Below are 57,671 nucleotides of genomic sequence, written 5' to 3' on the forward strand. Positions count from 1 at the left end.
GGGGTTTGCAAAGTTCTGCAAGATCGGATTGGTCGAGATAGGCAAGTCCGAGTTTCAAACAAGAAGTGCCCAAGCTGTAAAAGCCAGTATCGGGATTTTGTTGTACAATTTCTTCTTCCTGAAAACTGACAAGATAAGAGTGGATTTTGCTCGGGGAAAGTCCAATTTGCTCTGAAATTTCTTTTAACGGTAACGGATATTGAGATTGCATTAATGCTTTTAATATAGAAAAGCCAACATTAATTGATTGTATGCCTCTTTTCTTTTTGCCTTCCTCCATGTGATTCTAAACTTTTTACAAAATTAATAATTTTAATGCCAGTTTTATTATAATTAAATAATAAGGCTCTACATTTTCCGTAAAGCCTTTTGTTTTTAGTATTTTCCTGAAAGTAAAGCGCCTGCATTAGGAACTTTTGCTTCGAGTCCTAGTTCTTTTAACATTCTATAGGTTGTAGAGATTGCGGCGGTAATAACTGGTAAGCCAGATTCGTCTTCTACAAATTGTACCGATGGCAAAGATGGCATCTGGACACAAGCTGAAAGTACGATTGCCTCTACACCGTCGAGATTTAGTTTTTTATAAATTTCTTTTAAATTCTCCGGATCCAAAGCTGCAACTTCCAGATTGTCGGAAACCTCTAGTGCGATCCAATCTTTTACAGTGAAACCTTGGTCTTCTATATATTCAACAACCATTTGTGTCAAAGGCTTCATGTAAGGTGCAACCACAGCGATGTTTTTTACGCCCAATGTTGTAAGGCCTTCTATCAATGCGCCAGCGCTAGTTACGATAGGTGTTGGATAATCGTTTTCTACTGTTTTTTTATAAAGACGCTCTTGAGAAACGCAATGATAGCCTTTTCCCATAGACATGATAGCTACCAAGCAGGCGTAACCCATAACATCTACGTGAGCATCAGAAAGTTCTAAAGCGCATAAGTCTGAATTAGCGTCCATTTTTGCAAGTTCTTCTTTGGTAACATGTTTCATTCGCATTCTTGCAGAGTGAAATGTAAAACGTTCAGGGAAAATGCTTTCGCGAAGTCTAAACATTGCAGGGATTTCTGTTTCCATCGTTACGTTCGAGCTTGGCACGATTTGTCCAATACGGTAATTTAATTTCTTTGCCATGGTTTAAGCTTTAACAATGTAATTTTTTAAAGTTCCTAATTTGTCAATTGTGATTTCTACAACGTCGCCTGGCCACATGAATTCTTGAGGCTCGCGACCTGCGCCAACACCTGCGGGAGTTCCTGTTGCGATGATATCGCCGGGTTCAAGGCTTATAGACTCGCTGATGTCTTCGATGATGTCGTTAACATTGAACAACATGAATTTTGTATTCCCGTTTTGTTTTTCAACGCCATTTACTTTCGTTGTAATTTGTAAATCGTGAGGATTGCTTAGTTCGTCAGCTGTGATTACATAAGGGCCCATTGGGGCATAGGTGTCTTGACCTTTCGAAACAATCCATTGTCCAGAACGGCGACAATCTCTTGCACTGATGTCGTTGATAATAGTATATCCAAATACGTAATCTAGAGCTTTTTCTTTTGAAACTTGTGTTGCTTTTTTGCCCATGATAACGGCCAATTCGCCTTCCCAGTCCATTTGTTTGGTAACATTTTCATTGTGCTTGATAGCATCACCTGGACCGATAACTGTTGTCGGTGGTTTTGAGAAGATAACACATTTCTGTGGTAGATCTTTTGAGGTGTCGAGTGTTCTTGCGGATTCTGCTACGTGCTCTGTGTAATTAAGTCCAATTCCGAAAATATTCTTGCGTGGTTTCGGTATTGGGGCGGTAATAATTGCGTTGGATAAAGGGATGCTTGTTGCCACCAAGCTTCTAGCCTCGATATTTTTTAAAGTTTCTGCTACAGCTTTTACTGCTGCTGGTCCAAGATCAATAAATTCCAGCATTGTTGACGGTAGGTCGAGATCGTTTTCGATGCCCCAAGATTCCATGTCAATAATGAGATCTTCGTGTACAATTCCTAATCTGATTTCTGATTCGATATCGCTTCTAAAACTTACTAATTTCATAATTTTATATTTTATTTTAATTGCTGGTGTCCTTCTGGGTGTGCTTTTTCTTGATAAAAACCTAATTTTTCCACGGTTGGTAAATCATTGAAAGAGAATAAATACAACTCTTCTGTTTCGGATGTGTTAGCGAATTCGTGATACAGCCAAGAAGGAATGCAGAAAGTGTCTTTTTCTTTAAACTCATATTTAATGCCGTCTATGATAACATAACCTTGGCCTTGTGCAACTTGAAATACAAAAGAACCGGTATGTTTGTGGGCTTTGGTTTTTTGTCCAGGTTTTAGCATTTGCATAGTAGCGCCCATTGTTAGCATAGGGTGTCCACCTGTTAGAGGATTGGCGTATCGCATGATGTAGGCGTCATAAGCTGTGCCTTCGCTAACTTGAGCTAAATTTTGTAAAGCTTTTTGTGTATTTTCCCAAGAATATTTGAATAATGGTGAGTAAGGTTTGTCCCATTCTCGGTCTATTGGGATAACGCCAGCACCTGAGTAGCTCATTGGTGAATAATTTTCTGCGACAACCAAATCTTGTCCGCCAGCTTCTTCTTCCAATACAGCATAATCATTTGCTTCGAAAGCGTTAATCATCGGAATGTCCAAGCCGTCTAGCCAAATGCAGGTTTGTCCATCTTTTTCTACGCCATGCTCATGCCATGCGCTATTTGGTGTAATCACAAAATCGCGAACGCCTAGTTCTATTTTGTTGCCGTCAACAATAGTGTAGCCTTTTGCGCCTTCCATGATGAAACGAAGCGCAGATGCTGCGTGGCGGTGCGCGGGTGTGAACTCGCCAGGTTGCGTTATTTGGATGCCGGCATAGAGTAGTCCGACAGCGGCTTTTTCCTTGATTCTATTCTTATTTTGAAGATAAACAACGCGTCTGCCTGCTTCGCCAGGAGTTACCAAACGTGCCGCTTCCAAGACAAATGGACGTAACTTTTCGTAGCTCCAAAACATAGGGGCGGAAATGGTATGTGGTTCCCATGGTTCGATATCGTTGGCAACAGTCCATAACGCGCCTGTGTCCATATCTTGTAGTTCTTTATAGTATATTTCTAGTTCTTCGGAGCTTTTTACTTTAGCTCTACCATAGATGTCATCGCTGTAGTTAGTTTCCATAAGTTTGATTTTTATTGTGATCTAATTCTTCAATTGTTTCATAAAACTGAGCAGGAGTTTGGGGTGTGGTATTCACTTTAAAGTCAAAGATATCAAATCTGTTATAGTGACCCAAAATGTCGTGCATCTGTTTTGGTTGGATGCAAGCGGATAAGTCTATTTCAGCGTAAGCAATGCCTTCTTTGTCAATTAATGGTTCGCCAATAACTTGCCCGTTAGGGTCGATGAAGCCTGAAAATGCAGAGTTTTCTCTTTGGAATAATGATCGACATTCTGGATTTTCTTCTTCAAAAAGTTTAATAATATCCTCATTAATTGTACTGCAAGAGATAATGGTGTAAAGTTTACCCTCGAACGAATGAGCGGCTGCACGAATTTTTATAGCTTCAGCCATATTGTAGTCAACTGGTGCTACAGGAAGGCTGATGTAGTTGGCGATATGGATCAGTTCTCCTTGAGAAATTAAAGCAAAACGGGCTAAGGTGTTCGTGTTTTCTCCGCACGCCAGAGTTCCTAATGGGCCAACGGAAGTGTCATAAACTTTAAGAGAAGAACCGTCGCCACCAGTCCAAGTTAGCTTTTCTGCCCAAGTCGGAACCAGCTTTCTGTGCCTTCCCAAAAGTTGACCTTCGTTTGAGATAATCAAATTGGTATTATATATAGTACCAGTCTTTCTGTTTTCTTTTTCGTTAATTCCGATAACGACATTGATGTTGTTGAGTCTTGCGGCATCAAATAATTTTTGTAGCCTCGGATCGTCAATGGCGATAGAGTTTTCATATAATTTTTTAAACCATTTGCTGCCCTTTACCGGATTCATAATCCAATTCCAATATGGGTAAGCGCAAATGAAAACTTCTGGAAATGCTACTAGTTCGGCGCCATTGCTTGCTGCTTCTGCTATCAAATTGCAGGCTTTATCAATGGTCGCTTCGATGTCAAAATATACTGCGCTGGTTTGTACGGTTGCAGCCTTGAATTTTCCTAACATGATTTGGTGTGATTTTTTACTTTGATTCAAAAATATAAAATTGATTTCAATAATGGTGAATAAAAATATAAAAAAATAAAATAAAATTTTGATTTAAATATTATTTGGTTGAAAATCAAATAGCTAGAATAATTTAGCAAAAAAAATATGCAAATATTGAATTTATTTTACCAATGTTGAATTTTTTTTATACTTTAGCAAAACCCAAACATTACAAAATATTAATATGAAAATTCATTATTATGGTTCAATTAAAAGATAAAGTATTTATAATAACGGGGGGCGTTGCTTCAATCGGTTATGAGATTTCAAAGAAAATGATTGATCTAGGGGCTAGAGTTGTGATTGCTGATATTGCAGATGATATGGGCAAGGCGGCCCAAGAGCGCTTAGGAGAACACGCGTTCTTTGTTCATACAGATATTACTAAAGATGAAGATTGTGAAAATCTGATTCAGCAATGCGTAAATAGATTCGGTAAAATAGATGTTTTAGTAAATAATGCTGCATCTTATGGTGATGATGGCGCTAAGACCACTCGTGAAACATGGCTCCATACACTTAATGTAAATGCTGTTGCGGCAGCAATTTTGGGTGAGATGGCACGTCCTTATTTGAAGGCGTCAAAAGGTTGCATTGTTAATACGGGCTCAATATCTGGAGCTTTTCCTCATATTGAACGCTGGGCCTATCCTGTATCAAAGGCAACATTAATCCATCTTAATAAAACCCAGGCTGTTGAATATGCAGCGGACGGTATTCGTGTTAACATGGTGCGTTTAGGGCATGTTTGGTCTGCGCCTTTCGAAGGTTTAACTCAGAATGATCGTGCGCATGCGGATAAAGTTACGAAAGCTTATAATCTTATTGGTCGTGTGGCTAATGGAGAAGAAATAGCGAATGCGGTAGCTTTTGTAGCGTCTGATGATGCTAGTTATATGACGGGTTCGGAGATTGTTGTGGATGGTGGCTATAGTGCTATGGGGCCAGAGCAACATTATCCGTTGATGTCAAAATTAATGAAAAACCAATAAGCAAATTATAATATATGTCAAGAAAAGTTTCAATTGTAGGTGCGGGGCAATCCGGCCTGCAGCTAGGTTTAGGCTTAGTACAAAAAGGTTACGATGTAACAATTTATAGTAATCGTACGCCTGAGCAAATTAAAAATGGAAAAGTAATGTCGAGCCAGTGTATGTTTGACATGGCTTTGGAAAATGAAAGAGAGTTAGGTATTAATTATTGGGAAGATACTTGTCCGCCAGTTGAAGGCTTGGGTATCACAGTGCCTCATCCAGAAAAACCAGGAGAAAAATTATTCACTTGGGCAGGGAAATTGGATAAGCCTGCATATGCAGTCGATCAACGTATCAAGATGCTTTACTGGATGGAGAAATTTGAAGAAATGGGTGGTAAAATCATCATTAAAGATGTTGATGAAAACGATCTAGAAGATATTACTGCAGAAAGCGATTTGACCATTCTTGCAGCAGGTAAAGGAAGTATTGTGCAAATGTTCGAGAGAGATGCTGAAAAAAGTATGTATGACAAACCGATGCGTGCTTTGGCGTTGACTTATGTGAAAAACATGGAACCTAATAAGCCATTTTCCAAAGTGGCATTTAATTTAATTCCTGGTGTTGGAGAATATTTTGTTTTCCCAAGCGAAACTATTAATGGTCCTTGCGAAATTATGGTTTTAGAAGGTATTGTTGGTGGTCCAATGGATTGTTGGCAAGACATCAAAACACCAGAAGAACACTTGGCTAAAAGTTTAGAAATTCTTAAAACCTATTTACCTTGGGAGTACGAACGTTGTAAAAATGTAGAGTTAACAGATGATAACGGTATTTTGGCAGGACGTTTTGCGCCAACGGTGAGAAAGCCAATAGCGACACTTCCTTCTGGTAGAAAAGTTTTCGGAATTGCGGATGTTGTTGTTGTTAATGATCCAATTACAGGACAAGGTTCTAATAACGCTTCGAAGTGTACCAAAATTTATTATGATTCTATTTTAGAAAGAGGCGATCAAGCTTTTGATGAAGCTTGGATGCAAGGTACTTTTGACCAATATTGGGAAGCTATTAAAGACGTAGCATTTTGGACAAATACATTGCTAGGCCCACCGCCACCACATATTCTTAAATTCTTAGGTGCGGCAGCTTCTCAACCAAAATTAGCACATTTGTTTGCTAATAATTTTAATGATCCTAGACAATTCTTCCCTTGGTGGTTGGATCCAGTAAAGACTGACGAATTAATCGCTGAAAACGCTTAAAATAAAACTTATGGAAATTAAAGAGTTTGACAGCAGAGCCTTTCGTAATGCCTGTGGGACTTTTACTACAGGTGTTACAATTATCACGAGTAAAAAAGAAGATGGTACAGTGCATGGGATGACGGCTAATGGGTTTATCTCTGTTTCTTTGGATCCGCCATTAATTGCCGTTTCCATTGGTAACAATCAAAAGATGCTCGAGACGATTAAAAATTCTGGCGTATATGGCGTAAGTATTCTTAAAGATGATCATTTGGAGCATTGCAACCACTTCGCAGGAAAACACAATCCAGACTTGGTGGTAGATTTTGTTGAGTATGACGACGTTCCTGTTTTGCCAAATGCCTTAGCGCATTTCGTAACCAAAGTTCATTCCTCGCATTTGGCGGGCGATCACACCCTTTATATTGGGGAAGTTTTAGATTTTTATTCAGAAGAAGATGGTAATCCCATTCTTTTTCACCGAGGACAATTTAGAGAATTAAAGTAATTTAATTCCATTTCAAATTTCAAAATATTATAATGAGTTCACATCCTTTTACAGAAAAAAATAAATTTATACTTGGTACATTCTCAACCAATTGCGGCGGTGGAATGACCGTTTCCAAGCTTGATGACCGTTGGAAAGCAACTTGGGAAAACAATGAAAAACTTGCCGTGTTGCTTGACGAGGCGGGTATCGATTTTATGCTTCCTATCGCACGTTGGGTAGGTTATGGTGGTGAGACAGACTTTCATGGTGAGGTTTTAGAAACAGTAACTTGGGCAACTGCTTTGCTGGCAAAAACTAAAAACATCCAGATTTTTGCAACCGTTCATACTGTTGCTAATCATCCTTTGGTGTTAGCGAAACAAATCGCAACCATGGCAAAAATAAGTGGCGATCGCGTCGGTCTTAATATCGTTGCTGGTTGGAATAAGCCAGAATATGATGCCTTAGGTTTAGATTTACCAAACGATCACGAAACGCGTTATGCTTATGCGCAAGAATGGATTGACTTTGTGAAAAAATTATGGACAACAAAAGAAAGGTTTGACTGGAACGGAACGTATTTTAAAACCAAAGGAAGTTACGGAAATCCATTGCTGGAAAAAACACCGCCAATTCTTAATGCGGCAGGTTCGCCACAAGGTCGTTCTTTTGCAATTAATAACGTGAATTATCTTTTCACACCAGCCATTGATCTTGAACGTTCTAAAACTGAAATCGCTGAACTTAAAAAACAAGCAGAAGCAGAAAATAAAAAAATCGGTGTGTTGACTTTCTCTCATGTAATCTGTAGACCAACAGAGGAAGAAGCGCTTGCCGAAAAGAAAAGAATTCTTGATAATATTGATGACGGTGCTGTTGACAATCTGGTTAATTTGCAGTTTGCACACGCGCATAGTTTTCCTCATGATTTGTTAGCGGAGATTAGAGAAAGCATGGCACTTGGACATGGTGGCTTCCAGTTAGTTGGCACACCACAGCAAGTTGCGGATAAGATTTGTGCTTTGCATGATGCCGGTTTTGGAGGAACAACTTTGTCGTTTTTCGATTATGTAAAAGAGTTTCCATATTTTAGAGATAATGTTTTGCCGATCTTGGCAGAGAGAGGTATTAGATAACTTATATAGCATTTAGCTTAAAATTATTTTTCATGAAAATAACGGTAATTGGAGGAGGACCAGGTGGAATGTACTTTTCAATTTTAACAAAGAAAAGAATTCCAAATGCGCAAATTGATATTTATGAACAAAACAAACCTGATGATGCTTTTGGCTTTGGAGTAGTTTTTTCGGACGAAACGCTTAGTGAGTTTTTGTCTTACGACGAACGTTCTTATGAGTTAATCCGAAATAGCTTTGCCTATTGGGATAATCTGGACGTTGCCCGTGATGGAGAAATTGTCAGGATTGAAGGGAATGGCTTTTGTGGATGCTCTCGCAAAACTTTGCTAGAGCTTTTGCAACAGCGCTGCAAAGAAGAAGGTGTTAATCTTCACTTTGAAACCCGCGTTAACGATGTATCACAATTTGATGATAGCGATTTGGTTTTATTTGCTGACGGTATTAGTTCTTCCATGCGTGGAAAATTTGAAAACGAATTTGGTACCGAAACAGAAATGCGTAAAAACCGTTTCATCTGGTGCGGAACAAGCAAGCCTCTAGACGCTTTTACCTATTTTTTTAGAAATACACCTTACGGTGCTTTTTGTGCACATTCTTACCAATATGAAGAAGGAAAAAGCACGTTTATTTTCGAGTGTTCTCAAGAGACTTACGACAAAGCGGGTTTTGTAGAACAGGATGAAGCGGGTTCTTTAGCAAAATTGGAAGAGCTTTTCAAGGAAGAATTAGATGGGCATAAGTTGATTGGTAATCGATCTTGGTGGCGGACTTTTCCTAGAGTTTATAATGCCAATTGGTATTTTAACAACAAAGCACTGATTGGTGATGCCAAAACATCGGCCCATTATTCTATTGGATCAGGAACCAAATTGGCGATGGATTGTGCGATAGGACTTTCGGATGCCGTGGTTGCCAATCAAGACAATATGCAAAATGCATTAGAGGATTATACCAAACGCCGCAGAACGCCAGTAGATATGATTCAGCATGCTGCAGACGTTTCTTTGATGTGGTTTGAAGATATGGACCGCCACATGAAGTTGGATTTTGACACCTTCAGTTTTGCGGTGATGTCTCGAAGTAAAAAAATTACCATCGAGAATCAAGCGCGCCGTGATAAGAAATATGCAGAACGAATTATTCAGAATTTTAATAAAAAAATTGGGTCAGAAGATCTTAATACGCCTCCTGCATTTACGCCTTATCAATTAGGAAAATTAACATTACACAACCGCATCGCTATGAGTGCGATGGGGCAATACAAATCTGTGGACGGTATTCCTGGTGAATGGGATTTCGTGCATTTGACCTCACGTGCTGTTGGTGGTACAGGTTTAATAACTACAGGTTTGGCGGCAATTTCACCAACGGGAAGAATCACGCCAGGTTGTTATGGACTTTATAATGACGAACAGGTTACAGCTTGGAAACGCATTACAGAGTTTATCCATCAACATACAGATTCTAAAATTGCTGTGCAGATTGGGCATTCGGGCAGAAAAGGTTCTTGCCAATCGACTAACTTAGGAAAACATCTTGAGGAAGGCGCGTGGCCATTAATTTCTGCAGATGCAATTGCCTTTCGGCCAGAATTTCCAACGCCAAAAGCAATGGATATTGAGGATCTCAAAACGGTGAAAATGGAATTTGTTGATGCAGCTAAACGCGCTCTGGAAGCTGGTTTTGATGCGGTGGAATTACAAATGCATAATGGGTTTTTATTGGCTTCATTCCTTTCGCCTTTGACCAATAAGAGACAAGACCAATATGGGGGAAATATTGAAAACCGAGCGAAATATCCTTTAGAAATTGTAAAAGCGATAAAGGAAGTTCTTGGCGATGTTCCTTTAATTGTTAAACTAAATGTTACCGACTGGCATCCTGAAGGTATTACAAAAGATGAGGTGGAATATGTCGCAAAACAATTGAAATCTTTGGACGTTGATATGTTAAATGTAAGTACAGGAAATACCGTAATCGATCAAAAACCTTTCATGGGAAGAATGTGGCAAACACCATTTTCCGAATGGATCAGAAATACAGTCGATATACCAACCATGACTTCTGGTCGTATTGAAAGCATTGATCAAATCAACACCTTGTTGCTAAATGCGCGTGCGGATATGGTTGCTTTGGGACGTTCTCTGTTAACAGATCCTTATTTTGTTCTTACAGCTAAAGCTTATGAGCAATACAAAGCAAATGATCCCATGTCAATTGGTGCACCATATCCTTATATGGGAGGCGTTGCAACAGAGTACATGAAAGCTAAAAAAGACCGCGAAGAATTTGAACAAATGAAACGTGAATTAAAACCAGTAAGTCACCAACTTCAAAAATAAAACATACACCAATGAGCAATTTATTAGATATTTTAAAATCGAAGAAAATCGTTGATCTAACACATACACTTAACGAAAGTTTTCCAGCCTTAGCGCTTCCACCAGAAATGGGACAAGTCGCAACTTTCAAAAAAGAACAAATCTGCCGTTATGACGAAAAAGGACCAGGTTGGTACTGGAATAACTTTACGGTCGGCGAGCATTTTGGAACACACTTCGATGCGCCCTCACATTGGATAACTGGAAAAAATCATAGCAACAATACTGTTGACAACATTCCAGTGGAAAATATGATGGCAGGCGCTTGTGTAATAGATGCAAGTGCAGAAGTTTCAGAAAATCCAGATTTTGTATTAACACCAGAATTTATCCAAGAATGGGAAAAGCAACATGGCGAACTCGAGAAAGGTGCTTGGGTGTTATTCCGTACCGATTGGAGCAAAAAAACCTTGGATGAAGCTTTTACAAATACAGATGAAAATGGACTGAATCATACACCAGGCCCAAATAAAGAAGCGGTGGAATATATGATTTCTAAAGATGTGTTGGGCTTCGGTGTTGAAACCGTTAATACAGATGCCGGGATGTCTTTTACTTGGGAGTTTCAATTGCCGTGTCATACGTTGATGCATGGTGCAGGGAAATATGGCTTGCAATGTTTGAAAAACCTAGATCAATTACCTCCAAAAGGAGCAGTGATTGTTGCAGCACCTTTAAAAATTGAGGACGGCTCTGGAAGTCCGCTAAGAGTTTTAGCAATTGTTTAAAAAAATCTTATTATTTCTTAGTTTGAATTAAATTAAAATGTTGGAGTTATGGCTGAACGTTCGTTTAAGCAAGAAGTTGAAAAATTACGATTAAAAGAAGGCGAAATTTTCCATGGAGAAGGGATTTTAGCCGTAACTAAAGCCTTGCTGCAATGTGGTGTTGGCTATGTTGGAGGTTATCAGGGGTCGCCGATTTCGCATCTTATGGATGTATTCGCAGATGCAGATCCACTTTTGAAAGAACTGGGCGTTTATTTTGAAAATAGTGCCTCGGAAGCAGGTGCGGCAGCCATGTTGTCGGCATCTGTAATGTATCCCGTGCGTGGTGCGGTAACATGGAAGTCGACGGTTGGGACCAATGTAGCTTCGGATGCGCTTTCAAACTTGGCGTCGTCTGGCGTTACGGGTGGAACAGTGGTTATTATCGGTGAAGATTATGGCGAAGGTTCGAGTATTATGCAAGAAAGAACACATGCTTTTGCGATGAAATCTCAGATGTGGTTGATCGATCCACGACCAAATTTACCAAGCATTGTCCACTTTACGGAAAAAGCGTTTCAGCTTTCGGAAGCGAGTAACACGCCCGTTTTTTTGGAATTAAGAGTTAGATCTTGCCATTTGTACGGGCAATTTGTGGCCAAAGACAATCAAACACCAAAATATACTTTAGCGGAGGCGCTTAACAATCCAATTCGGGATCTCAATAAAATAGTCCTTCCGCCAGCGTCTTTCCTACAAGAGGAAGATAAAATTAAACGTCGATTACCGGCTGCTATTCAGTTTATTAAAGATAATAAAATGAATGAATTTTTGTCGGGAGATCGTGAGGATATCGGAATAATTGTTCAAGGGGCTTTGTTTAATAACTTGAATCGCGCATTAATTCAATTCGATTTATCAGATCATTTGGGTAATGTCAAGATTCCAGTGTATGTGATGAACGTAACTTATCCTGTGATTGATGATGAGGTTTTAGAATTTTGTAAAGGTAAAAAAGCCGTACTTCTTGTTGAAGAAGGTCAGCCTAATTATATCGAACAAAGTATTGGTTTGACCTTGTTCCATAAGGAAGTGAAAACAAAACTTCACGGTAAAGATTTGTTACCGATGGGTGGCGATTATACCATCGGACGATTGGAAACAGCCTTGTCGGAATTTTTTAATCTTTATCAAAAAGAAATTGAAATCTCAGAACGAGAAGGTTCTATTAACATTTTGGCGGAAGATGCCAAAGCTTTATCAGAAGCAGTACCTGCAAGACCGGCAGGTTTTTGTACTGGGTGTCCAGAACGCCCAATTTTTGCAGCCTTAAAATTGGTGCAACAGAATATGGGTGACTATCACGTTTCGGCAGATATTGGTTGTCATTTGTTTTCTATTTTACCCCCATTTAATATTGGTGCTACCACGATGGGTTACGGTTTAGGTGGCGCTTCGGCTTCGGCATTTAATATGGACTTTGTCCGAAAAGATAATGGACAAAAACGCGTTATTTCCATAATGGGAGATGGCGGATTTTGGCACAACGGTTTGACAACGGGTATTACTAATGCTGTTTTTAATAATAATGATGGTTTAACAATTATTATTGATAATAATTATGCTGCAGCAACGGGAGGGCAGGATGTACCATCGTCTAGATTTAATAATAAAATCCGAACGATTAATAATCCGATTGAAAAAGCAGTTCACGGTGTTGGCGTCAAACATGTCGATTTTATTGATAATACTTATGATGTTGATAAAATGGTAAAAGTGATTACCAAAGCTTTAACGTCAAACGAAAAAGGGCCAAAAGTCATTATTGCACAATCCGAATGTATGCTGAATAAGCAACGACGTGATAACAAAGTGAAAAAGAAAAAACTAGAAGAAAAAAAACGCGTTGTCAACGAGAAGTTCGGCGTAGATTCCAAAGTTTGTACAGGCGATCACGAGTGTATGCGACTTTCAGGTTGTCCATCGTTGACGTTGACCTACAGCGATAATCCGCTGCGCGAAGATCCTATTGCAACAATAGATTCTTCTTGTGTGGCTTGTGGTAATTGTGGTGAGGTGGCAGAAGCAGCAGTATTATGCCCATCATTTTATAAAGCACAAGTGGTTAAGAACCCAACAAGTTGGGAAAAGTTTAAACACAACGTGAAGCAAAGTATTTTTAGTTATTTACAAAATAGAAGAGAGAAAAAAAGACAATTGGCATGAAAACTTTAGAACCTATTAAAATAGCTTTATTAGCAGTTGGAGGCGATGGTGGCGGCGTTCTTACAGGTTGGATTGCACAACTTGCGGAGAACAATGGCTATTTTGTCCAATACACTTATATTGCGGGAGTTGCCCAAAGAACGGGCGCAACTGTTTATTATATCGAATTATTTCCAACCAAAAATCTGCAAGATAACGTAGCAGAAAAAACGCCCGTACTTTCCCAAATGCCAGGTCCACACGATGTGGATATTTTGATGGCGACGGAATTAATGGAAGCGGGTAGATCCATTCAACGCGGCTTTGTTTCCAAAAAGACAACGATGATTTTCTCGACCAATCGTAACTTGGCGATTCGTGAAAAAGAAAGTTCGGGAGATGGCATTGCAGATGGCGCGAAAATTTTTGAAATGACCGAAAAGTATTCTAAAAAATCGCTATTCGGAAATCTTAAACTCATTGCAACCAAAAACGGAAGTATTGTATCTTCTAGTTTGTTTGGAGCTTTGGCAGCAAGTGGAACGTTGCCGTTCTCTAAAGATGAATTTATCAAAGTGATCGAAAATTCTGGCGGAAAAGGCATCAAACAGAGTCTTAACTCTTTCAATGAAGCTTATCAATATATTAAAGATTTTATTTCGCAGCCCAAACCTTATCTGCCGGATATACGTCCTGCGGTGTTCCAGGCTTTACCAACGTCGGTTTCATCTAAAAAATTAAATGAAATTTTAGAAGAAGTGAAATCAAAATTTCCTATGGAAACGCATGACGTCGTTTGGCATGGACTTAATCATGTTATCGATTTTCAGGATTTAAAATATGGAAAGGTCTATTTGGAGAAAGTTTTACAAATATTAAATTTAGATTCTTCGGATAAAAATTATCAGTTAACAAGACAAACCGCGAAGAACTTAGCTGTAGGAATGGCTTATGACGATTTGATTTTTGTGTCTGACGAAAAAACCAAAAAATACAGACAAAAAGAAGTCTATCAACAAGTTGGTGCCAAAGAAAACGAAATCGTTAATACATTAGATTATTTGCATCCAGGCTATGAGGAGGTTATCGGGTTTTTACCGGCGAGCTTGGGCAAAAAGTACATCGATAATGAAAAAATGCGCGACTTTTATAAACGAAAGTTTGACAAAGACAGAAGAATGCACTCGACAGGATTGTTTAATTTTTTGATGCTTTATGTGATGGGAGGCATGCGCGGATGGCGTATGAAAACTTTCCGTCATTATGAAGAGATGGAGAATGTCGATCAATGGTTAGAAAGAATAAAAACGATTACTAAAGTTAATTACAACTTAGCCATTGAAGTTGCCAATTCTTATCGACTGAAAAAGGGTTATGGCGATACTTATAAAAAAGGACATTCCAAATTTGCAATGCTTAATAAATATGCAACAGATTACATGAATGTTCCGAATATCGAAGAAAAAGTTCAGCACATCTTGTCGGTGGCTATTCAGAATCATGACAAAAAAGAAACCGAAAAACTTATCGCAAACCTATAAGGTTTAATAATTTAATAAAAATCATTGTATGTCAAATTACCATACTATTCTTGTTGGAGGAGGAATCAATAACTTGGTTTGCGCTAGTCTTTTAGCAAAGTCTGGAAAATCGGTATTGCTTCTAGAAAGAACCGAATTTCTTGGTGGCTGCATCCGTAGCGAAGAATTGGCAGGATGTATGATTGATACCCTTTCCACGGCATATCCATTGTTTGTGACCTCGCCAGCGTACGCCGCTTTGAAAGAGGATTTGGACAAAGAAGGTGTCGAGTTTGTTTCTACAACCACGCCAACAGGAACGGTATTGTCTGATAAATCTTATGCTTTAATTACGACGGATAAAGCAACAAATGATAAAACCTATAATGGGCTTTTTGATGGTGATGGGAATCGTTATCGCGATCAAATTGCTTTTATTGAACAAAATGCGGATTTGCTTTTTTCTTTTTTAGGAAAAGATTTGATGACTACTTCCATGGCGACTTATCTTGCGAAATACGTTTGGAAGAATAAAATTAAAAATACAACCGAGAAAGTCGGCTCTTTCGTGGCTAATGTCAGAAACGATTTTCCGAGATATTATAAAGGAAAAGAATTGCAAGCTTGCCTTGCACCTTGGATTTTGCATACAGGTCTTGCCCCTGAAAGTCCTTTTTCATCAACGATGGCGAAGATTATAGCTTTTACAGTAGAGTTGGTAAGTTTACCTTTGGTGAAAGGTGGAAGCTACAAAATTGTCGATGCTTTTAAAAATATTATCGAAAAAAATGGCGGCCAAATTTTACTTAACCAAGAAGTTGACGAAATTTTAGTAGATGTTGACGAGAAAGTAAAAGGCGTTCGTACCAAAGATGGAAAAGCTTTTGAATCCAAAAACGTTGTTGCAAGTGTTACACCAAAACAACTTTATGGAAATCTATTGAAATCTTCAGCAAAAGTTTCTAATGAGGTGAAAAATGATGCCGAAAATTATCGCTTCGGGATGGGAAATATGCAGATTCATGTGGTTATGAATGAAGAACCGAAATGGTATGACGAGGCGCTTTCCAAAGTGACTTATTGCCATCTTTCGGATGGTATTAATGATATTTCCAAAGCTTGTATCCAGGCGAAATGCCAAGAATTACCAGAGCAACCAACAATTGCTATTGGTCAGCCAACTGCGACAGATCCTACTCGTGCAAAAGATGGCAAACATGTTTTGTGGATTCAGCTTCCAGAATGTCCTAATTTTCCAGTAAAAGACGCTGCAGGACAACTGTCGCATCTTTGTAATGGCGAATGGACAGAAGAACTCAAAGAAGCTTATGCAGATAGGGTTCTAGAAAGAATTAGTCAGTATATTAGTAATGTTAAATCAGCTTGTGTCGCAAGAAAAGTTATTTCACCGAAAGATTTAAGTGAGCTAAATATTAATCTTGTTGGTGGCGATCCGTATGCCGGATTGTGTGAGATAGAACAGTATTTGGTTTTTAGACCTTTGAAGTCAACAAAAAATCATACAACGCCAATTAAGAATCTTTACCAAAGTGGTGCTTCAACACATCCAGGGCCGGGATTGGGCGGAGGATCTGGCTTTTTAATAGCTCAAGCTTTAAAATAAAATTTGAAAATGAAATTTATTAAAGAACAACGTATCCGTTTCGAACATTGTGATCCCGCAGGAATTGTATTTTATCCTCGATATTTTGAAATGTTAAATGGGCTTATGGAAGATTTCTTTCGTGAGGTTTTAGAATATCCGTTTGAGCAGATGCATCAGGATAGCGGTATTCCGACGGTGGATATCAAAACACAGTTTAAATCGCCAGCACGTTTGGGCGATATTATTTACAAAACGATGTTTATCTCAAAGTTGGGTAAAACCTCGTGTACATACCAATATCATTTTAGTTTAGATAATAAAACAATTTTGGAAGGCGAAGGGACTGTTGTGTTTGTGAGTCTTAAAAACAATGGAATAGAGCCTAAAGATTGGGCTGCGCTGCGTGACAAAATGCAGGCTTATTGTGAATAAAACAGATGGAAATGTATTGTTAAAAGAAGAAAAGTGAAACAAAAAAACCTCGTAGATTTGGAGGGCACTGAAAAACCTCATTAATTTGAGTTAAATAAAAGAGTTTATTGCGGCGCCATAAACTCTTTTATTTTTTTTCGATTTCAAATCTTTGGAATTTTTTTACCGCTAATTTCAATGCGATGATGACCTATAATAAAATGACAGCATTAAGAAGCCATTTCTCTACATTAATTTTAGTATTCTCTTCAAATTAACGGCGAAAATAGCCATTGCTCCCTGCATTTGCATATTTTCGATGCCATATGCAATGGCTCTATTGTAACCATGTACATTTTTCAGCTCGCTGTTTTTGGCTTCTATTTTATAGCGATGTTTCGATTTTTCCTTGTATTCATCGCTTTCTTGAAAAAGCATTTGGTCTTGATGCAAGTCTGATTTAATGGAAACCGAGTAGGTTTTGAATTTTGCTCCTTCTTTGTAACAACCCTCTTTTAGAGGACAAACTTTACATTTTTCGGTATCAAAATAATAGGTGTCAACCTGGTTTTTGCCTACATTTTTTCTGTTCTGTCGGGCTTTTCGTATCGCCAAATGTCCTGCAGGACATACAAATCTGTCCGCATCTTTATTATAATCAAATTGATCCTCATCTTTTCGAAAACCTTGAGTAATAGAGGGATTTAATTTAGCGACTACTTTGATGTTTTGCGCACTGGCTATTTTCAGATTTTCTTTTCCAGAATAGGCAGAATCTCCAATAACCGTATCCACTTCCATTCCGTTTTCTTGACTTATTTCTAGCAATTGTGGCAATTCTGGACCATCACCTTTTTCTCCTGAAGTTACCACAGCTGCCGTAATAATCCGCTCTTCACTCATTGCAATATGTGTTTTGTAACCGAAAAATGAACTGTCAGCAGATTTATGACCTGTTTTAGCATCTGCATCTTTTGAATAAATCATTTGCTCATCAGTATCTTCCACCAATTCTTTCAAAAGATTTAATTTTTCCTTTACTGCAGGGATTTCACTGATAGAGGCTTCATTTTTAATGCGCTTTTCAAGTTCTCGGCAATACTCCAATTCTTTCTTTACATTATTTTCAATATTTTTTGAGGGCATTTTGGTTTTAAATTCTTCATCAAACTGATAAACGGTTTTGCGAAGCAGTTTGGAGCGCTCTCGAAGCACTTCTATCGTAGAAAATGGGTTGCTTCTCGACAAAGTATGCGTAGCATCTACAATAATGGATTTGGATTTGATGATGCCTTTTTCGATAGCAATCGCTACGGTTTTACCAATCAAAAGGTTCAATAAATCGGAGTCTTTCAAGCGTAATTTCCTGAATTTTGTAAGAGAACTGGGATTAATAACATCTTCTTCGGGCGTCATTTCCAAAAAATATTTGAACGACATATCATATCTGGAACGCTCCACCACATCCACATCAGAAACGGTGTAAATGCTTTTCAAAAGCAGATATTTGAACATCCGAACTGGACTTTCTGCATTGCGCCCATTGTTTAAACAATATTTATTCAAAAGCTCTTCATAGATAAAGGAAAAATCAATCAGTTCATTAATTTTACGAAGTAGATTTTCCTTTGGAACGACTAAATCATACAACTCAGTATAGGAACTCAATTGCATTTTTTGTTGCTGTAATAACATCATTTAACTCTTGAAATACTCATTTAAGATACAAAAAAAAAGAGCAAAAACATTATAGTTTTTACTCTTTTTTTACTGAACTTTTTCAGTGCCTTCGATTTGCGAGGTTTTTTTATGTTTTAAGTATGTCAGATTAAGCGTTAGCTTCTACAGATACAAAAGATCTGTTGTTAGCTTTCTTTCTGAATACGACTTTACCGTCAACTAGTGCGAACAAAGTGTGGTCTTTACCGATTCCCACGTTTTCACCTGGGTGGTGTTGTGTACCTCTTTGTCTTACAATGATGTTACCAGCGATAGCTTCTTGACCACCGAAGATTTTAACACCTAATCTTTTAGAGTGAGATTCTCTACCGTTTTTGGAGCTACCAACTCCTTTCTTATGTGCCATCTTATTTTAGCTTTTTAAAATTAAACAATTATTCAGCTGATGTTTCTTCTTTTTTAGAAACTTTTTTAGCTGGTTTAGCTTTTTTCTCACCGTCGAATCCTGTGATAGATACGATTTGGATTTGAGTTAATTGTTGTCTATGACCGTTTTTCTTAGCATAACCTTTTCTTCTTTTCTTTTTGAAAATGATTACTTTGTCAGCTTGAACGTGGTCAAGGATTTCTACTTCTACGGTGATACCGCTTACAGCTGGGGCGCCTACAGTTACTGCTCCGTTAACAGTCATAAGAACTTTGTCGAAAGATACTTTCGCTCCTTTTTCTCCTGCTAGACGGTTTACAAACAACTTCTGGTCTTGCTCAACTTTGTATTGAAGCCCTGCTATTTCTACAATTGCAAACATTGTTTATGATTTTTATATAATTATTCGAGGTGCAAATATAGTGTTTTTTACGAATTATAATATCAAATTATCTTTTTTTATTTAAATTATTTATAATTCTGAGTTTTAATTCATTAGCTATTGGTAAATTTGGACTCGAATAATCAACTTTATGTTAGGATTTTTAAAGAAAACAATTGCCAAAATTTGGGCAAAAAAACATGTTGTCAAAACACATGATTTTAAAACGAATGCTGTCGCAAAACAAGAAGCTTTACTCTTAGATTTAATTAAAACTGCCGATAAAACCTTATTCGGACGTAGTCATCAGTTTGAAACGATACAGTCGATTGGCGATTTTCAAAAGCAAGTTCCGATTTCGGATTACGAAGATCTTCGCCCTTATATTGAAAAAATAAAAAAAGGTCAAGCCAAAATCCTTTGGCCAGGACTTCCAGAATATTTTGCGAAAACTTCTGGAACCACTTCGGGCGCGAAATATATCCCGATTTCTAAAGAAGCAATGCCTTACCAAATTGCTGCAGCACAAAGTGCCATTTTCCATTATATTTCTAAAAAAGATAACGCAGATTTCGTTAACGGGAAAATGATTTTTTTGCAAGGTTCGCCAAAACTAGAAGAAGTGAATGGGATAAAAACAGGGCGACTTTCTGGGATTGTAGCGCATCATATTCCTAATTATTTACAGAAAAACAGATTGCCGAGTTGGGAAACCAATTGTATCGAAGATTGGGAAGCCAAAGTGGATAAAATTGTGGAAGAAACGGAACATGAGAATATGACTTTGATTTCCGGTATTCCGCCCTGGTTGATTATGTATTTTGAAAAGTTGATTGAAAGACATCATAAAAAAATTACCCATATCTTCCCAAACTTGCAGTTAATCATTACAGGTGGTGTTAATTATGAGCCTTATCGTGAAAAAATGAATGACCTTTTGGGAAAACCTGTAGATATTGTACAGACATTTCCTGCTTCGGAAGGGTTTTTCGCTTTTCAAGATGATTTTGAAAAAGAAGGCTTGTTGTTGTTGACCAATCACGGAATTTTTTACGAGTTCGTGCCTTTGGAAGATTTTGGAAAACCAGAGGCTAAACGCTTAACTTTAAAAGATATTGAACTCAATATAGATTATGCATTAATTCTGACCACCAATTCTGGATTGTGGGCCTATTCTATTGGTGATGTTGTGCGTTTTATTGACAAACATCCACACCGCATTTTGGTAAGTGGAAGAACCAAACATTTTACGTCTGCTTTCGGTGAACATGTTATCGCTTACGAAGTTGAAGAAGCCATGAAAGCAACGGTCGAAAAACACCCATGCCAAATCACAGAGTTCCATCTGGCGCCACAAGTCAATCCTGTAGAAGGTTTGCCTTATCACGAATGGTTTATCGAGTTTGATAAAGAACCGGAAAGTTTAGAACAATTTAGATTAGAACTGGATCAACAATTAAGAGCACGGAATACCTATTATGATGATTTGATTGCTGGAAATATTCTTCAAACTTTAAAAATTAAAAATTTAAAGAAAAATGCTTTCCAAGATTATGCAAAATCCGAAGGCAAGTTGGGAGGACAAAATAAAATTCCTAGATTAGCTAATGACCGGAAAATTGCTGAATTTTTAGAAAATTTTACTAAATCTTTTTAGAAAAGATTAATTTTAAATGATATCATTAAAACCTCTTAAAGTTTTAAAAAATCAAGAATATAAGAATCTTCTTATGGGAAGATTTTTTTTGATACTTGCCTTCAGAATGTTGGCGACATTGCTCGGTTGGTGGGTTTATCAATTGACCAAAGATCCTTTGTCGATAGGTTTAATAGGGCTTTCGGAAGTTGTTCCCGCTGTTGGAAGTGCGCTGTATGCCGGCCATGTTATTGACAATAACGAAAAAAAGAAATTGCTTTTAATCTGCAATTATGCTTATGTCGTTTTAATTAGTTTTCTTTTAATTCCTGCTTTTTTGGGACACAAATTTCATTTTACCGGGCACGAAATCACGTATTTTATTTATGGAATTATTTTTTTTACAGGGATTTGTCGTGCTTTTTTAGGACCTTTGGTTCCGTCCATGATTCCTAAAATCGTGAAGATGGAAAATCTTCCGTATGCCGTAACGATGAATCAGGCGACTTTTCTTACAGCATCTGTTTCTGGACATGCTATTGGCGGATTTTTAATTGCTTTAATCACTATCAAATATACGTTGGTGGTCATTGTTTTTAGTATGATTATCGCTTCTATTTTCTTTTGGAATCTTAAAAAACAACATCCTGTTGTAAACCACGATGAAAAGCCCAAAGTTTGGCAAAGTATTAAAGAAGGCCTTTCTTTTATTGTGAGAACTAAGGAAATTCTTGGGGCGCAAATGCTCGATATGTTTGCTGTGTTATTTGGTGGTGCAGTGGCGATGATTCCTGTCTTTGCAAGTGATATTCTAAAAGTCGGTTCCGAAGGTTTTGGATTGTTAAATGCCGCGTCGGATATTGGATCGATGTGCGTTATTATTTTCTTGTCTATTGTTCCTTTAAAACGCAATCAAGGTAAAATTCTGTTAGCAGTTGCGGCAGGATTTGGCTTGTGTATTATTGGATTTGGCTTGTCGGAGCTATATTGGCTGTCATTTGGATTTCTAATGCTGAGTGGCATGCTAGACGGCATAAGTGTTGTAATCCGCGGAACGATTGTTCAATTAAAAACGCCTGACGGATTGCGTGGTCGCGTGATGAGCGTTAACTCTATATTTATTATGTCGAGTAACGAGTTGGGACAATTTGAAAGTGGTGTAATGGCGAAGATTTTTGGAGTCGCAAGATCGGTTGTTATTGGCGGTACATTAACTTTTGCGACTGCAGTATTTATTGGATCGACTTCACCAAAACTTAGAAAAATGCAGTATTAAATCTTAAATTTTTGTAGGGAACTTTTCAAAATATTAAGTTTTAAATTTTTTTAAACATCACAAATTAAAGAAATTGAATTCTATTCAAAAAAAACATTTCCAAAATCTTAGACTTTGGAAATGCTTATTATTTTTAAAAAATTGAATTTTAATTAATCAATTCAAATCTTGCATATTCAGCAATTTTCTTTGGAAGTCTGATGCCTTCAGGTGTTTGGTTGTTTTCCAACAAAGCCGCCATAATTCTTGGAAGCGCCATTGCAGAACCATTTAATGTGTGCACCAATTGTGTTTTGCCCTCAGTTTTGTAACGGCATTTCAAACGGTTAGCTTGGAAGGTTTCAAAATTAGAAACAGAACTTACTTCTAACCATTTTTCTTGTGCAGCACTCCAAACTTCGAAATCATAAGTCATCGCAGAGGCAAAACCTGTATCGCCACCACAAAGTCTTAAAATTCGGTATGGTAATTCTAGATCTTCAAGAATAGATTTGATATGCTCTACCATTTCTTCAAGAACAGCATAAGAATTTTCTGGTTTTTCAATTCTTACGATTTCCACCTTTTCGAATTGATGAAGACGGTTAAGACCTCTTACGTGCGCACCATAACTTCCTGCTTCTCTTCTGTAACATTGTGAGAAAGCTGTGTTTTTGATAGGCAGATCTTTTTCGTCCAAGATAACATCACGATAAATGTTGGTTACCGGAACTTCCGCAGTAGGAATCAGATACAAATCGTCTGCACCAACATAATACATCTGTCCTTCTTTATCTGGTAATTGTCCCGTTCCGTAGCCAGAAGCTTCGTTAACAACATGTGGCGGATTAACTTCCAGATAGCCAGCATCGGTGTTTTTGTCCAAGAAATATTGCACCAAAGCACGTTGCAATCTTGCACCTTTTCCTAGATAAACGGGGAAGCCAGCACCAGCTATTTTTACACCCAATTCAAAATCGATAAGATTGTATTTTTTTGCGAGTTCCCAATGTGGGATTGCGCCTTCGCCAAGTCCTTCTACTGGTGTTGATTGATAGATGTTTTGATTGTCTTCTTCAGAAATACCCGCAACAACTTTATCGTTCGGGATGTTTGGGATTTGATAAAGAATATCTAACAAAGTTTTTTCAGCATCATTTAGTTGCTGTTGCAATTCTTTACTCGACTCTTTGTACTGCGCAGTTTGGGATTTTGCAGCTTCGGCGTCGTCCTTTCTGCTTTCTTTCATCATGATGCCAATTTCTTTCGAAATTTTGTTCATTTCAGCAAGTTGGGAGTCAAGGTCGAATTGAAGTTTTTTTCTGTTGTCGTCTGCGGAAATGGCAGCATCTACCAATTCTAAATTTTTGAAATGACGTTTCTTTAAACCTTCAATAACGCGCTCTTTTTCTTCGCGTAAAAAATTAACTTGTAACATAATTTTGTTGTTAGTATATTGATTTTGTTGATGCTTTCTGTTTTAAAATTATATTTAAAAATCAAAAAACATCAGTTAAGATTGCAAAATTAGTGATTTTTATTTCACGATGTTGACAATATTCGGTTGAGTATCCGATTTTGTAAAGACCAATTGGTTGGAATGCCACATTTTGGAAACTTCAAACTTTTGTGGTGTCCAGTTGTATTCTATTCTTATCGTGTCATCGTCGATAACTGGCGCCTTGTCAACAATTTTTGTTAAACGAATAATCATCGACGAATAATAACTTTTTGAGTTTTCGTTGATAGAATCTTTTATCAGACGTGTTGCGCCCGCCACATATTCTACATAACGCACAGAATCTTTGTCCATGATAATGCTGGAGCTAACCGGCTTTTGGTCAGTCGTTGCTAACAAATCTAGCAGAGCGACATTGGTGTAATGAGCAGCAAGTTTTGGATTTAATAAATCTTGACCCGCATCATTTTTGATATAGATATTGAGGATTTGATCAATGTCTTGTACCACGTCGTCATCAGATCGGCAAGCGAGCAATGTTAAGAGGCTAAATATAAAAAGTGAAAATTGTCTTTTCATAGAACAAAGATAATTTTAAATCTTTAAAAAATTTAAGTTTAAAGACTCTTAAGGTATTTTGTAAAGAAGAAAAAATAAATTAAGCCTTCCCAAACCAAAATCGTAGTTAAGGAAATTCCCATACCGATTAAGCCAAATTCTTTAACCAACTGGAACGAAACAAGTGTCAAAAGAAGCAACGATATCGCAGACACCCACGTGTTAATTTCTATTTTTCCTACTGCTGGCAAAAGGTTTCCGTAAATGTTGCGAGAGAGCATTCCAAAGCAAAAACCAAATAATAGAATCATGAGCAAGTTGCCGTTTTCAATATATGTTTTTCCAAAAAATAACTGAAGAAGATCTGTTTTAAAAAAGTAGAAAAAGCCGAAAATAAAAATACAAATCGGGAAGAATAATTTGTAATAGTTTCTTAAATAGGATGTCAAAAATGCTTTGTCTTTATGGTTTTTTGTAAGTCTTGGATAATCGCTTTGCATAAAACTTATCGCAAGAAACGGAATGTTCGAAGGTAACAAAATAGCGACTTTATAATTGGCGACAGCGGTTTCGTCCTTTAAGAAACTTAATAACAAAATGTCTAATGAAAATAAAGTTTCGGAAATAACAGACGTGAATGCTGTGAAAATCCCGAAGCGCCACAATTCGCGCGTGTTAGGAAAGAGGCTTTTTTTGAAACTGAACATTTCCTTTTTTAGCCAAAATAAAGAGGAGAAAGGCATCAGCGCCATTGCGGTCAAATAACCGTAAAATCCCCCATAATAAGTCAGTAAAAAAAGCAGAATAAATCCGCCAATATTATTAACATTATTGATTCTTGCAAAAATGTTATTTCGGCCTGTTATTCTGTAAAAAGTCTGTATATGATTCAGAAAATAAAATCCGAAAAGCCTTACACCACAAAATAAAAATATAGTTAGGATGTCATCGTATTTTTCCATGTAGAACATAGAAAAGCCAATAAAAATTGCGACCAATACGATTTCGTAGAAAAAGCCTTTGAAGAAAAGATAAGACGATAGTTTTCTTTTGTCTTCATCATCATGCAAGGAGCCGTATCTCAGGAGAATCTGGTTGCTTCCTAGGCCTGCAAATGGTAAAAATATTGCGAATACGGATAGCACGATGCTGAGAATCCCGAATTCATTTTCTGGCAATAATTTTATAATGACAATTGAGGATAAAAACCCACAAATTTTTGCAATCAAAAAAGATAAGAAAACAAAATGCCCTTTATTATTGAAAAAATTATTTAAAAATTCTTTCAAGCTATTCATGTGTTTTCAGTGTAGCGGGTTGGTTAATAGTCTGTTGGTAGATGTCGTCAAATTGCCTTGCAATCGCCTCTTGAGAAAAATTTTCTACCGCATATTCTCGGATTTTATTTGGATCTGCAAAGCGGATTTCTCCAGAAACAATTTTTTCTAATTTATTGTACAAATCCTCTTGATTGGCTTTTTCGACGCCAATGGCAAAACTTTCTATTATAAACTCTTTGGCGCCACCAACTTCTGTTGACACAACAGGAACGCCACAAGCATAAGATTCTAAAATGACACAACCTTGCGTTTCGTTATCGCTGAAAAGAATGAAACAATCGGAGTTTTGCATTTTTTTGGCAACTTCCTGATAAGAAATGGCACCAAAAACTTCGATGAAAGCATTTGCGTTAAGTTGTTTTATTTTGTTTTGTAAAGGCACGATATCGCCGTCCCCGCCAATTTCCAGTTGTACTTTATAATTGTTTTGGTGCAATTTGGCAACAACTTCTATAATTTCCAAAGGCCTTTTTCTGTCTATTAAACTAGAAACATGCAAAAATATGAAATTCTGTTTTGGAAACTTCTGCTCACTAATGTCGAAAACCTCTGTCGATACAACATTTGTGATAATCTTCATCGGCGTTTTTATTCCAAGTTGAGAAAGGCTTTCTTTCAGATTGTTGCTTACAGGCATTACAAAGTTAGCTTTGGAAGCAATGTATTTAGCAATTTTAATAATAAACTGGGAAGTCTTGGCATGATTGTCTTTTTGTAAAGCGGTCCAATGTTCCGTAACAACAAAAGGAATCTTGTGTTTTTTCTTTAAGTAAACCGCAAAAAGCATATTGTTATGCAACACGTTAGCGTGCACCAAATCTGGTTTTTTCAATTTTGAAAAGCCCAATTTGTAAGCTTTCATTCTTCTCAGAAAATTCGTGGCAGGATTGTTTGTGTTTTTGTAATAAACAATCAAAGTCCGAATGCCATTAATCATTTGGTCATCGAATATGAATTTCTCTGTTTGGTTAAAATCGCCAATAGCATGGAGGATTTCAACTTCGTGTTTCAGCGCCACAGCTTGGGCATGACGTTGCACAAAATTACCATTGGTAGGTTCTAATCTGTTAGGAAACCAAGACGAAATGAAAAGTATTTTCAATGCAAATTATTTTATAGTCGCCGCCCAACTTCTGTTAAGTGGTTGCAAAAAATGGCTTAAAAAATCTAAATACGTATTTTTAGAAAAGTCGAAAACTTCAATGTCTTTTGATAATTCTCCATTTCTGATTTTATTTTTAAAATCGATAAGTTTTAGCGTTTTAACTTCTCCATTTTCCACAAAACTGGCTTTCATTCTGTCGAACAAACCAAGTTCATATTCTTTATCAAATTCGCGCATTAAACCTCCCAAAGCATCAATGCTACAGCCAGAAGCCATTTCTTTTTCCTCGTCCACACAGATGATGATGAATTGGTTTTTCTCAATTTTGAAAGAAGCTTCCAGAGGCTTGCCGTGCGCTGCCCAAGTTGACAAAAATTCGTACAGACGCTCTGCGATGTCTTTTGCTTCTTTTGTGGCAAAAGGACGTGACGCAGGATATATTATTACTCTATAATCGTTGGTTTCTACGATGCTAGATTCTTCAATTTTCATTTTAAATGTATTTAAATTTAAGCCTAAAATTACGAAATATTCTTTAGTTGGCTATTCTAAAAAATAAAACCCAAGCCGTGCCTGAGTTTTAATTGTATTTTGAAAAGTCGGATATTACAAGTCGTCTGCTTCGGCAATAAGTTCTACAATATCTTTGACTTGTACTTCTTCGGTTTTGTTGAAATGCTTCACGCCATCTGTCATCATGGTATTACAGAAAGGACAACCTGTTGCGATGACTTTTGGTTGCTCTGCAAGCGCCTCTTCGGTTCTCTCAACGTTAATGTCTTTGTTGCCTTTTTCTGGCTCTTTGAACATTTGCGCACCGCCAGCACCACAACAAAGCCCATTGGTTTTGCAACGTTTCATTTCTACCAGTTCGGCATCTAGCTTTTCTAAAAGCATTCTTGGTGCTTCGTATTCGCCATTGCCTCTTCCTAAATAACAAGGGTCATGGAAAGTGATTTTTTTACCTTTAAATTGTCCACCTTCTATCTTCAGACGGCCTTCTTCCATCAGTTGTTTTAGAAACTGTGTGTGGTGAAGAACTTCATATTTTCCGCCAAGACTTGGATATTCGTTTTTCAAGGTGTTGAAACAATGCGGACAAGCTGTAACGATTTTTTTAACATCGTAAGCGTTAAGAATTTCGATGTTTGTAAGTGCCATCATTTGGAAAATAAATTCGTTGCCAGCACGTTTTGCAGGATCTCCTGTGCAAGATTCTTCTTGTCCAAGAACTGCAAATTCAACACCTATTTTGTTTAGAATTTTACAAAAGGCTTTGGTGATTTTTTTGGCGCGGTCGTCAAAACTTCCTGCACAACCTACCCAAAATAAAACTTCTGGTGATTTTCCTTCGGCAGCATATTCTGCCATTGTTTTTATAGTGAAATCCATAATTAGTTTACCAATTTAATCAATGTATCAATTTACCAAATTTCAGTAATGTTACATTGCTAGATTTTTACATTTGTATTAGTTTTCGTTTGCCCAATTGAGTCTGTCCGCTTGGTTATATTGCCAAGGTGCAGCATTGTTCTCAACATTGGTCATCATCATATTCAGTTCTTGTGGCGCTGCGGATTGTTCCATAACCAAGAATCGTCTCATTTCAAAAATAATGGATAAAGGATCGAGTAGGATAGGACAAGCTTCGGTACAAGCATTACAAGTTGTACAGGCCCAAAGTTCTTCTTTGGTAATGTAATCGTTTAATAATTTTTTACCATCGTCCACAAATTTGCCGCCGTTGGCGTCAATATTCTTGCCGACTTCTTCTAGGCGGTCACGTGTCTTCATCATTATCAAACGCGGTGATAATTCTTTCCCAGTAATATTGGCAGGACAGTTAGCGGTACAACGACCACATTCTGTACACGAATAAGCGTTAAGAAGCTGAACTTTATTAAGATCAAAAACATCTTCGGCTCCGAACTTTGATGGCACTTCTGCTTGGTCTTCAGCTGGCGCCGCGTATGGATCAGCGTTGGGATCCATCATTAATCTGATTTCTTTGGTTACAGATTCCAAATTGTTGAATTCGCCTTTTGGATCAAGATTCGCATACCAAGTACTTGGAAATGCCAAGATGATATGTAAATGTTTAGAATAATAAAGGTAATTCATGAAGATTAAAATCCCTACGAAATGGAACCACCACGCTGCTTTTTCTACAAAAACTAAGAAGCCGTTGTCAAAGTTGAACCATTCCAAAATAGGAACGAACAGCATGTCGCTTATTGGAAAATAACCTGCGGCTTCATAAAAGCCTCTTGCCTGAAGAATAGATTCTGAAGCATTTAGTTTGAAGAATGCCATCATCAAAGCAAACTCGATAATCAAAATGATGTTGGCATCATCTTTTGGCCAGCCGACAAGTTCTTTCATTGTTAAACGTTTTACGCCAACAATGTTTCTTCTGATAAAGAATACAACAACTGCAAAGATTACTAAAATAGCCAATACTTCTAAAGTTGCTGTAAAGACGTTATAAAATGTATCTCCTAAAATAGAATGTAAAAAGCGATGTGTCCCGAAAATACCATCAACAATTATTTCTAACAATTCGATGTTAATAATTACGAATCCAACATAGACAAATACGTGTAAAATGGCTGCAATAGGGCGTTTTCCCATTTTGCTTTGGCCTAAAGCTACGCGTGTCATGGTTGCCCAACGTTCGGACTTTCTGTCGGACCTGTTAATGTCTCTACCAAGGTTGATATTTCTATAAATCTTTTGTAAGCTTTTCGCAAACATGCCAAAACCAAGAATCAAAAGAATTACAAAAATGATGTTGTCAATATACTGCATATCAATCGAAGTTATTTTTTTCCAAATACAGAAATGTTAATGTAACGTTTAGGGTTAGCTTTAAGATCTTCTATTAAAGCGTTAAGACTGTTAGAAGTTTTGTTCAGATTGTTGTAAAGTTCTTCATCTTTGGTAAGCTTTCCAAGAGAACCTTCTCCATTTTGTATGCCAGAAATAACAGAATTCAGTTTGTCTGCTGTTGTGCTGAGATTGTCAATAGCAGAGTTCAGCTTTTTAACATCCACATTGTCGGCAACTGTCCCGAATTTTTCTACTGTTGTTTTTGTAGACTGTAGAGTTTTGTTGGTATTATCAAGTACCGAATGGATGCCAGCTTCGTTATTCGCTAAAAGTCTGTTAGTTTGGTCAGCTGTTGTTTTGAAAGCTGCAACCGTTTGGTTTAGGTTGGCTAAAAGTAGTTTTATCTGTTGGCGATTTTGTTCATCTACCAATTTGTTTGCACTTACCATAGTTGAGTCTAGCTTTGTAAGAACGCTAGCAACTTGGTCTTTTACAGGTCCGACTTGTGAGGCTAAAGAGTTTAACATTGATAGTTGGAAATTCCCCATCAAAGTGTCACCGTCTTTAGCAAGGATATTTCCTTTGGCTAAATTAATCCTAAGCTCTTTGCCAGACATTAAGCCTGGCTCAAAGATTTCTACTTTAGACTGTTTAGAAAATTCGAATCTGTCGTTCACAGTAATTTCAACGACAAAGTGGATGTCGCCAGAAGTCGTCGGGATAGGTTTGATGTCAGAAACCTGACCTACACGTAATCCATTGATGGAAACTGGATTTGATTTTGCTAAACCTTCAACGTTATCGTATTTAATGTAATATTGATTATCGGTAGAGAAGATGTTTTTCCCTTTCATAAATTGATACAATATGACAAAGGAAATAACCGCAAATATTGCGATAAGACCCGCCTTTAATTCTTTACTAAACTTCACGTAAATATTATTTTTTAGGTTACAAATATAAGAATATTGAGATTAATATTCTTTCTAAATAAAATAAGAAAAGCGATTTGCAAAAATACAAACCGCTTTTCTTTATGTTTTTAAATAATTTTATTCTTATTGGTGGTTTTTATCCCAAACTTCAATTCTGAAATCTTCGATATCTGCGTTATCCTGAAGAGATTTAAGATAACCTTGTCCGAACATAGAACTGTTTTGTTGTTGGATAGACTCAACGACTTGTTTAGCATCACCAGGCATTTTGTTACTCTTAAGCGATTTGCGTTGTACAACATATACGCCACTCATCCCTTCGATAGGAGAAGAAAGCTTGTTGTTTGCAACACCGAAAGCCGCACCAGCAACTTTTGGCTCCATAGAATTTGCTAAGAATGCGTTGAAGAAGTTGATGTCAGAGTTTGCTTTTTGTGTGTTGAACATTTTCGCAATTTGATCTAGACTTCCCGCTTTTGCAGAATTGATTTTTTCTGTAATTTTCTTCGCAAGCAACTTGTTTTTCACGATAGGTTCAATCTGTTCTCTAACGCTTTCTGGATTTGCAAGACCTGCATCTTGTTTGCCAGCAACGTAAACAACAATGCGATCTCCTGTCCCGTCAACAGTGAAGATATCCGTATCTCCAATTTCTCTTTTCTTGTCAAATGCCCACATTAATATTTCTGAATCTTTATCCGTTCCTAAACCAGGCAATTGACCTTGGAATCGTGTAACAGATTTTGGATTTTGCATATTAAATCCACCCTTTTTAGCAATGTTAGAGAATTCGTTAAAGCTCTTACCTTGGATTTGTTGGATAAATCGTGTTGCTTTATTGTGAACATCGCTTTCCGTTTTGTCGGAAGCTTTGATGTTTTTTGCTAAATGAGCTACTTTGTAAGCCATGCTACCCGCTTTTTTATCATCGATTTTGATGATGTGGTAACCGAACTGCGTTTCTGCTAATCCGATTGTTCCTTTGCTGTTTGTTGCTAAGAATTGCAAATATCCTGGCGCAAATTGAGATTCTGGTGTTGTCCATCCCACGCTACCTTTTCTTTCAACAGCGTTTGGTTCATCAGAGAATTTTAAATCTTTATCAAAATTAGCAGCGTTTGATTTTGTGTCAGCAAGGATGCTGTCAGCTAGTTTTTTTGCTGCTTCTTTCGTTCTTGTCGCTGTCGATCTTTCCGCGCCTTTGTAAGCGATAAGAATGTGGCTTGACAATGTAGAGTCAGAAGGTTTCTTATCTAGCAATTTTGATACGATATAATAATTTTGCTCTTTATATGGTCCAAATGTTTGTCCTATTGCAGCAGAGGCGATTTTGTCTTTTAAAGTGCTTGGTAGTTGTTCTGGCTTCAGGTACTGCGGGATGTATGGAACATCTGAGTTAAGCTCAACAAACATAGAGTCATTTGTTGTGTTTTGGAAGTTCTCAGTTCCGTTAGAAGCGTCAGATCCTTTTAGGAATAATTTGTTTAATTCATTAAGCGAAGCCGCGTCGTCTTGCGCACTTGGCGTTGCAGGGAAATAAACGTATCCTAAGTTACGGTTAGCATCAACTTTGAATCTTGTTGGGTGAAGTTTGATATAGTCCAATAAATCTTGTGTTGTAACTTTTACAGGATTTGTTTTCTCAAAACTTGTATAATCAACTTTTACATAATCGATGTTTGCTATCTCATCACGTTGTTTCACGATAAGATCTGCTTCTTTTTTGCTGGCGGTAATGCCGTTTCCTAAGTTGCCGAAAAGAATTCTTGCCATCATTCTGTATTCAATTGATTTTTTGTTTCTTAACCAACTGTTATACATTTCTGCCTCACCAGAATTTTGCAGGCCTTCGATTTGTTTTTTTATGTCTTGCAGTTTGAAGTTTCCTTTTTCGTCAAAATTTGAAGGATTTTGTGCAAACATTGGATCGTACTGAAGTTGGCTCCAGAACACATCGTCTGTTAATTCAAGTCCTAATTTTTCAAACTCTTGTTTGATTAGTTTGGATTGTACCAATACTTGCCAAGCTTGTTCTTCAAGTCCGTTTTGTGGTTGTCCTTGTTGTTGAGCCTGTTGTTGAAGTACAAATAATTGGTCATTGAACTCGTCACGGCTAATATCTTCGCCATTAACTTTTCCTAAAATACTAGGGTTTTTTCCAAAAACCTGATCAATAGTATCTGGATTTATTAAGAATGCTACTAATGCTAAGGCAATAACACCCATCAATAACCAAGGTCGTTTTCTAATCTCTCCTAAAACTGCCATTTTTTGTTATGTGTTTATAATCAATTCGCGAAAATACATATTTTTAAAGGAAAAAGAAAAATTTGTTTTAAACTTTTATCAATCTGAATGCTATATTAAGAAAAAACCACCGAAAAAATCTTTTTCGATGGCCTTATTTGGAAGAGCTTTGGTGATAGCTATTTTTCCTTTCCACCATACTTTTTGTCTATAATTTTGTCCCGGACTTTACCTTCGGTTTGGAAAAGTTTTAAAACTTGTTGGGGTGTTAATATTTTTAAAAATTTGTCCGCGTATAATTGTCTATTGTTTAAAAGCTGTTTTCCAACTTCAAAACTTTCGTCAAGTTTTTGTTTGGCTTCATCGCTGCTTAATTTTTCAATATCAATAGTACCTTTGAATTTGTCTTTAATTTGTTTCTGGCTCAAGGTATATTGTTTAAATATTTCTTTGAACTCTTCCTGCGATTCTTTAGGAATGTTTAATTCGTCGAGTATAATATCTTCTTTTACAGTCTGCATAAATTGGGAACGCTCTCTAGGATTCATGTTTTTTATCATTTGATGGCGTTCTTCTTTATCCAGCTGATTCCAGTTGTTTATAGAATTTTGTTGCATTTGCGAAGTTGTTCTTGTCCTGTTAAAATCATTTTGACTAGGACTGAAATTGTTGCCAAGCCCACTGCTTCTTAATTGCGAGGTTGTAGTTTGGTTATTCGTTCTTTGTTGGCTGCGCTCTGTGGTATTTCCACGCCGTTCGGTTTGTGCATCAATATGTAGACTGAACGCCATTAATATTAAACTAAACAATGTTTTTTTCATAATTTTCATTTTTGTGTCGTTTAATTATATAAATCTAAATATACATCTTGATCGACACCTCGTTCGACTTCCGAAATCTGGGCTGGTGTGAAAACTGCCAATATTTGATTCATTTTGTTTTCTGATGAATTGTTGGCGTTAGCAAAAGATGTTGTTGGTGTTTTTTTCTTTGTTTTTGCTGCTGCTAATAATTCTTTAGTTTTCTTTGGCGATCCTGATGTTGTGTGTTGTTCAGCAATACGCTTTTCTAATTTAATAATATTTTGCTTTGTTTCGACTGTCGGTTCAGGGTTGTTAATTGCTAAGTCCTGATTTTGTATTGAAGAATAACTGCTGTCAATAATAATTTTTTGTTGGGCAATAGATTGTTGTTTTTCAATGTTTTGGTTGTTAAGAGACCAAAAGCTAAGCCCTCCGATAACTGCGATAGCTGCTGCAGCGGCCCATTTGAAATTAAATGAGATAATTCTTCCTTCTTTCTTTTGAAGCTTGGTCTTTTCAATAACCTTATCTTGCATTGACGCAAAAAAATCGGTCGGTGTTGTGAAAGTATTTTTACGTTCTAGATTTTCTAAGTCAAAATTTTTCATCGCTTTTATTTTACTATAGCTCGCCAGAATAATTGTCTTTTATAAAATTTTCAATTTTTTCTTTAGCGTAATGATAGTTAGTTTTTAATGTTCCGACAGACATGTCCACAATTTTGGAAATCTCTTCGTAAGGCAAATCGTCATAGTAACGCATTGTAAATACCAATTTTTGTTTTTCTGGAAGGCTTTGTATTGCCTTTTGTAACATAACTTGTATTTCTTCTGCATCTTTTTCCGCGTTATCAGCCACCAGATTCTGCATATAGTAATCTGGGTCTTCATCGGCCTTTTTCATCTTTTTCATTCTGTTAAGTTGTTGCAAAGCTTCGTTGGTAGCAATCCGATAAAGCCAAGTGTACAACTTGCTATCTTGTTTGAATTGATGAAAATTCTGATAGGCTTTGATAAACGTTTCCTGCAATACATCCTGTGCGAGATCGTGGTCAACAATCAATCGACGAATATGCCAATACAATCTGCTTTGGTGTATATCCATCATCGCACGAAGCCCTTTTTCCACAGTTTTTGGCTGTGTCATCAGCTTGATAATGTCATCGTCTGTAAGCTTCATGTGGGATGTTTCATTTATTGGATAATTATTTTAATCCAAAGTTAAAATTGTTTTTTAAATTTTTGATTTTCTAAGGATAGTTTGTTCCTGAAATCTGCTAAATTGCAAGAAATATTAAAATATCAAAAAGTGAAAATCGTTATCATTGGCTCTGGAAATGTCGCATATCATCTCGCAAAAGCACTAATAACAACCGAACAAAATTTAGTCCAAATTTTCGGAAGAAATCAGAAAGTTCTAAAAAATATCTCAGAAGAACTTAATATTCCGTTTTCTACAAAAAATTTGGCGGATGCAGACTTGTATATTATTTCGGTTAGCGATTCTGCGGTAGAAGCGGTTTCCCAGCAGGTTTTGAAAAAGAACGCCATTGTTGCTCACACTTCCGGTTCTTTGCCGAAAGAAATTTTGCAAGGTAATTATCAAAAAGCGAGTTTTTATCCTTTGCAAACTTTTTCGAAAATTAAAGATTTAGATTATTCTGAAATTCCGTTTTTTATTGAAGCAGAAACGGAAGATGTGGTTGAAAAATTAAAAAATATAGCCGAGAAAATTTCAAAATATGTTGAAGTTGCCGATTTTGAAAAACGAAAGTACATTCATCTAACTGCTGTTTTCGCATGCAATTTTGTTAATCATCTTTTTGCAAGAGCAAAAGAGATTTCGGATTCACAGAATATTTCGTTTGATTATTTTATGCCTTTGATAGAAGAAACCTTTGATAAAATAAAATCCGTGGAGCCCAAAGCAGCACAGACTGGGCCTGCAGTTCGTAATGATGAACGGATTCTCGAAGCGCATCAATCATTGATTACAAATCCCGAGCAACTCGCTATTTATAACTGTATGAATGCTTCAATCAAAGAAATGTACAAGCTGGATTAATTTTTTGTAACAAAAATTAATTGCTGATACTAATTGATTATACTTTTAAAATAACATCAAAATGAATATTAAAAAATTAGTTAGTTTAAGTTTTCTTTTATTGGTTGGATTGCTTTCCGCACAAGAATCCGCCAATCGGTTTTTCTATGAATTAAGTTTTAAGCCTAAAAAAGATTCTGCAAAAATAGATAAGGTTATGACCATCTTGGATATTACAAAAGACAAGTCTATTTATCAGGATTTTACACTCCCCGCACAAGATTCTATCATAAAAGTTGCTGTGGAAGAAATGGAGAAGACCAAAACTTTTAAAGACTTGAGTAAGTCTATTAAAATGCCAAAGTTTTCGTATAAAATCTATAAGTCTTATCCGTCGATGAAAGAGACCTATCATGATAGGATTAGCATGACGCTTTTCGGTTATGAAGATGACATTAAATTTAATTGGAAAATGGGCAACGAAAAGAAAAAAGTCGGAGCTTATAACACGCAAAACGCTACTGTAGAATATGGTGGAAGAATATGGACCGCTTGGTTCAGTCCAGATTTGCCGTTTTCTGATGGACCTTACAAATTTTATGGATTGCCAGGTCTTATTGTGAAAATAGAAGATGCTGATAAAAACTATTCTTGGGAACTGAAGGGTAACAAGACGGTTAAGGATTGGAAAGAATTCAGTTATGCTGAAGAAGCAAATGCTAAATATGGGATGAATAATGAGTTGAAGCTTACAACCAAAGAAAAATTCCAAAAAGCTTATGCAGCCTTCAAACAAGATCCAATGGCTGAAGCTCGCGCAAATATTCCACAAAATATGATGGGAATGAAAATGCCAGGAAGCGATTTGACCGTTGGTGAAATGTTGAAAAATCAAGAAAAGATGATTAACGATTTCTTTAATGCCAATGACAATCCTATCGAAAAGACAGAAGCTACATCGGTTAAAAAGAAAAAATAATTTCTAAAATATTGATAATATGACAAAAGTCGGGTGAAAGCTCGGCTTTTCTTCTTTGATTTGTTATTTAGATTTAATTAAAATAAGCTATATTTGCAGTTCTAAATTTTAAAGTTTTGACTAAAAAAATATCTGAAACATTGTGTTGCTTTCCTAAAAATAAACTAGGGAAAATTCGAGGTTTTAATGATGAATTAAAAATGCCAACCAAAATTTTAGAAATGGGATTGCTCCCGCAAACAGTGTTTAAGATTTTGTACCAAGCCCCTTTCAATGGGCCTTTGTATATAGAATATGGTGAAGAGCATTCGCGTTTGGCTTTGCGTATCGAGGAGGCAAGATTTATTGATGTAGACGCAGTTTAGTTATGGATAATAATGAAAATCTAAAGAAAAAAGTCTTGTTGGTCGGGAATCCTAATGTTGGAAAATCGACCATTTTTAATTGGCTTTGCAATAAAAAACAAAAAACCGGAAACTACGCAGGTGTAACAGTTGCAAGTCATTCTGGTCAATATGAGTACGGTGGCGAAACGGTTGAAGTTATTGACCTTCCAGGATCTTACAGTATTTATCCAAGTTCCGAAGATGAAGCTATTTTTAGCAAATATTTAGTTGAAGAACGCGCGAAGTATGAAGGTGTAATCTATGTCGCAGATGCGCTTAACTTGAGACGAAGCTTACTATTATTTCAGCAAATTCGAGATTTTGGGATTCCTGCAATTATGGTGATTAACCAAATTGATGAAGCTGAAAAACGCGATATCAAAATCAATGTGGATCATTTGGCTGAGATTTTAAAAGTGAAAGTCTTTGCGACCAATGCAAAAAAAAATATTGGTCTTGATGGTATTAAAAAAGCCGTTAAAAATGCTGAGTTCAAATCGACCGAAGAAATAAGTTTTGAAGTTCCATTGGAGCAAAAAGAAATAGTTAACCGAATTGCAGAACAAACGCAAGAACCCAACCAATACCGCGTTTGGACACTTTTGGCTGCCAATAACTATTTGGGTAAGCTGAATAATATCAACGAAATTTTAAAACAAGAAGACGTTAATTGTCATGTGCCAAAACGTTTGCAGGTGCAAGAAACCATTCGACGGTATCAAAATATTGACAACGTTTTATCGAAAACGATTATCGAGAAGCCAGCTTTCAAAGAAATGTTAACCGAAAAACTAGACAAAGTTTTGGTGCATAAATTTTGGGGATATATTTTCTTCTTCTTTATTCTGTTGTTGGTTTTCCAGTGTGTGTTTTTCCTTGCCGAATATCCAATGTCTTGGATTGAAGATGCTTTTGCATGGCTACAAACTTCGGTGGGGGAGACGATTCCGCCAGGGCCAATTAATAGCTTAATTACAACAGGGATTATTCCTGGGATTGGTGGGATATTGGTTTTTGCACCACAAATTGGGATTATGTTGTATTTCCTTTATCTATTGGAAGACTCTGGTTATATGGCACGTGTGGTTTTTTTGATGGATAAGTTTTTAAGACCTTTCGGACTCAATGGAAAAAGTATTGTACCGCTAGTTTCTGGTGTTGCTTGTGCGATTCCTGCAATTATGTCAACGCGAAACATCGAAAATACCAAAGAAAGATTAATAACAATTCTTGCAACGCCTTTTATGACATGTGCGGCGAGAATTCCAGTATATAGTATTTTGATTACATTGGTAATTCCTGACAAAACTTTGTTTGGTATTAAATATCAAGCCTTGGCACTTATGGGAATGTATGTTTTGGGATTTGTTTTCGCGCTTTTGGCAGCTTTGGTTTCAAAATATTTTATTAAATCTAAAACCAAAAGTTTCTTGGTGATGGATTTGCCAACTTACAAAATGCCACTTTGGGGTTACAATGTCAAATTGATGCTAGAAAAAGTTTGGGGTTTTATTACAGGGGCTGGTAAAGTGATTTTTGCAGTAAGCGTAGTTCTTTGGGTATTAAGTTATTTTGGTCCAAAACAAGAACCCGATCAATTTGTAGCGACGGAGGTTAGTTTGCAGGATTCTTATCTTGGAAAACTAGGCCATTCTATAGAACCCGCAATTCGCCCTTTAGGTTACGATTGGAAAATGGGAATCGGTTTGTTGTCAAGTTTTGCTGCGCGCGAGGTTTTTGTTGGGACAATGTCAACGTTATATAGCCTTGATGAAGAAGCGCCAGAAGGTAAACTTTTAGACAAAATGCATCAAGACACATACCCGAATGGCGATAGGGTTTTCACTTTAGCAACAGGGATTTCGTTGTTGATGTTTTATGCACTTGCCATGCAATGTTTCACGACAATCGCTGTAGTATATCGCGAAACAGGGAGTTGGAAGTTAACGGCAACACAAGCGACTGTTATGTGTGTGTTGGCATACTTTGTGTCACTAATAACTTATCAGATTTTAAAATAATTCTAAAACTAATTTTATGGATTCTATTGTATTTCAATATGTATTGATTGGGGTTTTGTTGTTTGCGATAGGTTATGCACTTTTCAGAAACTTAAGAAATGCTTTCCGTAGGTCAAAAAAAGGTGGCGGTTGCGATACCAACTGTGGATGCTCTTGATGTATATATGCTTTTTAATTATCAAAAAATACCTAGGACTAGGTATTTTTTTTTGTATTTATTAAAATATTTTTGTTTTTAATAAAAATTATAAGACATGAAAAAGAGTAAATTAAACAGTGTTATCTTCATTTTCATAATGATGATTGTCTCGGTTATTAGTTGTCAAACTGAAGTAAATAATAATGAAGAAGAAGTTGCAATTGATGATACTGTTTTTGAGGTATTCAAAACGCAAATTGTAGCTAAGGAAATGAATGGTGCAAAAAATGGACAAACATATATTGCAAACTTTCAAGGGGAAACATTAGAGTGTAGGTCATTTGAGGATAACAAGATTGCTTTTGTAATTCCATCAGATGCTGTATTGGGCAATAGTTCTTTGGAGGTAGCGGAGCTAAATAAAAAAATTAATCTTAATATTAAAGACGTTTTGCTTAATGATACTCCAGAAAATGTTGTAAAAACCTTTTGGACTTCAGTGGATAATTATACATCTACTTTGGATAATAGCGATGAGACAAGTCTACTAAAAGACAATCTTAATAATGTGAAAAATGTATTCGAAAAAGCAACAGCAGAAGAGAAAAAAACGATGGCAACCTTTTTCTCAGCAAACAAGGACTTGTACGATGAGATTCTAAAAAACTCGCCGCAAAAAAGCATGATGCTAGGTCAAGATGATAACTTAATTGCTAATGAGAATTTCCTGATGTTCAAGACCTCTATGTATTATCTTGCTACTTGTGGCGTTGTACTGTGGGTGGCAAAGGATCCTTTTATAGTAAGTGCAGCGCTTGTAGGTATTTATATTAATTTTAAAAATGCAAAAAAATATGGAGGCGCATTCATAGATACGCGAATGCTGATCTTAGACTCCTCTATACAGGATAAATCAACTATAGATTTCATCACAGGCGACACCAAAGTATTGAATTATAGCTTCGAAAGAAGAAGTGTTATCAACGGTGATAAAGGCAATGCTTTTGGAAATTTCTCAGATTTCTTTTTAAAATTTGCAGAGTTTGAAGGTTATTTCGAAAAAATTAATTCAGTTGCCACTTGGCTTAACCAAAAGATACCTTTTTGTAATTTTTCCATGGTTACAAATGTTTTGATACCACAGCAGGTTAATTCTAGCAATGTATTGGTAAATGATACAACTTTTGCAAGAGCAAAATTTAGCGTTTCTAATAATGAAGTAGAGATCGAAAAAGTAAACTTTAATAGCAATGGAAAAATTAATGTTCAGTTAAAACTTAAAAACCAAACAGCAACACAACCAGTCGTAACAACTTTGACTGCAAATTATAAGGATGATTATAATGAAAAGTCGAAAAGTTTTAATATTAAAGTTTTACCTAAAAGTTTTATTACAGGCAATTGGAAACTTTTACAAATTGTAGACGAAGATGTTCCTGCGGATGAGTGGGAAGTGGATGAGCCTACAGGATGTCCAGGGCAAAGAGAAGATTATTTCTACAGTGGAATAGCAGTATTTACGGATACTACAATGAAATTTAATATTTCCGAAAAGTATAGATACTATAGATATGATGCGCAATGTAATGTGGTAGAATATAAAGAACCCACAGGTTGGCAAGTGATTACAGCTAATCATAACAATATTATTGAATCTAATAATTTGAAACTAACCGATGGAAAAGGGAATAATAATGATGGCTATAATTGGAATTTCAATAATGGTATTGTTAAAATTCTCGATCCGAACAAAATATCATTAACTTATTCATATCATGATGGGTATGAGTTAGTTGAGATGATGTACGTATTCGCACGACAATAATAAAAAAACTCTCTGCAATTTTTTGTAGAGAGTTTTTGTTTAATAAAAATTGAAATTAAATTGTTTTTGAGGCTTTAGTTTACCAAATCTAAATTGCGTAATTTTGCAAAATATTTTTAAACTTAAATAAAGTATGTCATTAATAAAAAGTATTTCAGGTATCCGCGGAACAATCGGTGGAGCTGTCAATGATAATTTAACACCATTAGATATTGTAAAATTCGCTTCCGCTTTCGGAACTTGGCTTCAAAATACTCAAAATAAAAAAGATTTAAAACTCGTTATAGGTCGCGATGCTCGTATTTCTGGGCAAATGTTGTCATCTTTGGTAACTGCTACTTTGCAAGGTTTGGGGATTAATGTCGTGGACCTTGGTTTGTCAACAACGCCAACAGTTGAGGTAATGGTGCCAGAGCTTAACGCCGATGGTGGAATCATTCTTACGGCTTCTCATAATCCAAAACAATGGAATGCGTTGAAACTTCTTAATAACAAAGGCGAATTTATCAATGCTGAAGAAGGTGCTAAGGTTTTGGCATTAGCAGAAAACGAAGATTTTAATTATGCTGAAGTTGATGACTTGGGAAGTTATGAAGAGAATACAGATGCTTTTGACATTCATATTCAAAAGATTTTGGATTTGCCAATGGTCGATGTTGACGCCATAAAAGCTAAAAAGTTTAAAATCGTTTTAGACGCTGTTAATTCTACGGGAGGTCTTGCAATTCCGATGTTGTTGGAGAAATTAGGTTGCGATGTTGTGAAACTTTATTGCGAACCGAATGGTCATTTTCCACACAATCCAGAACCTTTGAAAGAGCATCTTGGTGACATTTGCGACTTGGTGAAAAATGAAAATGCTGATCTTGGCGTTGTCGTGGATCCGGATGTTGACAGATTGGCTTTGATTGACGAAAAAGGCGAAATGTTTGGTGAAGAATATACGTTAGTAGCTGTTGCAGATTACCTTTTAAAACACAAAAAAGGAAGCGCAATTTCTAATCTTTCTTCGAGTAGAGCGCTTCGCGATGTTGCTAAAAATCATAATTCTGAATATTTTGCAAGTGCAGTAGGAGAGGTAAATGTTGTGACCTTGATGAAAGAAAAAGACGCTGTAATTGGTGGTGAAGGCAATGGCGGAATTATCTATCCAGATTTACACTACGGAAGAGATTCTTTAGTTGGCGTAGCCTTATTTTTAACACATTTGGCTAAAGAAAATAAAACTGTTTCTGAGCTTAGAGCAACTTATCCCGCTTATTTTATGGGAAAAAAGAAAATTGAGCTAACGCCAGAAATTAATGTTGATGCACTTTTAACTAAAATGGAAAAAGAGTATCAAAATGAAGAAGTTTCTACCATAGATGGCGTAAAAATAGATTTTGCTGAAAATTGGGTTCACTTAAGAAAATCAAATACAGAGCCGATTATCAGGATTTATACAGAAGCAAAATCTCAGGAAGAAGCTGACAAGTTAGGCGATGATATCATTGCTAAAATAAAAAGTTTGATTTAGTTTCAATTATTTTGACTAAATTTAAATATCATTAATAAAGGTTTGTCGAAGTTTGCAAAGAAATTTCTCTTTTCGATGGACCACCGAGACATAAATATTGGAAGAATTTTTTGAAAATGAACTTGCAAAAAAGTTCGAAGACATGATTGAAAATAATGAAGAACTCTATTTCGATAGCGAAGAATACGAGGATATCATTATTTATTATTTGGAGTTAGGCGATATTTCGTATGCGGAGTTGGCAACAAAATATGCACTGAAATTACATCCAAGCTCAATCGAATTAAAAACAAAACAACTCGAGGTTTTCCTAGAGCTAGAACGTTATACGAAAGCTAAAGAACTTATCGATGAGCTAAAACCATCATGCATGGACATGACGGACTTTTTGGTATGTTGCGCAAAATATTACTCTAATCTTGGAAATCCAAAACGCTCAATAGAATATTGTGAGAAAGCGCTTGAGTTGGAAGAAGAGCAGAATTTCTTACACAATTTTATTGCGGACGAATATGTTAATCTTGATGATCCTTTCAATGCTTTGAAACATTATTCAAAAGCCTTGCATTTTGATCCACAAGATGATTATTCTCTGGAAAACGCAATGTCTTGTTATAACAAACTGAACCGTTATCAAGAAGCTTTAGGCTTTATCAATCAATATCTCGACCGTTATCCTTTTTCGGAAATCGCTTGGTTTGAATACGGACAACTTCAGTTTAACAAGAAGAATTTTGAAGAGGCAATAAAAGCTTTTGATTATCTTTTGGCAATTAACCCTAACTCTGTCGGCGTGTATGCCAACAAAGCAGCTTGCTATGAGGCTTTGGGCGATTGGATGCGAGCAATTGCTGTTTATGAAGAAATGTTGGAGTTAGAATATACCAAAGCCTTTACTTTCTATAAAATTGGACTTTGCTACAAGGAGAACAAAATGCCCGTACAAGCTTTAACATTTTTCCAAAAATCATTAATAGAAGATCCACAATTTTATCTTTCGATGATGGAGCAGTCTTTTATTTATGAGGAAATGGGAAAACTTAAAGAAGCGCTTCATTTCGCTAAAGAAAGTGTGCTGTTGAACGAAAATAATATCGATTATCAAAAACGTTTAGCCTTTTTATATATTGAGTCTGGCGATTTTGAAGAAAGCTTAGATTGTTTTAAGACTTTAATCGCAGTTGAGCCTTCTAGGTTTTATAATTGGTATGCCTATTCGGAAGTTTTGATGTTAATTGGCGAATACGAAGATGCGTTAACCCTTTTAGAAAAAGCGATTCAGTTGCATAACCGTGCAGAATTGCATTATCAGAAAAGCAACTGTTATTTTCATTTAAATTTAAATGATGAAGGCACAGAAGCACTCAAATTAGCTCTGGAAATGGATCCTGAAATATCTGAAGATATGCAACAGAAATATCCGTTTATAAAAGATGCCGTTAAAAAAGTAAAAACGAGAAAGAAATAAATTTAAAATCACTTCATTACGAAGTGATTTTTTTTGTTGTTTTGGTTCTTAAAAATATTAATCCTGCCAAGATCATTATCCCTCCAAAATACTGAATTGGCGTCAAAGTTTCGCCATCAAGAAATCCCCAGATAACGGCAACAATCGGCATAACCAAAGTAACTGTTGATGCAAATAAAGGTGTTGAAATGTGTAGTAATTTGTAGTTTAACATCATGGCTAATCCCGTTCCGAATATTGAGAGAGTCGCAACATAAGCCAAACCTTCCCATTTGAAAGTTTCTACGGAAAAAGTAGAAAAGAAACCAGAAAATACCAAAGCTAATAAGGATGGAATCAACAATACAAATCCAAAAACGAAAGATGATAAAATTTTCGCAGGAATGTCATGAAGTTTCGCTTTTACAGTTGTAGTGCTAATGGCGTAAAGTAAAGTCGCGAGAAGCAATAACAAAATCGGAATTAATTTTAATTCGCCCAAACCAGAATTTTCGAATGCTAAAATACAAGCGCCTAAAAAACTAATAACAACGCCATACATTTGTGTTTTACTCGTTGGCGTATGCCAAGCCAGACTTCCCACAATAATTACAAAAATCGGCATCATAGAGTTGATGATTCCCGCAATGCTACTGCTGACTTCGGTTTCCGCGATTGGAAAAAGAAACATAGGTATGAAGTTACCACACAAAGCTGCGATAATCAACCATTTTAGCCGGTCTTTTGGGAATTTCTTTACTTCTTTTATCGCGATTGGTAACAAGACCAAAGCAGAGATGAAAACACGTAATCCACCAACTTGATAAGGTGTGAAGTAGATAAGCGATTTTTTAATTAAAATAAATGAAGAACCCCATATAATTGAAAGTACGATTAAAAGAATCCATTTTAATTTGTCATTCGGCATGTGTCGATCGGTATAAGTAGGTTAAATATTCCTTTTTAGAAATCATTTTGGCACCAAGACTTTCGAGATGTTCCGTATGAACTTGACAATCGATAAGGTCAAACTCCTCTTCATGGGTTTTACAAAAATTAATAAATCCCGCTTTGGAAGCATTACTGACTTTAGAAAACATACTTTCACCACAAAACACACGATTTATTTTAATGCCGTAAAATCCACCAACGAGTTCCCCTCCTTGCCAAACTTCATAGCTGTGCGCAATACCTGCTTTGTGAAGGCTAATAAAGGACTGAATAAGATTTTCATTTAGCCACGTTCCGTCCTGGTCTGGGCGATAAGTCGTTTGACAAGCCCGTATAACCTGTTCGAAATTGTGATTGTGTGTAAAATAAAATTCGTTTCTGTTTAAAATTTTAGACATCGATTTGGAAACTTTAATCTCTTTTGGAAACAAAACAAAGCGTGGATCAGGACACCACCATAATATGTCTGAATCTTCGTTGTACCAAGGAAAAATCCCTAATTGATAGGCAAAATACAAACGTTCTGGACGTAGATCTCCGCCAATAGCAATAACGCCATGGTCAGGATTATACAACATCGGATCAGGAAACGAAATATCGTCGGCGTCTAGTCTAATCATTGGGATAAAAAAATCCTACGATAAGGTAGGATTTAATCTTGTGATTATATTTTAGAAAGGAAGATCGTCTTCCTCTTCTTCGAAAACATTCGTCGCTTGGCTGGTGTTAGCAGGCGCACCTTGTGCTGCAACAGGTTCGTTATAGCCTCCAGCATCAACTTTTTCGATTCTCCAACCAGTGATTGAGTTGAAATATCTTACCTCACCTTGTGGCGATGTCCATTCGCGACCTCTTATGTTAATAGAAACTTTTACTTTGTCTCCTTCTTGGTAAGCATTTAGTAAATCAACTTTTTCAGAAAGAAATTCGATGTTGATTGGTTGTGGATATTGTTCTTCCGTTAGCAATACCATTTCTTTTTTTTGAAATCCACTTGCAAAAGTCTGTAAATCAGAAAGCTTTTTAATAGTGCCTTGTAACTCCATTTTAAAAATATTTATGAGGGTAAAGGTAATAAAAACGAAAATAGATTGAAAGTTTTTTATTTCGAAAAATAACTTGAAAAAAAATATAAAAAAGTTTTCAAAAAAATTTGGTGGATAAAAGAAAAAGTCTCTATATTTGCAACCACAAAACAACAAGAAAGAAGTTCTTTAAATAAAGCGGATGTGGTGTAATTGGTAGCCACGCCAGACTTAGGATCTGGTGCCGTGAGGCGTGGGGGTTCGAGTCCCTTCATCCGCACTATGCGAAAATAGCTCAGCTGGTAGAGCACAACCTTGCCAAGGTTGGGGTCGCGGGTTCGAATCCCGTTTTTCGCTCCACACCATGCCCTGGTGGTGGAACTGGTAGACACGCAGGACTTAAAATCCTGTGCCTCTTTTGGCGTACGGGTTCAAGTCCCGTCTGGGGTACTTAAAAGCCTTGTTAATCATTTTATTAACAAGGCTTTTTGTTTTAGTGGGGGAACAAAAGGGGGAATTAATGTTTATAATCCTTATGTGCTTTTCCTCATAAATATTTTCCATAATTTTCATATCGAGAAACTTTTATTATTAAATATATATAATATTATCACAAAAAATATATTGAATATTAGTTATTAAGATACATTCTCCAATAAACAAAACCTCTAAATCAACCAAGTCGGGATTTTGTTTACAACATTTAGCTATAGTTTTTTTTCTCAAAGATTTTAATTGATAAACCTTTAATCAATTAAAATAACAAATCCTTTGAAAATTGGATTCTAAAATTGTAGTATTATTTCTACAACAGTTATAGACAATTTGTACATTTTCTTATTTTAAATATTTCTAGCTTCGTAACTCTAAATCTATCTTTTGAATTTTCAGTAAAATGAAAGAATCTTATTATTACATGAGAGGAAGAACCAAACCAGAGGTAATAGAACAAATGGGACAGGGTCTTAATTTGTTTGATTCTCATTTATGGACTTATAATATCAACGGAAATTGGTTTTATAAAGATTCGATTTTATATATCTATTTTGACGGAGAAATTGTGATACACACTTTTTTCCGAAAATCTTTTAAACTATTTTGACAAATTAAAATAACTAATTATAATATGAAAACCTTATTAGCTTCCGCCATGACAATTTTGGTGATTGTTTCTTGCGATTCATCTTCCATAAAAAAAGCTTCTGAAAAAATACCTTATAAAAATAATTCCCAAGAATTAGTTGGTAAATGGGTTCAACCAATTCCAGGACAGGAAAGTCAACTACAAGGTTTTGAATTAAAAACAGGCAATTCTGCGGAATCTATTAATACCAATACGATCAAATATGAAAAATGGAAATTATCGAAAGACACGCTCTTTTTGTCTGGTCATACAGAAGGCGTTGCAGAACAGTCATCTTTTACAGATACGCTTTTGATTAAAAATATATCGGATTCTGAGTTGGTTATTTCTTACAAAGGTAGTTCAGCAGGAGATGAGCAAACCTACCATAAAGAGAAATAATCTATGTTGAGAAAAATATTTTTTGCTTCTATACTTTCTATCTGTTTTCAAATTACAATGGCACAAGATTCCATTCCAATGATACTTCTGCGATAGAAAAAATAGATTTTATTTCCTTAGGATTAAAACTGACAGCTTATTTCTGAGGAAAATCAAATTAGGAATGACAAAAATCACTTGCAGAAGTGGTTTTTTATTTTAAGAAAATTAATGAAGTTTCTTTTTGAATTGCATCAACCCAAAGAGATTATCAACATCTAGCTTTTCGAAAATTCTTTTTTTATAAGTGCTTATAGTTGTTGCTTTTATTCCCATTATACTAGATATTTCGAGGTTTCCATTTCCTTCTGTGAGAAGATTAAATATTTGTAGTTCTCTCTCAGATAACTTTTCGATAGGATTTCGTTTTTTTATTTGCTGTGCAATGATACCCACGAGTTGCTGTGGAAAATAGTAACCGAAAGTCAGCATCTCATTTACTGCTTTCACAATCTCTTTTTCATTGGCCATTTTATTGAGAAAACCATCGGCTCCTTCGCGGATGTATTGTATTGCAATGTCATTGTCTGTGTAAGAAGTATACATCAAAATCTTAACATTATTTGCAAGTCCTTTCAATTCCGAAATCATTTTTTTGTTGGTAGTGTCAGGAAGATCTATATCCAAAAGTAACAGGTCATATTCACTTGCTCTAACTTTGGCAAGTGCTTCCTGATATGATGAAACTTGATTTATTTCCAAATTTTTGATATTGCTGTGAAGAATTAAGGAGGTTCCTGCCCTCACTACATAATGATCATCAATTATTAATACTTTTTTCATTGGGAGAGTTTTTGAAAGTGATCTGTACTTCAGTTCCTTTAGGGGTGTTTTTTTTAAACAAAATAGTAGCATCCAGCTTTTTTATCAATTGGATAACCAAATTAAGGCCTAATCTTATATTCTTTAAATTTAAGCTTTCATCGACATCTATACTGGATAAGGCGTTATAGTGATTTATCTGATCGTCCCTCATTCCAATTCCCCAATCGCTTATCAAAAGTGTGGTTTGTCCCAGTTCGTTGGGATCCCGCTTAATTTCAATCTTACTATTTTCAGAATTCTTGATAGCATTATCCAAAATATTGTGAATTATAACAGAAAGCATATTTTTTTTTGTTTTGATGGAAAGCAATGGCGCTATATCATTTGAAACTACGATATTCTTCTGTTTGGCTATTTCATAGAACAATAATCTTTTTTTTTCCACTATATCATAAATATTACAAATCTCGTATGAATCGGAATTTTTAAACAACTGTGCATAATCTTTCATGTCTGAAGTGAATTTGTAGAGCTCTTCAGAAGACTTGTGTATGCTGTCAAAATACTGCCTTTGAATGTCCGGATCATTCGATTCTATTATTTTTTGAGATAAATCTGAGATAAACTTTAATGGTGTTGTGATATCGTGTGAAATAGTTTCCATCAATCTTTTCTGATAATCGGATTCTGTTGCCAGTTGTTTTTTGAGTTTTTTATTTTTGCCAGACAAACGTTTCGTCCTGAAATAGATAATCCATAAAATAATTAGGAAAGCCACAATAGCAATGATGAAATGAAACAAATTGGTCTCGTAGAAAAAAGGAACCACTTCCAGATCGACAGTTTTGTAGTCATAGCCGAATCCTGTGTAAACTCTGAAGGTAAATTTATATTTCCCGGGCTTCAGATTGAAGACATCTAATTTTCTTTGTTGTTTCAAATCTTTCCACTCTCCTTGGTCATCCTGTTTTACACTCAGCTGTAGATTTTTTTGATTGCCGTAATATGGGATGTCGAGCAAGATTTCCAGGTGTTCAAAATCGCTTTTTAAGCTTATATTTTTATTAAAGCTCTCAATTTCCCCGTTATTGATCCTTATCCTTTCTACAAGCAATTCCCCTTTTTTTGGATAATATGATTTTATATCAAATGGATTGAATACCAAAAAACCGTTAAAAGATGGAAATACAAAATCGCCATTTTCAAGTTGAAAGGCATTGGGAAGCGAACCTCCATTCAATTCATTATTGAGCAAACCATTTCCTGTGTCGTATCGATAATAGATAGGTTTCTCCTTCTTGTTTTTCAGGAAATTTGATATCTCCTTTTTTGATATTTTGAAAAGGCCGTTATTTGAAGATATCCACCAAAAACCTTGTGGATCCTCCAAAATATAGTGAGCAGTCAAAAGTGCGTTATCACGATCAGGGGTAATCTGGATTAATTTGGAAGATTTGAAAAGAAAAAATCCTTGGTTCTTCGTTGTTATCCAACATGTTCCATCTTTATTTTTAATGATATGCTTAACAGTAATTCTGTCATAGATTTTCGTAATCTTTCTAGCTTTTAAAGAAACTTTGTATAGATCATCCGTAGTTCCGACCAAAAGGTGGTCATTATCAATATAACAAACACTTGTAACTTCCCTTGTGAAACGAAATTGAAAAGCGGGCTCTAGAAATTGAGTGTCGGTATACAAGCATAAAAAATTATTATTACTCATGTCTGTTGTAGCAACAGCATAGTATTGTTCTACTTTTCTTAAAATCTTTATTACACTTTTACCAAAATTTATTTCTTCAGATTTTTGATAATTCTTGTTTTTTAGTAATCGTTCGAGAGTGTTGGTTTTTTCGCGTAGAATATTCTCATTTTCATCATACATCATAAGAAATGTATTGCCTTCTATTTTAGGAAAGTGGTAGTCTTTTCTGAGACCATTTTTATCAAGTTCTTGTCCATTTGGAGTAATAAAAGTAGTGCTACTGAAAGGCAAAGAAGAATATGCAACATAATCCTCAGGTATATTTTTAAAATTGTAGGGAGACAGGATGTTTAGACCTTTTGTCAAACTTCCAATATAAATCTTATTGTAATCTTTATCGTAAAAAATACAATGGTATGGGTTTTTTATATCGTTGTGGGTTATCAATAATTTGAAATTCAGATGATTATTTCTGAGATCTCCTATGTACAATTTGTCGTTATTGATAATAAAAACCTGTCCTGTAGTTTGTTGCCAATGGATTTTTGATTCTGGATCGAGAAGAATTGCTGGACAAGGAATTTCCAAAAGTTCACCTTTTTTTATTGCGAATAACTTTTTCTGTTCCTGATTTCGTATCAATAAAACGTCATTAAATGCAAAAGCATTTCTTAGATTGACATAAGGGATATTCAAAGTTTTGTGTATATCGCCTCTTTCGTAATCTATCCGATTTCCATCGGTAAAGAAATATCTTTCCTTTTCAAAACTGATAAAGTAATCAGTATTATTGTTGTAATATAGACCCTCCGAAGAGGTTTTGTTAAATATTGAAAATCCTTTTCCCTTTCTATTTAATTTATTTCTGGTGATTTTTCTATTTTCAAATTTTTGTAATTCTCTATTTTTAAGAATGAGCTTTTTACCGTGCAAATCACCAAATATGATAATGCTGTCTTTTTCCACACTCCCGTAGAAGTCGCCCAAATGAGAATTGGATAAGCCAGAGTTTTTGTACTTTTCAAGTTTATAGCCATCATATCTTAAAACATTATTCTCTGTGGTAATCCAGATAAAACCATACTTGTCCTTTACAATATCCTTTACACTATTCTGAGGAAGTCCATTCTCCATATTATACCGAAGTGTAGTATAATTTTGTGCATTGGAGGAAAGCGTTAAGATAAATAATAAAAGGATAAAAATATATCTCATAGAAATAAATAACTTCTACAAATTTAACATAATAATTCAAGCTAATTTGTAGTACTAATTCTACAAAGCCAGTATATTATTCATACAATAGTATTTTATTCTTATTTCTAATTTTACTTTTTACAATCTAATAAAAAATAATAAAAAAAGTCAGGTGAAATTATTCTCATTGACTTATCATTCTTTGTTCCTAAAAGATGCTATTAATTAAACTATTATAATATGAAATTATGAAAAAAAGTATGTCTTCACTAATCCAATTTTCGAAAAAAACAAAGTCCAAAGGGCTTTTTCTCGCTCTTTTATCCGCGTCTTCTTTTGCAAATGCTCAAAACACTATCCCCACTATAACAGTTGCTGGAAAATCATTTAAAGATCTAAATAAAAATGGGAAGCTCGATATATGGGAAGATACCCGGCTTCCGGTAGATAAAAGAATAGACGCAATCATCTCTCAGATGACAAACGAAGAAAAAGCAGATCTTTTAATAGGAACAGGAATGCCTGGTGTTGAGGCTCTTGTTGGTTCAGTAGGACCGGCTAAACAGGGGCTGGTTCCAGGAGCCGCTGGAGGCACTTCTGATTTGGAAAGATTTGGTATTCCTGCAACTGTCCTCTCAGACGGCCCCGCAGGTTTACGAATAGAATCTACAAGAAAAAACGACCCGAATACATACTATGCAACAGCTTTTCCCGTGGGAACATCATTAGCATCAACTTGGAACAAAGATCTGTTGGAGCAAGTTGGAAAATCAATGGGTAATGAAGTGAAAGAATATGGTGTAGACGTCCTCTTGTCCCCTGGCATGAACATTCATCGAAATCCCTTGAACGGGAGAAACTTCGAATATTATTCGGAAGATCCTTTGATTGCTGGCAAAACGGCAGCTGCTATTGTGAACGGAATACAATCTCACGGTGTAGGTACATCCATCAAACATTTTGTTGCAAATAACGAGGAAACCAATCGTTCTACCATCAACGCACACGTTTCTGAAAGAGCTTTAAGAGAATTGTATCTGAGAGGTTTTGAAATTGCCGTAAAAGAGTCTAACCCTTGGACGATTATGACATCATACAACAAACTTAATGGCGAATATACATCTACTAGAAAAGATTTGTTGACTCAGATTCTTAGAAATGAGTGGGGATTTAAAGGAATTGTAATGACAGATTGGTTCGGAGGTTTTCCAGGATTTGAATCTATTAAAAGTGGTCACATATCCGATGTTGTGAAACAAATGGAGGCAGGAAACGATCTTTTAATGCCGGGAATTCCAACTCAGAAAAAAGCACTTGTAGATGCATTAAATTCGGGAGCATTATCGCAAGAAGTGGCAAATACTAACGTCAAGAGAATGCTGAGGTACATTTTCGGAACGCCCACTTTTGCCCAATATAGATACAGCAATAAACCCAATCTTGATCAAAATGCAGAGGTTACAAGAAACGCAGCCGCTGAAGGAATGGTCTTGCTGAAAAATGAAAATAATGCATTGCCTTTTTCCGTCACAAACAAAGAAATCTCACTCTTTGGAGTTACTTCATACATATGGAACACAGGTGGAACAGGTAGTGGAAGTGTGAACAATAAACATACCGTTTCTCTCTTGGAAGGTCTTACTTCCGCTGGTTACAAATTGGATGCAGAATTAGTAAATCTCTACCAACCTTTTACAAAAAAGGAATCTACAGATGAGGATAATAGAAGAGCAAGAGAGTTTGCTAGCGGAAAGTTACCTGTTCCTAAAAGACTGGTTGAAATGCCTCTGAACGATAATTTGCTTGCGAAAAAAGCAGAAACTTCGGAAATCGCTTTTGTGACTTTAGGACGAAATTCTGGAGAAGGGCGTGACAGGGTTGTTGATGAAGATTTCAATCTTGCGGTAGATGAGTTAGAAATGTTGGATAAGATTTCCAAAGCTTTTCATGCAAAAGGTAAAAAAGTCATTGTTATCTTAAATGTTGCTGGAGTTATAGAAACGGCCTCTTGGAAAGATAAAGTTGATGCTATATTATTAGCATGGGAACCAGGGCAGGAAGGCGGACATTCGGTGGTAGATGTAGTTTCAGGACAAGTCAATCCTTCGGGAAAACTTACAATGACGTTCCCTATGAAATATTCCGACACTCCTTCGGCAAAGAATTTCCCGGGTGTTCCATCAGAGAATCCATCAGAAGTAACGTATGAGGAGGGTATTTATGTTGGTTATCGTTACTTCAATACTTTCAATGTCAAACCTTCTTATGAGTTTGGTTACGGAAAATCTTATACAGATTTCTCCTATTCAAATATTAAAATCAATTCTAAAGTTTTTAATAAAAATTTAACGATCAGCATCAATATTAAAAATACGGGAAAAGTAATTGGGAAAGAGGTTGTGCAATTATATCTTTCAGCGCCAAACAAATCTATAGATAAACCAAAATCTGAACTAAAAGCTTTTGCTAAAACGAAAAATTTGAAACCTTGCGAATCTCAAACCATCACAATGACTTTATCCCCTAAAGATTTAGCATCATTTGTACCAACAAAATCAGAGTGGATTGCAGAAGCAGGACGTTACAAAATTTCTGTAGGTGCATCATCTTTGGATATCAAGCATACTATAGATTTTTCTGTTCCGAAGGAATTAAGTGTAGAAAAAGTACAACATGCTTTTGCAGCAGACAAACAATTTGAAGATTTGAAACCCTAATTATTAGTAATTAAAATTAAATTATAATGAAAAAAACAATTAACAGGCGAGATTTCATGAAAGCAAGTTCTCTTGCAGGATTAGGATTGATTGTTCCCAATGACCCTTTATCTACACTTTATAATTTAAATCTTGATGGTAAAAATGCTGTTTTTCCCAAAGATTTTTTGTGGGGTGTAGCAGCTTCTGGACCACAAACGGAAAGTCGCGAGGGACGCGGTCGTAGCAATTGGGATGTATTTATGGACAATGTTGGCGGATCTGCCGACGGAACAAACAATATGCGGAACACCGAATTTGAAAAACGTTATCTCGATGAATTCAAGATGTTAAGAGATGCTGGAGTAAAAGCTTTCCGTTTTTCTTTCTCTTGGCCAAGAGTGCAACCAGAAACACCTGGAAGTCCTAATGCAAAAGCTATGTCATATTATGATAAGTTAATAGATGCAATGCTGGAACACGGTCTGGAGCCCGTTCCAACTTTGTTTCATTGGGATATGCCAGTATGGGCAGGTGATTTTCTTAAAAGGGATGTCAGCGACAAAATGCAAGATTATGCTGATATTATGTCACGGTTAGTAGGAAGTAGAGCAAAGACCTGGCTGGCCTTTAACGAGCCGAGCGTTATTGCCGCATTCGGTTATGGGAAAGGAACTTTTGCGCCGGGGTATCATTCAAAAAAAACAATGGGTGCTGCGATTCATCACATTAATGTATCACAGGCAAAAATATTTGAAGCTGTGAGGTCGAATGTACCTGCCGTGAAAATTGCTTCGGCTTTTAATATTATGCCTTTTGAAGCTTTGTCCGGCAAAAAGGAAGATATTGATGCTGCTCATTTTGTTGATGTCCTTTGGAATCAGTCCTTTGCTGACCCAACTTATGGATTAGGTTATCCCGATTTAATAAAGCCATTTGTAGAGCCTTATATAAAGGACGGAGACCTAAATTTTATAGCTTCAAAACCAGATTTTTTTGGCGTTAATTTCTACTCGAGAACCTTTGTCAAAGCAGATAATGATAAACATTCAATACTTGGGACAATTCCTATTGCACCGCCATCAGAATTGGAAAAAACTCAGGAATTTCCTTATGATCCTAACACATATACCAAAATATTATTGGATATAGATAAAAAATATGGTCAGCCAGATATCTTGGCAACAGAGTTTGGTTTTGCAATCGAGGAGGATAAGCCGATAAACGGTATTTTGAATGATCCACAACGTATCAAATATATCCAAGGGTATATCAAAGCTGCTCAAGAAGCAGTTAAGAAAGGAGTAAAACTCAAAGGCATGATGTATTGGTCTTCAACAGATAATTGGGAATGGACATTAGGTCTGAGTCACCATTTCGGCTTGATCTTGGAGCGTATTCCAAAGAAAAGTCTTGAGTATTATGGGAAATGTATCAAGGTAAACGCTGCAGCGGATGTTAGATAAGTTAAAACTAAATATTAAAAACAATTTTAAATAAATTTTCATGAAATCAATATTACTTTCATTACTTTTCTTGGGCACGGCAACATCTCTTTTTTCTCAGCAAAATAATGCAAATGAAAACATAGATCCATCCAAGCCTACCAACTTATACACGCAGGTAAATGTGCAGGCTGAACTCAACTCTTACAAAGGGTTCAGTACATACGGAACGCGACTTAATTTCCAATATGCCCTTAACCCAGATAATTTGATTCTTGCTGAGGTTCCTTTTCTGTATAATTCAGAAACAAAAAAGTTTGGCTTGTCGGATACCAGAGTCAGATATTTTAACGTGCAGAGAATGAACAGCAAAACCTTGTTTGCTTTGGCTCCCTTTGTAGACATCTATATGCCTACAGGAAAGTCTGCTCACGGCTTGGGTGGGGGAACATGGTCTTTGTCAGCTGGTTTAATTGCTGGTTTGGGTTTTTCTAAACATGTTTCTATGTTTCCGGGCGTAAGTTATGTGTATCTTACCGAGAGTGGAAAAAGCGGGATGCAGATTCAGTCTAATGTAAGCTTGAAATTCAGTGATAAAACTTTTGTATTTGTTAATCCAAGTGCAATGTTTATTAACTCGGGTGTAACATGGCAAGGCGAATTAGATGTTAATCAAATTATTATACAAAATAAACTCAAAGGTAATATCGGATGGTTGCCTAATTTTACGAATAAGGTAAACACTTTCAGAATTGGTGTTACTTTCTTTATGTAAGTACTGAGTAAGGCCTTGGATATGCAAATAAAATTTACAAAAATGTAGCTTAACATAGTTGGAAATTTTGTTTGCATATCTAATTTTACTTAATTTAACTAAAATAATATGGTTGATACAATTTGGTTTGCCATTCTTTCACTTTATATCCTTTCCAAAATCTTCCAAATAATCGTTAGCTTCTTTTGAAAGAACTGTCTCTATGTGAGTGGGAATACTGGCAATGAATTCATTTCTTTTGATTTGCTCTAATTTTAAAGAGACTACAGTTTCATTAATGATAGACTGTTCATCTTGCAAACTCATTTGTACATCTTTCAAAAGAGTCGTATGATCTTCGATGGCAAACTGAAGTTTGATATTTTGTTCAATATTTTCCATATTTATTTTTTTAAATTTTTGATTATCGTCTTACTTTTCGCTTCTTTTTCCAGAGTTCATCTTCGTCATGAGAAACATAGGTTGAATTAAGGAGGTCACCTAATAATCCGCCTGCAATTTCTATTAAGCTTTCATTTGTTTCTGATTTCAGAAGATTACTAGCTTTATTATTTATATTATTTTGATTCAATGATTTAACCGCATCACCAAGATCAGAATCTATTGCCGACAGAGAGAATCCGACATTTTTCCGAAAAAAGAATCCGTTTTTCTCTTGATCAATACTATCAACTTTATTTATCCATATATTTTGAACTTTATTTTTTTGACCAACTTTAAATTCTCCGTCATATTGAATCTTTATAGAAACCCCTTTCTGTTTTAGATGTTCTCGAAATTCCTTTAAGTTGTTAGCGTGTTTTTGTGCTTCAGTAACCGTTTTTTTTATTTCAAATAGAGATTTTATTTCAGAAATTTTTATCTGATTGGAGATTTCTGACAATTTGTAACCTGCTTTATAGATCCTTTCAGTTTGAAAATTTTTGTCTTTTTCCATCACAATTCGCATTCCCGAAATCCCGTCTTTGCTATTTGAAGACAATTGAACTTCAAAACCTTTTTCTTTCATTTTGAAAATGAGTTCATCAAAATTATTGCTGGTTTTTTAAGCTTCTGATAAGTTCTTCAGCATCTCAGCTTTTTTCTGAATTCCAATTTCAATATCGGTTAATAATCCTTTCTCTTTGCAAACGTCTCTGACAGCTTCACCGAATCTCTTTCCGATATCGTGTGCTTTCAACGTACATTTCCCCGAAATATTAATCCTGTTCACGATAAAATGAATGTGCTTATGTTTTGTTCTGTTGTGAATATCCAATCGGTACTGATTTTTGTTTGTCAAACCTACTTTTGTAAGAGCTTCTATCGCAATTTGTTTGAATTCTTCATCCTTCAATTTTCTACCGATCTCGTCCGGTTGAGAAATATAACCAGTCAATGCCCATTTCTTCACTTTGGTATTTCTTTCAGCTACGGTTTTCATTTCTTTAAACTGACCTTCAGAAGTATCGCTTAGAGATAATTCGAAGCCACCATTTCTGCTGTCCCCTTGTCGTTCGCATTGTATTCCAAAGCTATTTTTGTGATGGTTCTGGTGGTTGCCGAGTTATTCATTTTTCTGAATTTTAGAATATAAATACTGGTGAATCAATTCGATCAGATTTTCAACTCTTACTAAAATTTCTTTCTTGTTTTCAAAAACATTCCATTCCC

At 36.0% G+C, this 57,671-nt stretch carries 54 protein-coding genes and 3 tRNA genes (2 of these 57 running past the window's edge); 28 read left to right on the plus strand and 29 right to left on the minus strand.

Annotated elements, in window-relative coordinates; genetic code table 11:
- From ACVFVN_RS02340 to ACVFVN_RS02360, 5 genes are all read right to left on the minus strand, one after another.
- Nucleotides 1-280, minus strand: the 5' portion of a protein-coding gene (locus ACVFVN_RS02340; protein ID WP_456234017.1) for an IclR family transcriptional regulator. Its footprint begins 509 nt before the window's first position; 280 of the gene's 789 nt are visible here — the first part of the coding sequence; the start codon lies at nucleotides 278-280; its stop codon lies off the left edge, out of view.
- Between the two features lie 95 nt (nucleotides 281-375).
- Nucleotides 376-1,134, minus strand: coding sequence for a maleate cis-trans isomerase family protein (locus ACVFVN_RS02345; RefSeq protein WP_456234018.1), 759 nt, complete (start codon nucleotides 1,132-1,134; stop codon nucleotides 376-378).
- Between the two features lie 3 nt (nucleotides 1,135-1,137).
- Complete coding sequence (locus ACVFVN_RS02350; protein ID WP_165135511.1) at nucleotides 1,138-2,049, minus strand: fumarylacetoacetate hydrolase family protein; 912 nt, start codon at nucleotides 2,047-2,049, stop codon at nucleotides 1,138-1,140.
- An 11-nt stretch (nucleotides 2,050-2,060) separates the two neighbouring features.
- On the minus strand, nucleotides 2,061-3,173 hold the full coding sequence (locus ACVFVN_RS02355; protein WP_165135514.1) for a cupin domain-containing protein: 1,113 nt from the start codon (nucleotides 3,171-3,173) through the stop codon (nucleotides 2,061-2,063).
- The gene (locus tag ACVFVN_RS02360; protein WP_456234019.1) at nucleotides 3,163-4,164 is read right to left on the minus strand and encodes a carbon-nitrogen hydrolase family protein; all 1,002 of its coding nucleotides are present in this window, start codon (nucleotides 4,162-4,164) and stop codon (nucleotides 3,163-3,165) included. Before ACVFVN_RS02360 ends, ACVFVN_RS02355 begins: the two co-directional genes overlap by 11 nt.
- A 242-nt stretch (nucleotides 4,165-4,406) precedes the next feature.
- Here ACVFVN_RS02360 and ACVFVN_RS02365 point away from each other — a divergent pair, with 242 nt between their 5' ends.
- Genes ACVFVN_RS02365 through ACVFVN_RS02410 form a run of 10 tightly spaced genes read left to right on the plus strand, consistent with a single transcriptional unit; the run spans nucleotide 4,407 to nucleotide 16,904 of the window.
- Nucleotides 4,407-5,198 (plus strand): SDR family oxidoreductase, encoded by a 792-nt coding sequence (locus tag ACVFVN_RS02365; protein ID WP_456234020.1) that lies wholly within the window; start codon nucleotides 4,407-4,409, stop codon nucleotides 5,196-5,198.
- 14 nt (nucleotides 5,199-5,212) lie between these two features.
- Nucleotides 5,213-6,442 carry a styrene monooxygenase/indole monooxygenase family protein gene (locus ACVFVN_RS02370; protein WP_456234021.1) on the plus strand — a complete coding sequence of 410 codons (1,230 nt, stop codon included), beginning with the start codon at nucleotides 5,213-5,215 and terminating at the stop codon, nucleotides 6,440-6,442.
- A 10-nt stretch (nucleotides 6,443-6,452) separates the two neighbouring features.
- Nucleotides 6,453-6,932, plus strand: coding sequence for a flavin reductase family protein (locus ACVFVN_RS02375; RefSeq protein ID WP_165135526.1), 480 nt, complete (start codon nucleotides 6,453-6,455; stop codon nucleotides 6,930-6,932).
- Between the two features lie 32 nt (nucleotides 6,933-6,964).
- Nucleotides 6,965-8,050, plus strand: coding sequence for an LLM class flavin-dependent oxidoreductase (locus tag ACVFVN_RS02380; protein WP_165135529.1), 1,086 nt, complete (start codon nucleotides 6,965-6,967; stop codon nucleotides 8,048-8,050).
- A 32-nt stretch (nucleotides 8,051-8,082) separates the two neighbouring features.
- Entirely contained in the window at nucleotides 8,083-10,395 is a 2,313-nt protein-coding gene (locus ACVFVN_RS02385; protein WP_456234022.1) for an oxidoreductase, read from the plus strand.
- An 11-nt stretch (nucleotides 10,396-10,406) separates the two neighbouring features.
- A complete protein-coding gene (locus ACVFVN_RS02390; RefSeq protein ID WP_456234023.1) occupies nucleotides 10,407-11,162 on the plus strand; it encodes a cyclase family protein in 756 nt (251 codons plus the stop codon).
- Between the two features lie 48 nt (nucleotides 11,163-11,210).
- A complete protein-coding gene (locus ACVFVN_RS02395) occupies nucleotides 11,211-13,367 on the plus strand; it encodes a thiamine pyrophosphate-dependent enzyme (protein WP_456234024.1) in 2,157 nt (718 codons plus the stop codon).
- A complete protein-coding gene (locus tag ACVFVN_RS02400; RefSeq protein ID WP_456234025.1) occupies nucleotides 13,364-14,887 on the plus strand; it encodes an indolepyruvate oxidoreductase subunit beta family protein in 1,524 nt (507 codons plus the stop codon). The genes ACVFVN_RS02395 and ACVFVN_RS02400 overlap by 4 nt, the downstream gene beginning before the upstream one ends.
- Nucleotides 14,888-14,915: 28 nt before the next feature.
- Nucleotides 14,916-16,490, plus strand: coding sequence for a phytoene desaturase family protein (locus ACVFVN_RS02405; RefSeq protein ID WP_456234026.1), 1,575 nt, complete (start codon nucleotides 14,916-14,918; stop codon nucleotides 16,488-16,490).
- Nucleotides 16,491-16,499: 9 nt separating this feature from the next.
- Entirely contained in the window at nucleotides 16,500-16,904 is a 405-nt protein-coding gene (locus tag ACVFVN_RS02410) for an acyl-CoA thioesterase (RefSeq protein ID WP_456234027.1), read from the plus strand.
- Between the two features lie 225 nt (nucleotides 16,905-17,129).
- On the opposite strand, the gene ACVFVN_RS02415 is transcribed toward ACVFVN_RS02410, so the two are convergent.
- The 3 genes from ACVFVN_RS02415 to rplU form a co-directional block, all read right to left on the minus strand.
- On the minus strand, nucleotides 17,130-18,578 hold the full coding sequence (locus ACVFVN_RS02415) for an IS1182 family transposase (RefSeq protein WP_456234187.1): 1,449 nt from the start codon (nucleotides 18,576-18,578) through the stop codon (nucleotides 17,130-17,132).
- 133 nt (nucleotides 18,579-18,711) lie between these two features.
- Nucleotides 18,712-18,969: a 50S ribosomal protein L27 gene (rpmA, locus tag ACVFVN_RS02420; protein WP_165135550.1), complete on the minus strand. Its 258-nt coding sequence runs from the start codon at nucleotides 18,967-18,969 to the stop codon at nucleotides 18,712-18,714.
- 28 nt (nucleotides 18,970-18,997) lie between these two features.
- Nucleotides 18,998-19,372 (minus strand): 50S ribosomal protein L21, encoded by a 375-nt coding sequence (gene rplU / locus ACVFVN_RS02425; RefSeq protein ID WP_456234028.1) that lies wholly within the window; start codon nucleotides 19,370-19,372, stop codon nucleotides 18,998-19,000.
- Between the two features lie 151 nt (nucleotides 19,373-19,523).
- On the opposite strand from rplU, the gene ACVFVN_RS02430 reads away from it, so the two are divergent.
- Both ACVFVN_RS02430 and ACVFVN_RS02435 read left to right on the plus strand, forming a co-directional pair.
- The gene (locus ACVFVN_RS02430; protein WP_456234029.1) at nucleotides 19,524-21,029 is read left to right on the plus strand and encodes a GH3 auxin-responsive promoter family protein; all 1,506 of its coding nucleotides are present in this window, start codon (nucleotides 19,524-19,526) and stop codon (nucleotides 21,027-21,029) included.
- A gap of 16 nt (nucleotides 21,030-21,045) precedes the next feature.
- Nucleotides 21,046-22,284, plus strand: a complete 1,239-nt coding sequence (locus ACVFVN_RS02435) for an MFS transporter (RefSeq protein WP_456234030.1) — start codon at nucleotides 21,046-21,048, stop codon at nucleotides 22,282-22,284.
- A 148-nt stretch (nucleotides 22,285-22,432) separates the two neighbouring features.
- Here ACVFVN_RS02435 and serS read toward each other — a convergent pair whose 3' ends face one another.
- From serS to ACVFVN_RS02495, 12 genes are all read right to left on the minus strand, one after another.
- Complete coding sequence (gene serS / locus ACVFVN_RS02440; protein WP_456234031.1) at nucleotides 22,433-23,701, minus strand: serine--tRNA ligase; 1,269 nt, start codon at nucleotides 23,699-23,701, stop codon at nucleotides 22,433-22,435.
- Between the two features lie 99 nt (nucleotides 23,702-23,800).
- Complete coding sequence (locus ACVFVN_RS02445) at nucleotides 23,801-24,301, minus strand: hypothetical protein (RefSeq protein ID WP_456234032.1); 501 nt, start codon at nucleotides 24,299-24,301, stop codon at nucleotides 23,801-23,803.
- Between the two features lie 38 nt (nucleotides 24,302-24,339).
- Nucleotides 24,340-25,578 carry an oligosaccharide flippase family protein gene (locus ACVFVN_RS02450; RefSeq protein ID WP_456234033.1) on the minus strand — a complete coding sequence of 413 codons (1,239 nt, stop codon included), beginning with the start codon at nucleotides 25,576-25,578 and terminating at the stop codon, nucleotides 24,340-24,342.
- Nucleotides 25,571-26,722, minus strand: coding sequence for a glycosyltransferase family 4 protein (locus ACVFVN_RS02455; protein ID WP_456234034.1), 1,152 nt, complete (start codon nucleotides 26,720-26,722; stop codon nucleotides 25,571-25,573). Before ACVFVN_RS02455 ends, ACVFVN_RS02450 begins: the two co-directional genes overlap by 8 nt.
- A gap of 6 nt (nucleotides 26,723-26,728) precedes the next feature.
- Complete coding sequence (locus ACVFVN_RS02460; RefSeq protein ID WP_456234035.1) at nucleotides 26,729-27,217, minus strand: hypothetical protein; 489 nt, start codon at nucleotides 27,215-27,217, stop codon at nucleotides 26,729-26,731.
- Between the two features lie 114 nt (nucleotides 27,218-27,331).
- Complete coding sequence (locus tag ACVFVN_RS02465) at nucleotides 27,332-28,117, minus strand: (Fe-S)-binding protein (protein ID WP_165135577.1); 786 nt, start codon at nucleotides 28,115-28,117, stop codon at nucleotides 27,332-27,334.
- Nucleotides 28,118-28,195: 78 nt separating this feature from the next.
- Nucleotides 28,196-29,533 carry a 4Fe-4S dicluster domain-containing protein gene (locus tag ACVFVN_RS02470; RefSeq protein WP_456234036.1) on the minus strand — a complete coding sequence of 446 codons (1,338 nt, stop codon included), beginning with the start codon at nucleotides 29,531-29,533 and terminating at the stop codon, nucleotides 28,196-28,198.
- 11 nt (nucleotides 29,534-29,544) lie between these two features.
- On the minus strand, nucleotides 29,545-30,486 hold the full coding sequence (locus ACVFVN_RS02475; protein WP_165135583.1) for an MlaD family protein: 942 nt from the start codon (nucleotides 30,484-30,486) through the stop codon (nucleotides 29,545-29,547).
- A 126-nt stretch (nucleotides 30,487-30,612) separates the two neighbouring features.
- Nucleotides 30,613-32,757 carry a SurA N-terminal domain-containing protein gene (locus tag ACVFVN_RS02480; RefSeq protein WP_456234037.1) on the minus strand — a complete coding sequence of 715 codons (2,145 nt, stop codon included), beginning with the start codon at nucleotides 32,755-32,757 and terminating at the stop codon, nucleotides 30,613-30,615.
- A 158-nt stretch (nucleotides 32,758-32,915) separates the two neighbouring features.
- Nucleotides 32,916-33,557 carry a hypothetical protein gene (locus ACVFVN_RS02485; protein ID WP_456234038.1) on the minus strand — a complete coding sequence of 214 codons (642 nt, stop codon included), beginning with the start codon at nucleotides 33,555-33,557 and terminating at the stop codon, nucleotides 32,916-32,918.
- Nucleotides 33,558-33,577: 20 nt separating this feature from the next.
- Nucleotides 33,578-34,147 carry a hypothetical protein gene (locus ACVFVN_RS02490; protein WP_456234039.1) on the minus strand — a complete coding sequence of 190 codons (570 nt, stop codon included), beginning with the start codon at nucleotides 34,145-34,147 and terminating at the stop codon, nucleotides 33,578-33,580.
- A 13-nt stretch (nucleotides 34,148-34,160) separates the two neighbouring features.
- Entirely contained in the window at nucleotides 34,161-34,718 is a 558-nt protein-coding gene (locus tag ACVFVN_RS02495; protein WP_456234040.1) for an RNA polymerase sigma factor, read from the minus strand.
- 102 nt (nucleotides 34,719-34,820) lie between these two features.
- Between ACVFVN_RS02495 and ACVFVN_RS02500 the strand changes: the two genes are divergently transcribed.
- The 8 genes from ACVFVN_RS02500 (at nucleotide 34,821) to ACVFVN_RS02535 (ending at nucleotide 43,916) form a co-directional block, all read left to right on the plus strand.
- The gene (locus ACVFVN_RS02500) at nucleotides 34,821-35,603 is read left to right on the plus strand and encodes a Rossmann-like and DUF2520 domain-containing protein (protein WP_456234041.1); all 783 of its coding nucleotides are present in this window, start codon (nucleotides 34,821-34,823) and stop codon (nucleotides 35,601-35,603) included.
- Nucleotides 35,604-35,664: 61 nt separating this feature from the next.
- The gene (locus ACVFVN_RS02505; RefSeq protein WP_317164513.1) at nucleotides 35,665-36,561 is read left to right on the plus strand and encodes a GLPGLI family protein; all 897 of its coding nucleotides are present in this window, start codon (nucleotides 35,665-35,667) and stop codon (nucleotides 36,559-36,561) included.
- A gap of 140 nt (nucleotides 36,562-36,701) precedes the next feature.
- Nucleotides 36,702-36,926: a FeoA family protein gene (locus tag ACVFVN_RS02510; RefSeq protein WP_410497364.1), complete on the plus strand. Its 225-nt coding sequence runs from the start codon at nucleotides 36,702-36,704 to the stop codon at nucleotides 36,924-36,926.
- Nucleotides 36,927-36,928: 2 nt separating this feature from the next.
- Nucleotides 36,929-38,968 carry a ferrous iron transport protein B gene (feoB, locus tag ACVFVN_RS02515; RefSeq protein ID WP_456234042.1) on the plus strand — a complete coding sequence of 680 codons (2,040 nt, stop codon included), beginning with the start codon at nucleotides 36,929-36,931 and terminating at the stop codon, nucleotides 38,966-38,968.
- Between the two features lie 16 nt (nucleotides 38,969-38,984).
- Nucleotides 38,985-39,125 carry a FeoB-associated Cys-rich membrane protein gene (locus tag ACVFVN_RS02520; protein WP_165135601.1) on the plus strand — a complete coding sequence of 47 codons (141 nt, stop codon included), beginning with the start codon at nucleotides 38,985-38,987 and terminating at the stop codon, nucleotides 39,123-39,125.
- Nucleotides 39,126-39,222: 97 nt separating this feature from the next.
- Nucleotides 39,223-40,932 (plus strand): hypothetical protein, encoded by a 1,710-nt coding sequence (locus tag ACVFVN_RS02525; RefSeq protein WP_456234043.1) that lies wholly within the window; start codon nucleotides 39,223-39,225, stop codon nucleotides 40,930-40,932.
- A 133-nt stretch (nucleotides 40,933-41,065) separates the two neighbouring features.
- Complete coding sequence (gene glmM / locus ACVFVN_RS02530; RefSeq protein WP_456234044.1) at nucleotides 41,066-42,448, plus strand: phosphoglucosamine mutase; 1,383 nt, start codon at nucleotides 41,066-41,068, stop codon at nucleotides 42,446-42,448.
- A gap of 97 nt (nucleotides 42,449-42,545) precedes the next feature.
- Complete coding sequence (locus ACVFVN_RS02535) at nucleotides 42,546-43,916, plus strand: tetratricopeptide repeat protein (RefSeq protein WP_456234045.1); 1,371 nt, start codon at nucleotides 42,546-42,548, stop codon at nucleotides 43,914-43,916.
- Between the two features lie 16 nt (nucleotides 43,917-43,932).
- Here the strand turns inward: ACVFVN_RS02535 and ACVFVN_RS02540 are convergent, their stop codons facing one another.
- From ACVFVN_RS02540 to ACVFVN_RS02550, 3 genes are read right to left on the minus strand one after another with little or no spacing between them, the layout of a single operon-like run.
- Nucleotides 43,933-44,823: a DMT family transporter gene (locus tag ACVFVN_RS02540; RefSeq protein WP_456234046.1), complete on the minus strand. Its 891-nt coding sequence runs from the start codon at nucleotides 44,821-44,823 to the stop codon at nucleotides 43,933-43,935.
- On the minus strand, nucleotides 44,813-45,466 hold the full coding sequence (gene aat / locus ACVFVN_RS02545) for a leucyl/phenylalanyl-tRNA--protein transferase (protein ID WP_456234047.1): 654 nt from the start codon (nucleotides 45,464-45,466) through the stop codon (nucleotides 44,813-44,815). Before aat ends, ACVFVN_RS02540 begins: the two co-directional genes overlap by 11 nt.
- A gap of 51 nt (nucleotides 45,467-45,517) precedes the next feature.
- Nucleotides 45,518-45,892: a DUF3127 domain-containing protein gene (locus ACVFVN_RS02550; protein WP_165135619.1), complete on the minus strand. Its 375-nt coding sequence runs from the start codon at nucleotides 45,890-45,892 to the stop codon at nucleotides 45,518-45,520.
- A gap of 177 nt (nucleotides 45,893-46,069) precedes the next feature.
- Here ACVFVN_RS02550 and ACVFVN_RS02555 point away from each other — a divergent pair.
- The 5 genes from ACVFVN_RS02555 to ACVFVN_RS02575 all read left to right on the plus strand — a co-directional run bounded on the left by ACVFVN_RS02555 (nucleotide 46,070) and on the right by ACVFVN_RS02575 (nucleotide 47,396).
- Nucleotides 46,070-46,151: transfer RNA gene (locus ACVFVN_RS02555), tRNA-Leu, on the plus strand.
- A gap of 4 nt (nucleotides 46,152-46,155) precedes the next feature.
- Nucleotides 46,156-46,231: transfer RNA gene (locus tag ACVFVN_RS02560), tRNA-Gly, on the plus strand.
- Between the two features lie 6 nt (nucleotides 46,232-46,237).
- A tRNA-Leu gene (locus ACVFVN_RS02565) sits at nucleotides 46,238-46,321 on the plus strand.
- A gap of 445 nt (nucleotides 46,322-46,766) precedes the next feature.
- Nucleotides 46,767-46,973 carry a hypothetical protein gene (locus ACVFVN_RS02570; RefSeq protein WP_456234048.1) on the plus strand — a complete coding sequence of 69 codons (207 nt, stop codon included), beginning with the start codon at nucleotides 46,767-46,769 and terminating at the stop codon, nucleotides 46,971-46,973.
- 24 nt (nucleotides 46,974-46,997) lie between these two features.
- The gene (locus ACVFVN_RS02575; RefSeq protein ID WP_165135622.1) at nucleotides 46,998-47,396 is read left to right on the plus strand and encodes a lipocalin-like domain-containing protein; all 399 of its coding nucleotides are present in this window, start codon (nucleotides 46,998-47,000) and stop codon (nucleotides 47,394-47,396) included.
- 207 nt (nucleotides 47,397-47,603) lie between these two features.
- Here ACVFVN_RS02575 and ACVFVN_RS02580 read toward each other — a convergent pair whose 3' ends face one another.
- Nucleotides 47,604-48,218, minus strand: a complete 615-nt coding sequence (locus ACVFVN_RS02580; protein ID WP_456234049.1) for a response regulator — start codon at nucleotides 48,216-48,218, stop codon at nucleotides 47,604-47,606.
- The gene (locus tag ACVFVN_RS02585; RefSeq protein ID WP_456234050.1) at nucleotides 48,196-51,120 is read right to left on the minus strand and encodes a sensor histidine kinase; all 2,925 of its coding nucleotides are present in this window, start codon (nucleotides 51,118-51,120) and stop codon (nucleotides 48,196-48,198) included. Before ACVFVN_RS02585 ends, ACVFVN_RS02580 begins: the two co-directional genes overlap by 23 nt.
- Before the next feature lie 242 nt (nucleotides 51,121-51,362).
- Here ACVFVN_RS02585 and ACVFVN_RS02590 point away from each other — a divergent pair, with 242 nt between their 5' ends.
- From ACVFVN_RS02590 to ACVFVN_RS02600, 3 genes are read left to right on the plus strand one after another with little or no spacing between them, the layout of a single operon-like run.
- A complete protein-coding gene (locus ACVFVN_RS02590) occupies nucleotides 51,363-53,819 on the plus strand; it encodes a glycoside hydrolase family 3 N-terminal domain-containing protein (RefSeq protein WP_456234051.1) in 2,457 nt (818 codons plus the stop codon).
- 26 nt (nucleotides 53,820-53,845) lie between these two features.
- Nucleotides 53,846-55,264 carry a glycoside hydrolase family 1 protein gene (locus tag ACVFVN_RS02595; protein WP_456234052.1) on the plus strand — a complete coding sequence of 473 codons (1,419 nt, stop codon included), beginning with the start codon at nucleotides 53,846-53,848 and terminating at the stop codon, nucleotides 55,262-55,264.
- 40 nt (nucleotides 55,265-55,304) lie between these two features.
- Complete coding sequence (locus ACVFVN_RS02600) at nucleotides 55,305-56,018, plus strand: hypothetical protein (protein ID WP_456234053.1); 714 nt, start codon at nucleotides 55,305-55,307, stop codon at nucleotides 56,016-56,018.
- Nucleotides 56,019-56,156: 138 nt separating this feature from the next.
- Here the strand turns inward: ACVFVN_RS02600 and ACVFVN_RS02605 are convergent, their stop codons facing one another.
- The 4 genes from ACVFVN_RS02605 to ACVFVN_RS02620 form a co-directional block, all read right to left on the minus strand.
- The gene (locus tag ACVFVN_RS02605; protein WP_456234054.1) at nucleotides 56,157-56,399 is read right to left on the minus strand and encodes a hypothetical protein; all 243 of its coding nucleotides are present in this window, start codon (nucleotides 56,397-56,399) and stop codon (nucleotides 56,157-56,159) included.
- Between the two features lie 22 nt (nucleotides 56,400-56,421).
- Entirely contained in the window at nucleotides 56,422-57,027 is a 606-nt protein-coding gene (locus tag ACVFVN_RS02610) for a hypothetical protein (protein ID WP_456234055.1), read from the minus strand.
- Between the two features lie 36 nt (nucleotides 57,028-57,063).
- Complete coding sequence (locus tag ACVFVN_RS02615; RefSeq protein WP_456234056.1) at nucleotides 57,064-57,441, minus strand: relaxase/mobilization nuclease domain-containing protein; 378 nt, start codon at nucleotides 57,439-57,441, stop codon at nucleotides 57,064-57,066.
- A 123-nt stretch (nucleotides 57,442-57,564) separates the two neighbouring features.
- A protein-coding gene (locus ACVFVN_RS02620) for a plasmid mobilization protein (RefSeq protein WP_456234057.1) crosses the window boundary here: on the minus strand, nucleotides 57,565-57,671 show its 3' portion. Its footprint extends 229 nt past the window's final position; 107 of the gene's 336 nt are visible here — the last part of the coding sequence; the start codon falls outside the window, past its right edge; its stop codon occupies nucleotides 57,565-57,567.

The organism is Soonwooa purpurea (genome assembly GCF_053891095.1).

Bases quoted from the DNA above. Each gene is read 5' to 3' on its own strand.
- ACVFVN_RS02370 (WP_456234021.1), top strand. From the start codon at position 5,213: ATGTCAAGAAAAGTTTCAATTGTAGGTGCGGGGCAATCCGGCCTGCAG.
- ACVFVN_RS02460 (WP_456234035.1), bottom strand. From the start codon at position 27,217: ATGAAAATTGAAGAATCTAGCATCGTAGAAACCAACGATTATAGAGTA.
- ACVFVN_RS02435 (WP_456234030.1), top strand. From the start codon at position 21,046: ATGATATCATTAAAACCTCTTAAAGTTTTAAAAAATCAAGAATATAAG.
- ACVFVN_RS02550 (WP_165135619.1), bottom strand. From the start codon at position 45,892: ATGGAGTTACAAGGCACTATTAAAAAGCTTTCTGATTTACAGACTTTT.
- ACVFVN_RS02495 (WP_456234040.1), bottom strand. From the start codon at position 34,718: ATGAAGCTTACAGACGATGACATTATCAAGCTGATGACACAGCCAAAA.
- rpmA (WP_165135550.1), bottom strand. From the start codon at position 18,969: ATGGCACATAAGAAAGGAGTTGGTAGCTCCAAAAACGGTAGAGAATCT.
- ACVFVN_RS02590 (WP_456234051.1), top strand. From the start codon at position 51,363: ATGTCTTCACTAATCCAATTTTCGAAAAAAACAAAGTCCAAAGGGCTT.
- aat (WP_456234047.1), bottom strand. From the start codon at position 45,466: ATGATTAGACTAGACGCCGACGATATTTCGTTTCCTGATCCGATGTTG.
- ACVFVN_RS02580 (WP_456234049.1), bottom strand. From the start codon at position 48,218: ATGAAAAAAGTATTAATAATTGATGATCATTATGTAGTGAGGGCAGGA.
- ACVFVN_RS02390 (WP_456234023.1), top strand. From the start codon at position 10,407: ATGAGCAATTTATTAGATATTTTAAAATCGAAGAAAATCGTTGATCTA.
- ACVFVN_RS02405 (WP_456234026.1), top strand. From the start codon at position 14,916: ATGTCAAATTACCATACTATTCTTGTTGGAGGAGGAATCAATAACTTG.
- ACVFVN_RS02595 (WP_456234052.1), top strand. From the start codon at position 53,846: ATGAAAAAAACAATTAACAGGCGAGATTTCATGAAAGCAAGTTCTCTT.
- ACVFVN_RS02610 (WP_456234055.1), bottom strand. From the start codon at position 57,027: ATGAAAGAAAAAGGTTTTGAAGTTCAATTGTCTTCAAATAGCAAAGAC.
- ACVFVN_RS02470 (WP_456234036.1), bottom strand. From the start codon at position 29,533: ATGCAGTATATTGACAACATCATTTTTGTAATTCTTTTGATTCTTGGT.
- ACVFVN_RS02410 (WP_456234027.1), top strand. From the start codon at position 16,500: ATGAAATTTATTAAAGAACAACGTATCCGTTTCGAACATTGTGATCCC.
- ACVFVN_RS02415 (WP_456234187.1), bottom strand. From the start codon at position 18,578: ATGTTATTACAGCAACAAAAAATGCAATTGAGTTCCTATACTGAGTTG.
- ACVFVN_RS02570 (WP_456234048.1), top strand. From the start codon at position 46,767: ATGAAAGAATCTTATTATTACATGAGAGGAAGAACCAAACCAGAGGTA.
- ACVFVN_RS02445 (WP_456234032.1), bottom strand. From the start codon at position 24,301: ATGAAAAGACAATTTTCACTTTTTATATTTAGCCTCTTAACATTGCTC.
- ACVFVN_RS02355 (WP_165135514.1), bottom strand. From the start codon at position 3,173: ATGGAAACTAACTACAGCGATGACATCTATGGTAGAGCTAAAGTAAAA.
- ACVFVN_RS02395 (WP_456234024.1), top strand. From the start codon at position 11,211: ATGGCTGAACGTTCGTTTAAGCAAGAAGTTGAAAAATTACGATTAAAA.
- ACVFVN_RS02505 (WP_317164513.1), top strand. From the start codon at position 35,665: ATGAATATTAAAAAATTAGTTAGTTTAAGTTTTCTTTTATTGGTTGGA.
- ACVFVN_RS02575 (WP_165135622.1), top strand. From the start codon at position 46,998: ATGAAAACCTTATTAGCTTCCGCCATGACAATTTTGGTGATTGTTTCT.
- ACVFVN_RS02600 (WP_456234053.1), top strand. From the start codon at position 55,305: ATGAAATCAATATTACTTTCATTACTTTTCTTGGGCACGGCAACATCT.
- ACVFVN_RS02525 (WP_456234043.1), top strand. From the start codon at position 39,223: ATGAAAAAGAGTAAATTAAACAGTGTTATCTTCATTTTCATAATGATG.
- ACVFVN_RS02365 (WP_456234020.1), top strand. From the start codon at position 4,407: ATGGTTCAATTAAAAGATAAAGTATTTATAATAACGGGGGGCGTTGCT.
- ACVFVN_RS02375 (WP_165135526.1), top strand. From the start codon at position 6,453: ATGGAAATTAAAGAGTTTGACAGCAGAGCCTTTCGTAATGCCTGTGGG.
- ACVFVN_RS02480 (WP_456234037.1), bottom strand. From the start codon at position 32,757: ATGGCAGTTTTAGGAGAGATTAGAAAACGACCTTGGTTATTGATGGGT.
- ACVFVN_RS02485 (WP_456234038.1), bottom strand. From the start codon at position 33,557: ATGAAAAAAACATTGTTTAGTTTAATATTAATGGCGTTCAGTCTACAT.
- ACVFVN_RS02385 (WP_456234022.1), top strand. From the start codon at position 8,083: ATGAAAATAACGGTAATTGGAGGAGGACCAGGTGGAATGTACTTTTCA.
- ACVFVN_RS02615 (WP_456234056.1), bottom strand. From the start codon at position 57,441: ATGAAAACCGTAGCTGAAAGAAATACCAAAGTGAAGAAATGGGCATTG.
- ACVFVN_RS02380 (WP_165135529.1), top strand. From the start codon at position 6,965: ATGAGTTCACATCCTTTTACAGAAAAAAATAAATTTATACTTGGTACA.
- ACVFVN_RS02450 (WP_456234033.1), bottom strand. From the start codon at position 25,578: ATGAATAGCTTGAAAGAATTTTTAAATAATTTTTTCAATAATAAAGGG.
- feoB (WP_456234042.1), top strand. From the start codon at position 36,929: ATGGATAATAATGAAAATCTAAAGAAAAAAGTCTTGTTGGTCGGGAAT.
- ACVFVN_RS02360 (WP_456234019.1), bottom strand. From the start codon at position 4,164: ATGTTAGGAAAATTCAAGGCTGCAACCGTACAAACCAGCGCAGTATAT.
- ACVFVN_RS02345 (WP_456234018.1), bottom strand. From the start codon at position 1,134: ATGGCAAAGAAATTAAATTACCGTATTGGACAAATCGTGCCAAGCTCG.
- ACVFVN_RS02585 (WP_456234050.1), bottom strand. From the start codon at position 51,120: ATGAGATATATTTTTATCCTTTTATTATTTATCTTAACGCTTTCCTCC.
- ACVFVN_RS02350 (WP_165135511.1), bottom strand. From the start codon at position 2,049: ATGAAATTAGTAAGTTTTAGAAGCGATATCGAATCAGAAATCAGATTA.
- rplU (WP_456234028.1), bottom strand. From the start codon at position 19,372: ATGTTTGCAATTGTAGAAATAGCAGGGCTTCAATACAAAGTTGAGCAA.
- ACVFVN_RS02400 (WP_456234025.1), top strand. From the start codon at position 13,364: ATGAAAACTTTAGAACCTATTAAAATAGCTTTATTAGCAGTTGGAGGC.
- ACVFVN_RS02520 (WP_165135601.1), top strand. From the start codon at position 38,985: ATGGATTCTATTGTATTTCAATATGTATTGATTGGGGTTTTGTTGTTT.
- ACVFVN_RS02465 (WP_165135577.1), bottom strand. From the start codon at position 28,117: ATGGATTTCACTATAAAAACAATGGCAGAATATGCTGCCGAAGGAAAA.
- ACVFVN_RS02605 (WP_456234054.1), bottom strand. From the start codon at position 56,399: ATGGAAAATATTGAACAAAATATCAAACTTCAGTTTGCCATCGAAGAT.
- serS (WP_456234031.1), bottom strand. From the start codon at position 23,701: ATGTTACAAGTTAATTTTTTACGCGAAGAAAAAGAGCGCGTTATTGAA.
- ACVFVN_RS02540 (WP_456234046.1), bottom strand. From the start codon at position 44,823: ATGCCGAATGACAAATTAAAATGGATTCTTTTAATCGTACTTTCAATT.
- ACVFVN_RS02490 (WP_456234039.1), bottom strand. From the start codon at position 34,147: ATGAAAAATTTTGACTTAGAAAATCTAGAACGTAAAAATACTTTCACA.
- glmM (WP_456234044.1), top strand. From the start codon at position 41,066: ATGTCATTAATAAAAAGTATTTCAGGTATCCGCGGAACAATCGGTGGA.
- ACVFVN_RS02430 (WP_456234029.1), top strand. From the start codon at position 19,524: ATGTTAGGATTTTTAAAGAAAACAATTGCCAAAATTTGGGCAAAAAAA.